The sequence below is a fragment of the Thermodesulfobacterium sp. TA1 genome (assembly GCF_008630935.1).
In the GTDB taxonomy this organism is placed as follows: Bacteria; Desulfobacterota; Thermodesulfobacteria; order Thermodesulfobacteriales; family Thermodesulfobacteriaceae; genus Thermodesulfobacterium.
In genome coordinates this window covers 282,091-339,761 of sequence record NZ_CP043908.1, presented here as the reverse complement: position 1 = coordinate 339,761, position 57,671 = coordinate 282,091, and the positions used below count along the sequence as shown (strand labels likewise).

Here is a 57,671-nt window from a genome sequence, read left to right as displayed (position 1 = left end):
GCATAGAAAAAAAGATAGCAGAGGAGCTTATTTCTGAGGCCTTATCAAGGCTTGAATATCTTATAGACTTAGGGGTAGGGTACCTTACCTTGGGAAGGTCTGCAGACACCTTGTCTTCGGGTGAAGCCAAAAGGGTAAGGATTTCGGCAGAAATAGGAAACAACCTAACAGGTGTAGCCTATATTCTTGATGAACCAACCATCGGACTTCATCCTAAGGATACTCAAAAATTGATAAGAGTCCTTAAAAAATTGAGGGATAAAGGAAACACCGTGATAGTAGTTGAGCACGACGAAGAGACCATCTTAGCCAGTGATTTTGTGGTGGACTTGGGCCCAGAAGGCGGAAAAAGAGGCGGAAAGGTTACCTTTGCCGGAAGGTCTTCAGAATTTTTAAACGCTTCTTCGCCTACCGCCGAGGCTATCAAAGACCAGAACAGAAAAACCTTAAAAAGTTTAAGGAGGAAACCTGTAGAATTTTTAACCGTTAAAGGTGCCTCCTTAAGAAACCTTAAAAACCTTACCGTATCTTTCCCTTTAAACGCCCTCACCGTAGTTGTAGGAGTTTCAGGGTCAGGCAAGTCAAGCTTGGTAGTAGATTGCCTTTACGAAAATCTTAAAAACCTCTTAGAAAAAGAAAAAAAGAAACTTTTCGGAGTAAAAGTCATAGAAAACTGGGAAAAAATAAAAAGGGTTTATTTGGTAGACCCTCAACCTATAGGAAACACCCCAAAATCAACCCCTGCTACCTACATAGGGGTTTTTACCGACATAAGGAAGGCCTTTGCTAACACCTTGTTGGCTAAACAAAGAGGGTATAAAGAAGGTAGGTTTTCTTTTAACACCAAGGAGGGACAATGCCCTTATTGTAACGGTCAAGGATATGAAAAAATTGAAATCAAGTTTTTGCCTGCGGTTTATCAAAAATGCGAATACTGTGGAGGGAAACGCTATAATCCAGAAACCTTAGAAATACTGCTAAAAGGGAAAAATATTGCAGAAGTGCTTGAGATGGACTTTGCCGAAGCGGTAGAATTTTTTAATCATTATCCCTCAATCCATCATAAACTAAAAACCCTTTGTGACATCGGTCTTGATTACCTAACCTTAGGGCAACCAAGCCCAACCCTCTCTGGAGGAGAGGCTCAAAGGATAAAGCTTGCCAAAGAATTTATCAAATCTTCCCACCCAGGGAATCTTTATCTGCTTGACGAGCCTACCACCGGGCTTCACATAAAAGATGTAGAGAAACTGGCCAAACTTTTACAGGGGCTGATAGAAAAAGGACATACGGTAATCGTCATAGAGCACAACCTTGAGCTTATCAAATGGGCTGACTGGATTATAGAATTGGGGCCAGAAGGCGGAGAAAAAGGAGGAGAAATACTTTTCCAAGGTCCTATAGAAGACTTCTTAAAAGCAGACACCATAACCGCTAAAGTGCTAAAAAATTACCTCAATTTGACTTAAATCAAGGTTTTTCTAACCATCCAGGTTATCTTTTAAGCTGATCTAAAAAAATAAAGGAGGTTTTTTGAAAATGGCGGTTCGAAAGATTATCGAGATAGAAGAAGAGCTTTGTAACGGTTGTGGTCAATGTGTATCTGTCTGTCATGAAGGTGCTATAGCTATCATAGACGGAAAGGCTAAACTTGTTTCTGAAGAGGTTTGCGACGGACTCGGAGCTTGTATAGGGGAATGCCCTACCGGTGCCATAAAAATCGTAGAAAAAAAGATAGCTTCTTCCCCTTCCCTTCCTTGCGGATGCCCTTCTCATCAGCTAAAAGAATTCCTACCTAAGGAAAACCTTTACAACCAACAGGAGATAGCCTCTTCCCTTTCTCACTGGCCGGTAAAACTTAGATTAATTCCTCCTTCAACCTCCTTTCTAAAAGGAGCAAACCTTTTGGTTTGCGCAGACTGTGTGGCTGTAGCCTATCCTATGCTTCATACACAACTCTTACCTGAAAAGAAAATCCTTACAGGATGTCCCAAGTTCGACCCTCCTGAATTATACTTGGAAAAATTTACAGAAATTTTTACCAAAGCCCAGCCTAAAAGTTTAGAAATAGCCATCATGGAAGTCCCCTGCTGCAGGGCTCTGGTAAAAATGCTTTTAAACATAAGAGAAACGATACCTACAAATTTTCCTTTTAAAGTTTACACCATAACCATAGACGGAAAAATTAAAAACGTCGAGGAGGTTTAAAAGGTGAAACCAGAAGAAAGATTATCTTCAGGTGCTATTCCTATAGCATATGAAATCAAAACTTGTTTTGGAGCCAAAGGTTGTCCCAACTCCCTTAATCGCTCTTTTGATTTGATACCAGCCTTAGAAGAGGTGGTTAAAAATTCCCAGCTTGATGAATTCATAAAAAATAAGTTAAAAAATCAACCTTTAAGGCCTCATCATAGGCTTAAAGTCTCTGTTTCCGATTGTCCTAATGGATGTTCTCAACTATACATCGCCGATTTTGGATTACATGGATTTGTAAAAGTAAAATGGGATAGCAAGTTATGTAATTTTTGTGAAGAGTGCGTGCATGTTTGTGAAGAAGAGGCTCTTAAAAGGGTTGATCAAAAGATCCGCATAGACAGGAAAAAATGTGTAGGCTGTGGAGCATGTATAAAGGCTTGTCCTAACGGAGTGTTAAAAGAAACCTTTAAAGGTTATAAAATCTATGTGGGAGGCAAACTGGGAAGGCATCCAAGACTGGCTTCTTTTTTAACCTACGCATTACCTGAAGAAATTCCTGTGTATTTAGAAAAATTGCTGTCTTTTTATAAAGAATATAACGAAAAAGGCGAGCGAACAGGGACTATTATAGAAAAACTGGGTTGGCAAAAAGCTAAAAAACTTATACTAACCCGTTAATAGTCCTAAAGCCTTTTTTAAACTTTGAATTTCTTCGAAAGAAAGAGGAACTATTTCCGAAGGTTTTAAATCTCCTAACTCAATAGGTCCTATGGCTGTCCTTTTTAAACCTACTACTTTATATCCTAACCTTCCAAACATCCTTTTTATCAGATGATACCTTCCTTCTATAACTTCAATCTGCAGAAACTTTCTAGTTTTATCTAAACAAAAGACTTTGCAAGGTAAAGTCTTACCGTCGGAAAGATTAACCCCTTCCTCTATCTTTTTTAAAGACTCTTCTGTTATTTCTTTATCAATCAAAACTTGGTAGGTTTTGCTAAGCTTCCATTTAGGATGTAAAATACGATGGGCAAGCAGCCCATCATCTGTAAAAATCAAAAGCCCCTCAGTATCTTTGTCAAGCCTTCCCACAGGAAAAATCCTATTTAAACCAGGCAAGTCCTTAGGTAAAAACTCCATTACTGTAAGGTCTTTATCTGCTTTAGAGGTTATACAACCTTTAGGTTTATAAAACTTATAGTAAAACCCTTGAGGCTTAACCTGCACATAAACACCTTCTACTTGGATTAAGTCCTTTTCAGGGTCGACCTTAAAATCAGTGGCTGTTACCTTTTGGCCGTTTATCGTTACCTTACCCTTTTTGATTAAACTTACTACTTCTCTCCTTGAACCTATCCCAAGGTTAGCTAAAAATCTGTCTAAACGCATTTTCATCTTCATTTACAATCTGCCCAAGACTTACCAAAGGCAAAATTAACCTTAATAGGTACTTTTAATCTTAGATTAAGGCCTAAAAACTCAAAAGGGGCTTCCATAACCGTGGGAGCTAAATCCTTAATCACCTCTATCTCTTCTTCAGGTACCTCAAGAAGGAGTTCATCGTGGATCTGAAGAAGGATCTGAGTTTTCAGCTTTTTTTGTTTAAGTAGTTGATAAAGGGCTACCATGGCTACTTTGATAAGGTCTGCGGCAGAACCTTGGATTGGGGTGTTTACTGCCATCCTGAAACCCAAATCCCTTATGTTCTTATCAGAGCTAAAAACTTCAGGTATATAACGTTTTCTACCGGCTAAGGTTTTTACATAACCATAGGTTTTAGCAAATTCTATGATTTCTTCTATGTATCGTTTCACTCCAGGATATCTCTGAAAATATCTTTCTATAATACCCTCTGCCTCTTTAACCGAAATTTTAAGCTCTTTACTTAGGCCATAGGGACTCATCCCATAGGCAATACCAAAATTGATGACCTTACTAACCCTTCTCATCTCTGGAGTTACTTTATCCTGAGAAACCCCAAAAACTTCGCTAGCAGTAAAGGTATGGATATCCTGTCCCTCTTCAAAAGCCCTTATCAAGTTTTCATCTTCAGAAAAATGGGCTAAAATTCTAAGTTCTATCTGAGAATAGTCTAAGCTACAAAGCCACCATCCCTCTTCTGCTATAAAAACCCTTCGGATGGCTAAACCTTCTTCGCCTTTAATAGGAATGTTTTGTAAATTGGGGTTTTGGGAACTAATCCTTCCTGTAGCTGTCCCTGTTTGATTAAACTCGGTATGGATACGGTATGTAGAAGGCTTTGCATACTTTAAAAGGGCCTCTAGATAGGTACTCAATATTTTTTGAAGGGTTCGATACTGAAGAAGAAGTTTAGCAAAAGGATGAAGTGGAGCAAGCTCTTCAAGCACCTCTGCATCTGTAGAAGGGACCGCACTTTTTGGGGTCTTTTTTAACGAGGGAAGGTTTAATTTGTTGAAAAGAATCTCCCCTACTTCTCTACTTGAACGAGGATTAAATCTTTTTCCTGCCAATCTAAAAAGCTCCTCTTCAAGGTCTTTTAATCTTTCCCTATATTGCCGAACTAAAGTTTTTACATAATCCAAGTCTATTTTGATACCTGCTTTTTCCATCTCGCTTAAAACTATGCTTAATGGCACCTCTACCTTAAAAAACCAATAAGATAGTCCTTCTTCCTCTAACCTTTTTAAAAGATCTTCTCCTAACCTTTTTAATCCAACCGCTTTTAATCCTGATAATTCTTCAGGTGTTCCTTTTAAACCGTTTAAGTTTAAATCTATATACTCTTGAAACAAACCAGATAATTCATAGGACTTTAGCCCTGGATTTAAAAGATAGCCAGCTAACTTGACGTCTAAAGGCTGAGGTAAAAATATTTGGTAGGTTTTTAACCAATTCTTATAATCATAAACTACATATCTATTATGTCTTTCGGCTAACTTTTTAATTACTTCTAAGGAACCTCTATAAACCTCCTCTTCAGAAAGGGCAAGAAAAATTTCTGAGGAGTTTAAGTTAGCAAAGAGCACACTTTCTAAGTTTACAGGTAAAACTGACACCCAACAGTCTTTTCTCACCTTTTCTATCAAATCTTGGGAGGCTTTTTTTAATGTGGGCAACTTATATGAATTTTCTTCTGGCAAACAAAGTTCGAAAAGAAGCTTTCTAAATTCTAATTCTTTAAACAGACTTTTAAGCGCAAAAAAATCCGGCTCTTTCTTACGATAAAACTCTAAATCTTTAGAAGGAAGAGGAGCTTCAGAGTGAAGCTTAAGAAGGTTTAGGTTAGTAAACACCTGATCTCGATATTTTAAGAGATTTTCCCTTAGTTTTTGAGAGGGAATCTTTGAGAGGTTCTCGTAAACTCCTGTTAGGTTTTTAAACCTAATAAAGAGATCCTTAGCGGTTTTTTCTCCTATTCCAGGGACCCCAGGGATGTTATCGCTTCTATCTCCTACCAATGCTCTAAATTCAGGAAAAACCTCAGGAGGAAAACCATATTTTTCTAAAAACTTACCTTGGTCTAAAAAAGTCTCTTTTATCGGGTCATAGATAACCACCTTATCAGAAATAAGGGTATACAGGTCTTTATCTCCTGCTACGATAATTACCCGGTTGAGCAAAAAAGGGCTTGTAGAAGTATCAAAGACAAAACTTTTTACAAAAGAAGCTATTAGATCATCTGCTTCATATCCAGGAGCCGAAACCAAAGGAATACCTAAAGCAGGAATGATTTTTTTTATATAAGGAATCTGCATCTTTAAATCATCAGGCATTTTAGGACGAGTAGCCTTATATCTTTCATAAACCTCATGCCTGAAAGTAGGTTCTTTTTCATCCATAAACCAAACGATATACTCAGGGTTCCATTCTTTTAAAAGCTTAAAGATCATCTGGGTTACACCAAAAACAGCCTTAGTGGGTAGACCTCTAGAAGTAGCTAAATAACCAGGAATTGCAAAATAAGCCCTATAGATAAAAGATGAACCATCTATAAGCACCGCTTCTTTTCTTTCTGACATTTTCTATTAACACCTCCTGGTTAGGTATCTTAAATTTAAATCATTTTGTTAAAAATTAAACATAGAGAAGAGAAGTTACATATCCCTTTCCGTTTGGCTATTTAAATTTTTATGGTATACTTTTTATAAATCCTCATGATAGGAAGGAAAAATGAAAGTTAAAAACTGGATGATTACCGATGTGGTAGTAGCCTTTCCTGAAGATACGGTAGAAAAAGCAATTCAGCTGATGAAAAAACATTCTATTAGGCATCTTCCTGTGGTAGATAAGGAAAAAGAAAGGTTAATAGGGTTGGTAACAGAGAGTGAGTTAAGGGCCTATCTTAGTCCAGAAAAACTTAACCTTCCTGTTAAAGAGGTAATGATACTTACCCCTATTACCGTAGACCCAGATACTTACATAGACGAGGCAGCTAAGTTAATTTATAAGTATAAAATCGGTGGTCTCCCTGTGGTGAGCCAAGGTAAATTAGTAGGTATTATTACCGTTACCGATATATTAGAATCTTTTATAGAGTTGATGGGGATTTTAAGGGCCTCTTCTCGTTTAGATGTAATCCCTAAAAACGGAAACTTGGATGAGGTGCTTGAAACTATACGAAAAAACGGTGGTAAAGTTATCTCTATTGGGATGGATATAAATTTTGAAGGAGAAAAGGTCTATTTTATAAGATTAGAAAAGATGTCTTTAGATAAAATAGCCTCTGAGCTTGAGGTAGCAGGACACAAAATCATTTCCCTTATAGATTAGGAGGTATTTATGGAAGGAGAATTTAAAGTAAAAAAAACGATAGAAGAAATAAATCGTAAAATAGAAAAGGGTGAAGTAGTAGTTCTTACGGCTGAAGAATTCGTCAACTTAGTTAAAGAAGTAGGCCCTGTTACCGCGGCAAAAGAAGTAGACGTAGTAACTACCGGCACTTTTTCTCCGATGTGCTCTTCTGGAGCTTTCTTAAATTTTGGTCATACCTCTCCTACGATAAAAGCTTATAGGGTATGGTTAAACGATGTACCTGCTTATGGCGGGCTTGCAGCGGTAGACGTTTATATTGGAGCTACTGAAACCAGGGAAGACGATCCTCTTAACAAGGTCTTTCCAGGACAGTTTCTCTATGGTGGAGGGCATGTCATCCATGATTTGGTCGCAGGTAAAAAAATACATCTTAAGGCTTTAGGTTATGGCACCCATTGTTATCCTCGAAAGTCTTTTGAAAAAGAAATAACCATTCACGACTTAGTAGATGCGGTGCTTTGCAATCCAAGAAATGCTTATCAAAATTATAATTGCGCCATCAACCTTTCTGATAAAATTCTTTATACCTATATGGGGGTTTTAAAACCTAACCTTGGTAATGCTAACTACGCTACCGCAGGCTGTCTTTCTCCGTTGCTTAAAGACCCATATCTAAAAACCATCGGTATAGGAACGAGAATTTTCTTAGGGGGTGCTAAGGGATATGTAGTCTGGGCTGGTACCCAGCATAAAACCGAAGTAAAACGAACCCCTAAGGGAGCACCGATGCAACCTGCTGCTACCCTTATGGTCATAGGGAACTTAAAAGAGATGTCTCCTGAATGGCTGATAGGTACAAGCCATATAGGGTATGGATGCTCTTTAGCAGTAGGTATAGGTATACCTATACCTATCCTTAATGAACAGGTAGCTGAATGGGCAGGGCTTTCAGACGAAGACCTTTTTACTCAGATAATAGATTACTCTTACGACTATCCTAATGGGGTCAAAAGAAACTATGGTATCGTAAGCTATGCAGAACTAAAAAGCGGAAAAATTACCGTCTTAGGTAAAGAAGTCCCCACCTTTCCTATTTCAAGTCTTCCTAAAGCTAGGGAAATAGCCGAAATCCTTAAAAACTGGATAAAACAAGGAGAGATGTTGTTGACAGAGCCGGTTAACCCTCTACCAGGGGCTAAACTTTTTCCGATGAGATAGTTTTAATTAAACATTAAAAGAGACGTTAAAAAGGAGGACTTTAGATGGAAACCATTTTAACGGTTTTACAGTTAATAATCGCTATACTTATCGTGTTGATCGTTTTGATTAACGTAACCAAAGGTTCAGAATATGGTGCGGTTTTTAGAGGAGCTGAAGCCATTTTTGGTGGGGCAGGCCCAACCAGTTTTTTAAACAAAGTAACGATGATTTTGGTGTTGGTGTTTTTTTTAAACTCTATACTACTTACTAAGCTCCATACTAACAAAAACAAAATCCCCATGGTTCCTGTTCCCCAGACCCAAACCCAACCATCCTCAAACCCTACTATTCCTACCCCAACAGCTCCGCAAGGCATTCCTGTGCCTCCGCAAAATTTTCCTTCTACTCCAGAAAAGTCTAAAAACTAAACAAAATGAAAAATTTAGTAATTCTTGGAGTTACTGGATCGATAGGAAGTTCTACCCTAAAAATAGTACAATCCCATCCTGAAAAGTTTAAACTATTAGGAATCTCCTGCCGTGCCAACCTAAAGGCCTTAGCTGAAATCGCAAGTTCTTTTAAAGTTCCTTACTTGGTGGTAGAAAAGGCTTCTGGTGCCGAGGAGTTAAAAAAGTCTCTTGATTATAAAGCTGAGGTTTGGATAGGAGAAGAAGGACTTAAAACGTTGGTAAGCTTAAAAGAGGTTGACATAGTAGTGGTAGGTATCTCGGGTATAAGCGCCCTTTTGCCTACCTATCATGCCTTAAAGGCTGGAAAAAGAGTAGCTATAGCTAACAAAGAAAGCCTTATCGTTGCCGGAGAAATTTTAAAGAAAGTTGCTAAGGAAAACCATGCAGAGCTTTTACCGGTTGACAGCGAACATTCTTCGATTTTTCAGCTTTTGCTAAAAGAAAAAAAAGACCAAGTAAAAAAGATCATCCTTACTGCTTCAGGTGGTCCCTTTTATCGTTTACCTAAGGAGGAGTTTTCTAAGGTAACCCCTGAAATAGCGGTAAAGCATCCTAACTGGAAGATGGGGGCTAAGATATCGGTTGATTCGGCTACCCTTATGAACAAGGGGTTTGAAGTGCTTGAAGCTAAGGTGCTTTTTGACATGCCTTTAGACCAAATCGATGTGCTTATCCATCCTCAAAGTTTAATCCATGGCTTAGTAGAATTGATAGACGGAAGCATACTTATGCACCTTAGTTATCCTGATATGCAGATAGCCATTTCTTATGCCTTAAACTACCCAGAAAGGGTAGAACTTTCTGTACCTAAGGTAACCCTTGCTGAGGTTGGTAGTTTGATTTTTGAAGCCCCTGACCTGGAGAAATTTCCATGTCTCAAGCTGGCTTATGAAGTAGGGGAAAAAGGGGGTATTTATCCTCTTATTCTTGAAGCAGCAGATGAGGTGGTAGTAGAGGCCTTTTTACAGAAACTGATTACCTTTGATCAGATACCTTATTTTCTTGCAAAAACCCTTGATGGGTTTAAAATAACAGAAAGTTCCTTTGTTGCTGAAGATTTACACCAACTTTTAAACCTACACCAAGAGGTTTGCCGTTATACTGAAAAACTAATAAAAAGGAAATAAAACATGCTAACTGTAATTATAGCCCTTTTGGTTATCGGTGTGCTTATTTTTGTCCATGAGCTTGGACACTTTATAGCAGCTAAGCTTATGGGGGTTAAAGTTGAGGTTTTTTCCTTAGGTTTTGGCCCTAAAATCTTGGGGTTTAAAAAAGGAGAGACAGAATACAGGGTTTCTGCTTTTCCCTTAGGTGGGTATGTTAAACTCTACGGAGAACATCCTGAAACCTTACCTTCGGTAGTAGAAAAAGACAAGGCTTTTGCCTTTAAAAAAACTTGGCAAAAAGCCTTTATCGTAGTATCAGGTCCTTTGGCTAATTTTATCTTGCCTGTCCTTCTCTTCTGGTTTTTATTTTGGGTTTCTGGTTCCTACCTTCTTTCTACTAAGATAGGAGAGGTTTTACCTGACTCTCCTGCTGAAAAAGCAGGTCTTGCTCCTGGGGATGAAATCATAGAAGTAAACGGAAAAAGGGTAAAATCTTTTGATGAACTTGTGCTTTATCTTAAAAGCAAAGAAACGGTAAACGAAGTTTTGTTAAAGATAAAAAGAGGTTCTCAAGTTTTAGAGGTGAAACTCGTTCCTGAGACCAAAGAAGGTTATAATGTCTTTGGTAAAAAAACTCATGTGCCATTTATTGGGGTTAAGTCAACCCAAGAGATAGTTCACCAAAAACACGGGTTTATAGAGGCCTTTAAGCTTGCGATAGAAAAAGTGATAGACATAACTACCCTCACCTTTATAGCCCTTTTTAAGCTTTTTACAGGAGACTTACCTTTTTCTACGTTAGGAGGTCCTATTACTATAGGAAAAATGGCTGGAGATACGGCAAAATTAGGGTTTTATCCTCTACTTTCTTTTACTGCTCTTCTTTCAGTAAATTTAGGTATTATCAACCTTCTTCCTTTGCCTATGCTTGACGGAGGACATTTGGTTATTTTTAGTATAGAGGCCATTAGAAGAAAACCTCTCTCTTTAAAAACCCAAGAGCTTATCTTTAAAATCGGTTTTTTTATCATCATCGCCCTAAGCATCGCTGTATTTTATAACGACATCCTCAAACTTCTTAGCGGATGGAAGCTCCCTTAGTTTTAGCCATAGAAACTGCAGGAAAATCTGGGGGAATAGCCCTTTTAAAAGAAAAACTTTTAGGTGCTGTAACCCTAAGTTCGAAACAATCTTATTCGCAGATTGTCTTTAGGTGTTTAGAGTTTTTTGAAAAAAATCTAAACTTAGACTTAAAAACCTTAGACTACTATGCTGTAGACATTGGTCCAGGAAGTTTTACAGGTCTAAGGATAGGACTATCTGTGTTAAAAGGTTTGAGTTTAGCGTTTCCTAAACCAATAATCCCCTTAATCAGCCTTGAAATCCTTGCAGTAGAAACCTTTAATACCCAGCTACCTGTGGTTTCTTTGATCGACGCTTATAGCCAAGAGGTTTTTTTGGCGGTTTATCGATGGGAAGAAGGTCGGTTAAAGGCTGAGATTAATCCTTCTTGTATCCCTTTTAAGAAAATACCTGAGCTGATAAAAGAGCCTGCTTGGTTTGTAAGTGAGACTATAGAAAAATGGGAGGATTATTTTAAACAAACCTTAGGTAAAAATTTTTTAAAATGGCCTTTTCCTGTAAGCCTTACCACCGAAAACCTTGCCAAATTGGTTTATCTAAAACTCAAAAGTAACTACTTTGAAACCAAAACAGCAGAAGAGCTTTTACCTCTTTATCTAAAACCTTCTGAAGCAGAAAGAAAAAAGAGGTCATAAACATGTTTTCTTTTCTGTTAAAAAGATTTTTGATATTTTTAATAACTCTATTTGGAATTACTATCATCAGCTTTTCGGTTATACACTTAGCCCCAGGAGGACCATTAAGCCCTCTTACGGATTTTAATCCTAAAATTACCCCCGAATACCGAGAAAGATTGGTAAAGATGTATGGACTTGATAAACCTCTCTATGTTCAATATTGGCAATGGTTAAAAGGGGTAGCTAAGCTTGATTTTGGCCGTTCCTTTTCTCCAGACCAAAGGCCTGTTTGGGACAAAATCAAAGAAAGACTTCCGATTACCTTGCTTTTAAACTTTATTTCGCTGATGTTAATCCTGATGGTTTCTATCCCCTTAGGGGTTTTTGGGGCGGTAAAGGCTGGAAGTTTAGCAGACCGGATATTAACGGTGATGGTTTTTATCGGTTATGCCATGCCAAGCTTTTGGCTTGCCATCATTCTTATGATGATTTTTGGAGTAAAACTCCAATGGCTTCCTGTTTCTGGGCTTCATTCAACCTTAGGCTATGAAGAAATGAGTTTTTTAGAAAAGGTTTGGGACTGGACCAAACATCTTATTTGTCCACTATTTGTAGCTACCTTTGGGGGGATAGCCGGTTTTTCAAGGTATGTAAGAAATTCTATGATAGAGGTGCTAAGGGCTGATTACATTACTTTTGCCAGGGCTAAAGGCCTTCCAGAAAAGGAGATCCTCTATAAACACGCTTTAAGAAATGCCCTTTTACCTATGATTACTCTTTTGGGGCTTTCTTTACCAGGTCTTATAGGAGGAAGTGTAATCTTTGAAACCGTCTTCGGAATACCTGGAGTAGGACAACTTATGTGGCAAGCGGTGATGGCAAGAGATTATCCTGTGATTATGGCTAATCTTTTTCTGGTAGCGGTGCTTACATTAGTAGGAAATTTCTTAGCTGACATAGGATATGCCTTAGCAGACCCAAGGATAAGGCTTGGAGAAAAACGTTAAGATGTACTTTATAAAGAAACTACTAAAACATCGGTTAGGAAGTTTCTCTTTAATGTTTATAATTTTGCTTGTATTTTTAGCGGTTTTTGCCCCTTACCTAACCCCTTATGACCCTTTTGAAATAAACGTAGACGCTATCCTTCAGCCTCCTTCTTTGGCCCATCCCTTAGGCACTGACCTTTTAGGAAGGGATGTGTTAAGTAGGATGATATACGCCTCTCGAATCTCTTTAGAAGTAAGCTTAGTAGCTGTAGGGATATCCTTAGGTATAGGGGTGTTTTTAGGGGCGATAGCAGGTTATTTAGGAGGTTGGGTTGATTTAATCGTATGTAGGTTCATAGACATCATGCTTTGTTTTCCTACCATTTTTTTGATTTTGGCTATGGTAGCCTATTTAGAACCCTCTATCGTTACCCTTATGGTGGTAATAGGGGCTACCAGTTGGATGGGAGTAGCCCGTTTGGTAAGGGCTGAAATTTTATCCTTAAAGGAGAGGGATTTTGTATTGATAGCTAAAACCTACGGAGCCTCTACCTTACGGATATTGTTTCGACATCTTATACCCAACGCCTTTCCTCCTATCTTGGTTTCAGCCTCTTTAGGGCTTGGACAAGCCATCTTGATAGAATCAGCCCTTTCTTTTTTAGGTATCGGGGTTCAACCCCCAATTCCTTCTTGGGGAAACATGCTAATAGAAGGCAAAGAAACCTTAGAAGTAGCTTGGTGGCTTTCCTTTTTTCCAGGAATGGCTATTTTGATCACTGTTCTTGCTTTTACTATTTTAGGCGAGACTTTACAAGAAGTACTAAACCCAAAGAGGAAAGAAAAATGAAAATTCGATGGTGCCGAGGGCGGGACTCGAACCCGCACGGACGGATGTCCACTAGCCCCTCAAGCCAGCGCGTCTACCAATTCCGCCACCTCGGCGCGCTAAATACTAATATATTATTCTTTTTGAGTTTGTCAAGACATGTTGTTAGGGTTCGTTCTAAAAATATTGCCTTTAAAAGCAAAAACCGTCCAAACTTTTAGGAGGAATTTTTATGGAACTTATAAAAGAGTTTATTCAGTATTTTCTACTTTTTTTTGAAAAAAGCAGTTATTTAGGTGTTTTTGTGTTGATGGCTCTTGAGTCTACATTAGTGCCTATTCCTAGCGAAGTAATCATACCCCCAGCCGCTTATCTTGCTTACCAAGGCAAGCTTTCCTTATGGGGGGTCATTATAGCAGGAACGCTTGGAAGTCTGGCTGGGGCTCTTTTTAACTACTTCTTAGCCCTTAAGTTTGGACGTCCGATGTTTTTAAGGTTTGTCAAACGCTATGGAAAGTATGTTCTTCTAACAGAATATTCCTTTTATAAGATGGAAAAATTTTGGCACCAACATGGTCATATCAGTACTTTCATCGGAAGACTCCTCCCAGGACTTAGGCATGTAATCTCTATACCAGCTGGGTTTGCCAAAATGGGACTTTTGTTGTTCTCTTTTTATACCCTTTTGGGGGCGTTTATCTGGTGTAGCTTTCTTGGTTTTTGCGGTTATTTTTTTGGAAAAAACGAAGACCTTTTAAAAACCTACTTAGAACGTGGATCTGTAGGGATAATCCTTTTTTGTATCCTTCTTTTGGTAGTCTATGGATGGTATAAGTTAAAAAGAAAATAAAATTATTGGGCTTGAGCGTTGATAATTTTTACCTCCTTAGAAGGTGAAAAATGAAAAAGGCTATCTTTTAAAGCCTGGTTATACTTTAAATTCTCAAGGATTACTCTTATAACCTCTCCCGAGGCATTGACAAAGCTAAACTCTTTAACCTCTCCAGATTCAGGGTTTACCACCAAGGAAATCCTTTTTACTTTAGGGTCGTTAACCACTGTTAAAAAGTTTATCTTCCAAAAATTATCAGCCAGAGTTTGAAAACTTTCAACCTTAAGGTCTGTCTTGATGTTACCTCTTCCTGTCATAAAACCAAGGGCTAATTTAGAACCAAGGGTTGTGCCTGAAGGATAGGCTAAAGCTTGCTTAGCCTCAGGATAATAAAAATAGATGGTGTTACCAGCTGAAATGATAAAGAGCTTTTGTGGGTTATGGTATTCCCAGCGAAATTTCCCAGACTTTTTAATCCAAAGTTTTCCTGAAGAAATCTCTTTTGGTCCTTGGGGAAAATAAGTTTCCTGAATGAAATCAGCCTGGATGGTCTGTATTTTTTGGTAAAAATCTTGGATGTGGTCTATAACCTCGTCTATAGTCTGTGCTTTAAGACTAAAGGGGTTTACGAGGACCGATAACAGGACGAGGACGAACCCCATCACTTGGACCAACAATCCCTTCCTCCTCCATACGTTCTACCAACCTTGCAGCTCGGTTGTATCCTATCTTAAGCTTCCTTTGAAGCATAGATACAGAAATTTTACCATATTGGTAGGCAATTTTCAAGGCAGATTCATAGAGTTTATCTTCTTCTTCAGACTCCACGTCTTCAAAAAAATCTAACCCTTCATCTTCTACGTCTTCTAAGTTGGCTAAATATTGAGGTTCTCCCATAGATTTGAGATAGTCTACCAGAAGTTTAACTTCCTCTTCCGAAACATAAGGACCATGAATTCTTTGAAGATAAGAGGACCCTGGAGGCATGAAAAGCATATCTCCTGCCCCTAAAAGTCTTTCTGCTCCTTGGGTGTCTAAGATAGTTCTTGAGTCTACCTTAGAAGTAACCTGAAAGGAAATCCTAGCTGGGAAGTTGACCTTGATTAATCCTGTGATTACGTCTACTGAAGGTCTTTGGGTGGCTACTAAAAGATGAATGCCTGCTGCTCTTGCCATCTGAGCCAGTCTGGTAAGTAAGGTCTCTACTTCTTTAGAAGATACCACCATAAGGTCTGCTAATTCATCGATTATCATCACCAAATAGGGGAGTTTTTCGTCAAACTGTTCGTTATAAGATTCAAGGTTTCTTGCCCCTACTTCTTCAAAAAGGGAATATCTTCTTTCCATCTCTCCAACCAACCATCTTAAGGCTTTAGTAGCCATCTTAGGCTCTAAAACTACAGGATGTAACAAATAAGGAATACCGTCATAAACCGAAAGTTCTATTCTTTTAGGGTCTATCATCAAAAATCTTACGTTCTCAGGGGTAGACTTGTAAATAAGACTTAAAATCACGCTATGTAAAAAAATGCTTTTACCAGACCCGGTGCTTCCTGCTATCAAAAGGTGAGGCATTTTTTTGAGGTCTGCTACCACAGGGTTTCCTGAAATGTCTTTTCCTAAGGCGATAGTCAGAGGAGACTTAGAATTGATAAAAGCCTCACTTTGCAAAATATCTTTAAGATAAACCCATTCTCTCTTAGGATTGGAAATTTCTATACCTATAACGCTTTTTCCTGGGATGGGCGCAACAATCCTTACACTTTTAGCAGAAAGTCCTAAAGCTAGGTCATCTACTAAGCTTTGTATCTTACTGATTTTAATCCCTGGGGCTGGCCTAAACTCAAACACCGTAATCACCGGACCTGGAGAAATTCCTACCACCTCTCCCTCTATCCCAAACTCCTTAAGCTTGGAAACCAAGATTAAGGCACGTTCTTTTAATTCTTCAGGCCTTACCCTGTAAGAAGAAAGAGGAGGTTCTTTAAGTAGGTCTATAGGTGGAGGAAGCTGTTTTTCTAACCCTTTTTCTTGTAGCTTTTCTTCTTTTTTACAAGACTTTTCTTTCATTTTGTTTTTTTTGATAAGAGACTTTTTTTCCAACCCTACAAATTTGTCTAACTCTTGAGAGTTTATCTCATACAACAAGAGATTTTCGTTCTTTTCTTCAAGTTTGGGTTGAAATTTTTGGCTTTCCTTTCTCTGAAAAACTTTCTGCAACCTTGATTTAATCCATGTCAAGTTAAAACCTATCACTATTAAAAAGGAGAGAACCAAAAAGCCAAGAGTTAGGATTAAAAAAAGAGGTTCTCCTATCAAGTATTTAAGATAAAAGTAAAACTCCCCTAAAAACCCGCCGTTTAAAGGGAACCGACCCAAAACTAAGAAATTTTGAGCCCCTAATAGGCTTAAGGTATAGCCAGTCAACATACAAAGAGATATTACCAGCAAAGAAAAACTTAAAATTAGCCTTTTACCAGAAACCCCCGTCAATTTCAAGAAAAAACCAAAGATTAAAAAAAGAGGTATCAAAAGGCTAACTATCCCAAAGAGAAAATAAAAAACAGAGGCTACGTAAGCCCCTAAAAGACCGGCAAAGTTGTTTACTTCTGTTGCCCCTGAAACCCCTATTCCTGGATCATAAGGATTGTAAGAATAGACCGCTACCAACAAAAAAAGACAAAAACTTAAAAATAAAAGATATCCCAAAAAAAACTTTTTTGAAATCAATTTTTAAACTTTTAACCAAGTTTTATACATAAAATCAGCACTTGACAAAAATTTGTTTAAATTATAACATAACTTTTATTAAAAACCTACAGGCTTTTTTTAATGAAATACCGTATCGCTGGTTATATTTCAGAAAAGTTTTTAAGTTCTAAATCTCAGATATTTTTTATTTTGATCAGTGTTTCTATCCTTTTAGCCCTTTTAGTAGGATGGATATCAGCTCGTTGTTCTTATCATAATGTCTTAGAAGTAGCCATTTCTCACGTTGAAAAAGACCTAAAAATGTTTGAAAACTTATTAAACCTAAAGTATCCTGGAGAATGGAAGGCAGTGGACGGCAAGTTATATAAAGGTATATTTTTAGTCAATGAAAACTTTGAGATGGTAGACTTTTTTGAACGGATAACCGGAAATACCGCTACGATCTTTTTAGGTGATACCAGGGTTACCACCACCATAAGAGATGAAATTGGGGCCCGCATCATAGGAACCAAGGTAAGTCTTCCTGTGGCCCAAAGGGTCTTAGTTCAAGGGAAAGAATACTATGGTGTTGCAGACATCTTAGGGGAAAAATACGTTACAGCCTATAAACCTATCAAAGACCCTTCAGGTAAAATTATAGGTATTCTTTATACAGGAATACCGCTTGCAAAGTTTGAACCACTTAAACATAAATTTTACTTAACCATACTTACCCCTTATCTCATTTTATTAATCCTTTTTATTTTCAACGTATTGATAATTTTCTTTTGGGCACGTGCGGTCAACCTTTCTATCATAGACCCTCTTACCAGAGTTTATAACCGAAGATATGAAATTCACAGGTTAAAGCAGGAGATTTTAAAAAGACAAGCCAAAAAAGACTATCAGTTTTCTTTAATTCTTATAGACCTTGATGACTTTAAACAAATTAACGACATCTACGGACATACAGAAGGAGATAGAGTCTTAAAAGAATTTGCAGAATTGATAAAACAAAGGATAAGAAATCAGGATGTTTTTGGCAGATGGGGAGGTGAGGAATTTCTCCTCCTTTGTCCAGAAACCCCCTTAGAAGGTGCTAAGACCCTGGCTGAAATCCTAAGACAGCTTATCGCAAACCACACCTTTGGCGAAAACAAGCTTAAAATAACCGCTTCTTTTGGGGTTACCTCTTATAATGAAGGTGATGACTTAGAAACCATTTTAAACAGACTTGATAAAGCTTTATATCAAGGTAAAATCAAAGGTAAAAACTGCGTCGTAACGTTTTAGTTTTCTTTTACCAACCCAAACTTATTAGAGGTTTTTAAAATGAATGATTATAAAGTCCTCTGGATAGATGCAAACACCAAGACCTGGAAGGTCAAAGAATATCCTATACCTCCTTATTTAGGGCCCGTAGACATAGGGGTTAAAATCCATCTAGAGGAGTTAGAAAGCTTTAAAGAAGAGGTTTTTTCAGGGACTAACGTACTGTTTTTAGGGGCTGGTCCTTTTGCTGGAGGCAAACTCTTTGGATCCCATAGGTTGGTAGCTGTTTTTAGGAGTCCGGAAAGCCTCGGACTTCATGTCTCAGAGATGGGAGGTGTAGCTTATAAGTTTATCAGGTCTGGAGTAAATGGGTTTGCTATTTTTGGAAAAAGTTCTAAGCCTCTTTTAATCTTTGTAGAAGGAGGTCCTGAAGGCATAAAGGTAAGGTTTGAATACATAGAAAAAGAAAAACTTTACGAAGTTTATGCTAATTATCAAGGGTACAAGGGGGCTTATGCTCTTACCAAATACTTATTAGACACCTATACAGATTTTTTTGTCAAAAACCGAGCAAGAGCGGTCTTAGTAGGAGAAGGGGCATTTTCTACTAAACTTGGGGCCTTGGTATCAATAGACGTAAACCCTGAAAAAAGGGAATTGATCCAAGGAAGTGAAGACTTTGCAGGAAGGGCAGGTCCAGGTTCAGTATTAGCCCAAGCCCATGGGGTAGTAGGGCTGATAGTAGGAGGGACGGTTAATGTAAAGGTCCCTGAGATTTTTGGAGATTTAAATAAATTTAAGGAATTTTTTCAAAGGATTACCTCAAGAGACTATCTTTCAGCCGTTAATTCTGCTACTTTAAAGTATAGGTTTGACCCCAAGATCGGAGCAGGAGGCACTTTTGGGGCTAACTATCCCTATTATAAAGAATGGTTGCCCACCTTTTGTTTTAACAGTATCTATCTTAAAAGAGAGTTTCGTAAAAAAATAGCTGAGCTTATAATCTCTCATTATTGGGAACCCTTTAAAGAACTAACCTTTGAACAAGCTAAAACCTGGAAAACCTGCGGGGAACCTTGTCCAGTAGCCTGTAAAAAAGTCTGGAAAGGGAAAAAGGTTGACTACGAACCTTTTCAGGGTATAGGCCCTTTAATAGGGGTTTTTAACTTAGATTTAGCCTCAACCCTGGTTGACCTAATAGATCAAAAAGGGCTTGACGCTATAGAAGCAGGACATATCGTTATGTTTCTGTTAGAGGCTGTCCAAAAAGGTCTTTTAACCTGCGAAGAGGTAGGGATTTCTGAACCGCCTTGTTTAGACCCTTTCAAACTAAACCCTAAGGCCTGGGAGGTTAACGGAAAATTAGCCCTTGAGATTATCGAAGGTTTAGTTAGCCACAAAAATAAAATTCTTTCTCTTATCGCAGAAAAAGGACTAAGACAGGCAGTAGCACATTTAGAAACTCTTTACGAAGAGAGGATAGTTTCTATAGGGATTTCTTTTAAAAATTTAACCCTTTATCAGCCTTACGGAGAACAAGGCTATATGACCCCAAACTTCTATTGGACTAAAGGCTTTCTTATTCCCATCTTTATCACCGGAAAATACTGGACAGACTATTGTCTCGCCTTTACCTCTCCAGAGGAGTTTGCTAAACAAGTTTATCAGAGAGCCATTAAAGAACTTGAGATCTCTAACGCTGGTTTTTGTAGATTTCATAGAGGTTGGTCAGAAACCCTTATTCCAGCCCTTTATCAACAAATAGATATACCTGATTATGAAGAAAAAATAAAAAAAATCTACCAAAACATAGCCCTTTACAGTCTTAAAGCTAAAAACTTACCCCAACCTTTAGAAAGCGAAAAAGCCATTGACATCTTTTGTACCTTAGCAGAGGAGTTAAGCCTTTCTAAATGGTATACCAAGTTTACTAAAAATAAAAAAAGAGCCTATTTGGAATGGTTTGAACGATTTTATCTTACCTACCTCTCTTTAATAGGGATTACTTAAAAACTTAAAAACTTAAGAAATCTTAAAAATTTTATTAAAAAACTTTTGTTAAATTTAAATTATCTTGCTTATTAATCAAAAAACTTAGCAAGTTAAAGTTGACTTTTTTCGCAAATTAATATACTCTTATATCTTATAAGATATTAAAAAATGGAGGTATGCGTATGTTTAACTTTAAAGAACTTAGTAGAAGGGATTTTTTAAAGATATGTACTGTAGTTACCGCTACTATGGGTCTTCCTGTTTCTATGGTAGAAAAAGTAGAGGCTGCCCTTAAAAAAGGTCCTAAGCCCACGGTGGTATGGCTTCATTTTATGGAATGCACCGGATGTACTGAATCACTTCTCAGGTCTTCTCATCCACCTTTAGCAAGATTTTTGCTTGATATAGTTAACCTTGAGTATCACGAAACTTTAATGCCAGCAGCAGGTCATCAAGCAGAAGAGGTGCTTCATGAAACCATTAAAACTTATAAAGGAGAATACATCTGTGTAGTAGAAGGTGCGGTATCTACCAAAGATGGTGGTATCTACTGTAAAATAGCCGGAAAACCTGCTATCGAAATCTTAAAAGAAGTAGCCAAAGATGCTAAATTAGTAATCAACATGGGGACTTGTGCTGCCTTTGGTGGGGTTCAAGCCGCTAAACCTAACCCAACCGGAGCGGTAGGTGTTCCAGAGGTAATCGGTAACGAAAAGGTAATCAACATTCCTGGTTGTCCTCCTAATCCTTACAATTTCTTTGCTACCATTAGTTATATTCTTACATTTGGTAAACTTCCTGAACTTGATAAAATGAGAAGACCTAAGTTTGCTTATGGAAGACTTATCCACGATCATTGTGAGAGAAGGCCACATTTCGATGAAGGCCGTTTTGCTGAGGCCTTTGGAGATGAAGGGCACAAACAAGGTTATTGTCTTTATAAAGTTGGATGCAGAGGTCCTATCACCTATGCTAACTGTAGTGTTATCAAGTTCTGTGATGTAGGTGCTTGGCCGGTTGGAGCAGGTCATGGATGTATAGGTTGTGTAGAGCCCAACTTCTGGGATGAGATGAGTCCATTTTACAAGCCTATCATGGAATAATCAAACTGAACATAAAATAGACTAAATAAGGAGGTTAAAGTATGGCTAAGAAGATTACCATAGACCCAATAACTAGAATAGAAGGGCATTTAAGAATAGACGTAGAGGTAGACGGAGGAAAGGTGGTAAATGCCTGGTCTTCTGGTCAGATGTGGAGAGGTATAGAAGTTATACTTAAAGGTAGAGACCCAAGAGATGCCTGGGCTTTTACCCAGAGATTTTGCGGAGTATGTACCACTGTTCATGCTATGGCTTCTGTTAGAGCTGTGGAAAACGCTTTAGGGATGGAAATTCCCTTAAACGCCCAGTATGTAAGGAATATCATACTTTGTGCCCATGCTTTACACGATCATATGGTGCATTTTTACCACTTATCAGCCCTTGATTGGGTAGACATCGTTTCTGCTTTGCAGGCTGACCCTAAAAAAACCGCTGAACTTGCTCAGAGCATCTCTCCATGGGAAGGAAACTCTGTTACCTATTTTAAAAAGGTAAAAGATACCCTTAAAAAATTTGTAGAAAGAGGGCAGATCGGACCTTTTACCAACGGATATTGGGGACATCCTCAGATGAAGCTTCCTCCTGAGGTAAACCTACTTGCTGTAGCCCATTACCTTACAGCCTTAGACTACCAATTTGAGGCTAATAAGGTGGTAGCCATCTTTGGTGCTAAAACTCCTCATATTCAGACTTTAGTGGTAGGTGGAGTAGCCTTAGCCATAAATCCTGACAACTTAGCCACTCTTAACGCAGAAAGATTAGACTTTGCCCGCGAATTGCTTATGAAGGTAAAAACCTTTATTCAAGAAGTTTACCTTAATGATGTAATCGCCATCGGTTGTCTCTATAAAGATTGGTTTAAGATTGGAAGAGGAGTTGATAATTACTTAGCAGTTCCTGACCTTCCTCTTGACACCAAAGGTACGGTGTTTGACCTTCCTGGTGGAACCATCTTTAACGGTAACTTAGCTACTTACACCCCGATTAAAAGCTTTAATGATCCCTATTTCAGAGATAACGTCACTGAAAGTGTTGCTTATTCTTGGTACAAAGATACTGGACCAAGACATCCTTGGCAGGGTGAAACCGTTCCTAATTACACTGACTTTAACCCTAACGGTAAATACAGCTGGTCTAAGGCTCCTCGTTTTAAAGGAGAACCTATGCAGGTCGGGCCTTTGGCTCAAGTATTGGTGGGTATTGCTTGTAAACATGAACTAACGATGAAATGGGTAAACTATGCAGTAGAAAAGGCTAAAGCCTTAGGGGTTAACTTAACGGTTGATGACCTCCACTCTACGATGGGAAGACACTTAGCCAGAGCTATCAGGGCTGCCATGTTGGCTGATCTTGCCTTGAAACATCTTAACCTCCTTGAGAAAAACATCGCTAAAGGAGACTATGCCATTTGGAATAAAGTTGAATTTCCTGCTAAAGAAATCAAAGGCGTAGGTTTTCACGAAGCCCCAAGAGGTACCCTTTCTCACTGGGTAGTCATAGAAAAAGGGAAAATTAAAAACTATCAAGCAGTAGTACCTTCTACCTGGAACATGAGCCCAAGATGTGAAAAAGGTAAAAGAGGACCTTATGAAGAAAGCTTGATCAACAATCCGATAGTCGACCCTGAAAAACCTCTTGAGGTATTAAGAACCATCCATTCCTTTGACCCCTGTATTGCCTGTGCTGTTCATCTGTTAGACGCAAAAGGTAAAGAGATTAAAAGAGTAAAGGTCCTCTAATATAAAAACTTTTAGCCTAAAAAAGGGGCCTCGTTTGAGGCCCCTTTTTTATTATTCATTTCTTCTTAATCCTTTAAAGTAAGAGCTTTCTAAGAAATCTTTCTGTACTTAAAATAAGCTAAGCAAGCACCTTCTGAAGAGACCATACAAGGACCTACAGGATTTTGAGGGGTGCAGGCTTTACCAAAAAGTTTACAATCAGTAGGTTTATTAAGCCCTTTTATAACCTTTCCGCATAAACACTGAGGATGTTCTTTAGAAATAGAAAGGTCTATTTTAAAAACCCTTTCTCCGTCTAAAGTTTCATATTTAGGGGCTATGGCATAGGCGCTGTTAGGTATCTCCCCCAATCCTCTCCAAGGGAAAAAGTCCCTTATTACAAAAACCTCTTTTAAAAGCTCTTGGGCCTTAAGGTTGCCTTGTTGGTCAACCGAACGGGTATACTGAATTTCTACCTCACAACGCCCTTCTCTCTTTTGTTTAGCTATTAAATAAACCGCCTGAAGCAGGTCTAAAGGTTCAAACCCTGAAACCACAATAGGGGTTCCGTATTTCTGGACTATCGGTTGATAAACTTTAGTACCGGTGATGGTGCTTACATGTCCTGGACCGATAAAGGCCTCTATAAAAGGTTTTTCTTCGCTTTTTAGAAGATAATCAAGCACTTCTATCGCTAAGATATGGTTTGAGACCACCCAAAGGTTTGAAATTCCTAATTGATAGGCTTGTTTAATAAGGACTGCGGTATGGGGAGCAGTGGTCTCAAAACCTATCGCAAAAAACACCACCTTTTTCCCAGGAAATTCCTGAGCTATTTTGATAGCCTCTAAACATGAAGAAACCGGACGTACATCATAGCCTTCAGCCCTTAAGTTTAAAAGGCTGGTTCTTTTTGACCCAGGTACCCGCATCAAATCCCCATAAGTGCAAAGGATGACCCCTGGAAGCTTAGCCAACTCTATGGCTAAATCTACCCTTTCTAAAGCGGTTACACAAACAGGGCATCCAGGCCCGTGTAAAAAGTTTACATAGCCTTTTAATAGTTCGTCTAACCCATTTTTTAAGATAACGTGAGTATGGCCTCCGCAAAATTCCATGATGTTTATAGGCCTTCCTATTGCCTCTACTTCTTTTTTGATAAGCTCAGCTAAAAGCTTTACCCTCTGAGGGTCTTTAAAACTATTCCACGTTTGGTTGAGTGAGCCTAAGTATTTCATCCCAGTACCTCAAACTTTCTTGGGCTTCTTCTTCACTAAGTCGTTTGATGGCAAAACCTACATGCACAAGCACCCAATCTCCTTCTTTCACTTTTTCTGGAAGAAGATGTAGGGCAACCTCGGTTTTTACCCCCTGCACCTCGGCTATGGCTGTCCACTCGTCTTTTACTTCCACAATCCTATAAGGATAGGCCAAACACATCTTTAACCCCTCTTTTGGTTTTTATACACATATAAAATCCTTTGCAAAGCTGTTAAATGCGTAAAAACTGAAATAACCACTAAAAATAAGGTTATTAGGTCAAAAAGCAGGGCTATGATTAAAAAAGCAATCCTTTCAAACCGTGTAAACATCCCGATTTTACATTCGAAACCTGCGCCTTCGGCTCTAGCTCGTGTATAACTTACCATCAAAGACCCTGTAATTCCTAAAAAACTTAAAAGTGCTTGATAAGGCTGATTATAAGCGATAAAATAATAACAAAGGCTAAAAAAAACAAAAATCTCACCATATCTATCTAAGGTAGAATCTAAAAAAGCCCCAAAAGAGGAAACCTTATTGCTAAACCTGGCTAAAGCCCCATCTAAAGCATCAAGAGGGGCAAAGAGAATTAACAACACCCCTGCGATAAAAAACTCTCCATAGGCTATAAAAAGAGAACTTAAAACAAAACCAAAGAAACAAAGAAGGGTAATAACGTTGGGATGAACGTTAAGTCCAGAAAGAAATTTAACTGTTGGAAGTAAAATGGGTTGAGCTAAATTTCTGGCAGTTTCACTTAGGTTTATTTTTGACATAACTTACCTTTATTTCGTTTGTTTTATATTATTTCACAAACTTAGAAATCTTCAATAGCAAAAACTTATCCTAAACCTTCTCTTTCTTTTATCCGACTAAGAAATTCTAAGGCTAAATCTTGGAAGGCAAGAGATACCCTATTTTGTCTGTCATAATCTAACACAGGTTTTCCAAAACTTTGAGCCTCGCTAACTTTTACACTTCTAGGGATCTTGGTCTTAAAAATAATCCACTTAAAATGCTTTTCTGCCTCTTCTGCTATCTCGTGAGAAAGACGGTTCCTACTGTCATACATCGTCAAAACCAAACCAAAAAGCACCAAGTTCGGATTTAAACTTTTTTTAATTCCTTTTATCGTTCTAACCAATAAAGAAAGCCCTTCCAAGGCATAGTATTCACACTGAAGAGGTATAACTACACCTTCTGAAGCAGTAAGGATGTTAACGGTAATCAAACCAAGAGAAGGAGGAGAATCGATAAAAATAAAATCAAAAAAACTTTTTATAGGTTGATGGTTATAATTTCCTTTTTCTAACAACTCTTTAAGCACATATTCTCTTTTAGAATAGCCTACTAACTCTATTTCTAAGCCTACAAGGTCTATAGAAGAAGGCAAAAGATAAAGTTCAGGGAAAGGCTGTTTAATAAAAGGGGTTGGGTCTCCTTCCACGATAGCTTGATAGATACTTTGCTCTTTTTTAACCCTAATCCCAAGACCACTTGAAGCATTAGCCTGAGGGTCAAAATCTACTACTAAAACCTTAAAGCCTTTTAGGCTTAAAGCCCTGGCAAGGTTAACACATACCGTAGTTTTACCCACTCCGCCTTTTTGGTTGATAAAAGCCAATGTTTTCATCTAATACCTAAAAAAACTAAAGTACAATTCGTTTAGTAAAACAACCAGTAAAAACACGAAACTGATAAACCCATTTACCGTAAAAAAGGCTTTATTTAACTTAGAAAGGTCCTTTTCGGTTATCAACCTGTGTTCGTATACCAAAAACAGGGTTATCAAAAAAAGCCCTAAATAGTAAACCCAAGTAATTTTAGGATAGACCAACCCTACAAAAACCAAAGCCAAAAAAGTAATCACGTGAAAAAGTCTTGCTATACGTAAGGCTTTAGGTATTCCAAACCTTACTGGAATAGATTTAAGCCCTATTTTTTTATCAAACTCATAGTCTTGAAGGCTGTAAAGCACGTCAAAACCTGATACCCAAGAACCCATCGCTATCCCTAACAGAATCGCAAGTTGAGAAATCTTCTCATTTAAAGCAACGTCTATGGCTATTGGAATAAGAAAATAAACCACCCCTAAGACCAAATGAGGAAAATAGGTTATCCTTTTAGCATAGGGATAAAACCATAGAAAAAAAATTACCACCGGGCTTAAGACTAAAGCCAAAAAGTTGATAGCATAACAACTTATCACAAAAACCGTACCACTAAAAAATATAAGAAGTTTTATCTCCCAGTCCTTTACCAGCCCACTTGCATGGGGCCAGACTTTGGTTCTGGGGTTTTTTTCATCAAAGGGTTTGTCTATCAAACGGTTTAAAGCCATACCAAGGGTTCTGGCTGCTATCATCGCTACCAAAATAAAAACTATTTTCCTAAACGGTGGAAACTCTTGATAAAGCAAAAACAAACTTGCCAAACCAAAAGGAAGGGCAAAAACGGTATGTTCAAACTTTAAAAGGTCTGAATAAACCTTAAGTCTTTCTAACAACCTTAACCTCCTGTTTTTAGGCTATGTTTTGCACCTGTTCTCTTAATTTTTCTATCAAATCTTTTATTCTTACTGCTATTAAAGATACCTCAGAAGACTGAGCCTTGTTAGACAAAGTATTAACCTCTCTAAACATCTCTTGGCATAAAAAATCCAGTTTTTTCCCCGGAAAATCTTCTTCTAAAGTTTCTTCAAAATGCTTAAGATGGACCTTTAAACGATTTAGTTCTTCAGTAAAATCCATTTTATCAAGAAGATAAACCATTTCCTGATAAAACCGGTTTTCGTCTAACTCTTTAATCTTAACCTCTTCTGCCAGTTTTTGTAGTCGATTTTTTAACTTTTCGAGGTTTTCTTTGGTCACTTGAGGCATCAAGACTTCTATCTTATCTACCTCTTTTTTTAAGCATTCTAAATGAGATTTTAACACCTCTTTTAAATAGGCACCTTCTTTTAACCTCGCGGTTTTAAGTTGTTCTAAAGCTTCTTTAAGGGGTGGATAGACCTCTTCCCAAAGTTTATCAAGTTCCTCTTCTTTGTCTTCTAACATAAGATATTCTCTAAACCTTAAAAAATCGGAAAAAGTTAATCCTTCTGAAAATCCCAAAGTTTTCCTTAGATTTTCTAAAGCCTCTTTAAGGTTTAACGCTGTCTGCAGGTCTAAAAAAACCTCTCTTCCTTCTAACGGAAGTCCTGTATGTTTTATCTGTATTTCCACCTTTCCTCGAGAAAGACGTTCTACCACCGTTTTTCGTATCCTTTCTTCTAAAAAAGTATATCTTTTAGGGAGTTTTAGAGAAAGGTCTAAATACTTAGAGTTTACACTTTTTATATAAACGGTAACCTTAAGTCCTTCTATTTGAAAACTTGCTTTACCAAAACCTGTCATGCTTTCCATGATAGCCTCTCCCTTACCCAAATTAGAATCCTTTCTTTTTCTTCTGGAGAAAACCAAAATACATCCGGTTCTTTTTTAAACCAAGTAATCTGTCTCTTAGCATACCGCCTGGTATCTCTTTGAATAAGAGCTATAGCTTCATCTAAGCTAAGTTCCCCTTCTAAATATCTTACTAAATATCCATAACCTATAGCCTTAAAAACCTTTAAATAAGGTCCAAAACCTTTTGATAAAAGCCTCTTTACCTCCTCTATCCAACCTACCTCTATCATCTTAAGAACCCGTTGATTTATCCTTTGATAAAGTTCTTTTCTTGATAAAATCAAACCGATTTTAAAAAAATTATATCGTTTTTTTTTGAAAAAAGGGTGTTCTTTATGAAAAAAAGAAAAAGGTTTTCCGGTAGTATAGATAACCTCCATTGCTCTTGTAATCCTTACTTTATCTCTACAAGAAATCTTGTCTGCATATTCTGGGTCAAGGTTCTTTAGCTCTTGATATAATCCCTCTAAATCTTTTTCTGCTCTTTTCATTACCTTTGCTCTTATCTCTTCTGGTATCTCTAAAGGAAACAAACCATATTCTAAAGCCCTAAGATAAAGCCCCGTGCCTCCAACTAAAATAGGAAGTTTATTTCTTCCTAAAACCTCGGCGATGGTTTGGTCGGCTAACTCTACAAACTTAGCAGCGTTAAATTCCTCTTCTAAGTTTAAAATATCGTAAAGATGATGAGGGACCTCTTTCTTTTCCTGTTCAGTAGGTTTTGCTGTACCTATGTTTAAATCTTTATAAAATTGAAGGGAGTCAAAGTTTATAATTTCCCCTTCTAAATGCTTAGCTAAAAACAAAGCCACCTCAGACTTACCTACCCCAGTGGGACCTAAAATTACCAAACCTTGAGGCTTCATACCTTACGTCTTAACCTTTTTTCTATTTCATAAGCTTCGATTACCCAGTAAAGCGGTCGCCCATGAGGGCATGTCTGAACCTTTTTTTCAAAAAAAACTTCTAATAACTCATAGACTTCGTTTTCAGAAAGAAAATCCCCTTTTTTTCTGGCAAGCCTACAGGCATAACCTGCTAAAACCTCCTTAAGTAAAACCTTAGGGTCTAAAAAACCTCCCTCTAAGAGTTCTTCTAAAAGCTCCCTTACATCCTCCTTAAAAACTGTAGGCACTTTTGTTAAAAAAACCTTCTCTTCTGAAACCTCAAAACCAAACCCTATTTCTTCTAATACCTTACGCTGGTTTTGAAAGTTAACAAACCCATCGGGACTTAACCTTAAAGGTAAGGAGAAAAGGCAGCTCTGTGAACCCCCTTTTTTATATTTTTCCCTTAGTTCTTCAAAAATCAATCTTTCTGAGAGGGCATGCTGGTCTATCAAGTAAAGTTTATCTTCCTTTTCTACCAAAAAATAGGTCTGCTGAAAGGTACCTAAGTATTTAAAATCCCTGGATCTAAAGGTAGATAAGTTGAGCTCCCGAAAAGTAGAACCTTCTTTTCTTGGATAGAAGATTGTTTTTGAGCATTCTGTATAATCTAAAGGGAGGTCCTCTTTTACTTTTAAACCCTCTTCCGAAAAAGTAGGGCGGTAAAAGGTCTTTTTTTCCGCAAAAATTTTTTCTAAAGCTAAAGCTAAAAGATGGTGCAAGGCTCTTTCATCCTTAAACCTTACTTCCCATTTAGCAGGGTGGACGTTTACATCCACCAAATGATAAGGAACCTTTATCGAAACCACCCCTGCCGGGAAACCAAGATTACCATAAAAAGGTTTGAAGGCATTGATAAGCATCTTAACCAACTTTTCATCCTTTATCCATCTTTGGTTAACAAAAACCCAAAGGTATCTCGTATGAGGAAGGGTATAGGAGGTATCGGTAAGAGTTAGTTCTACCACATAAGGTGGGTTTTCTAACCTAATCTCTTGAAAATGTTTTTGCTCAATTCCTGTAATTTTTTGCAAAAGACCTATTAATGAACCTCCTTCCCAAGAAAAAAGCACCTTTTCTTTTTCATCTTGGATTTTAAGTTCAAACTTAAGTTCTGGATGAGAAAGACAAAGGCCTTTAAATACCTCTAATACCTTAAGGGTTTCTGTGCGAGGAGACTTTAAAAAAGCTTTTCTGGCAGGTAGATTAAAGAAGAGGTCTTTTACCACCACCAAGGTCCCCTTTTTTAAAGGAACCGGTTTAATTCCTACCTCTTTTCCAGCCTCTATTTCTATTTGGTAAGCTATCTCCTGCCCTTCTCTTAGGCTTGCAATATTCATTCTTGAAACTTGAGCAATGCTAGCAAGGGCCTCACCTCTAAATCCATAGGTTACTACCCTAAAAATATCAGCCAGGTTTTTTATTTTACTGGTAGCAAAGTGATGGTAACAAACCTTTAGGTCTTCTAAATCCATCCCTTCTCCGTCGTCATAAACCGCAATCTCTCTTAAACCACCTTCTTTAAGCACTACTCGGATGTAAGAAGCTTGGGCATCAAAGGAGTTTTCTACCAACTCTTTTACTACAGAAGCCGGTCTTTCTACCACTTCTCCGGCTGCAATCTTTCCCCTTATTTCTTCTGGCAAAATTGAGATCTTAGGCATATCTTTTGATTTGAGCAAAGATTATTCTTCCACTTGAAGAATGTAAAAGATGGGTTACTACTACTTCTACTTCCTTTCCTATAAAAGGCCTTCCGTTTTCTATCACCACCATACTTCCGTCTTCAAGATAACCTACACCTTGCCCTTTCTCTTTACCTTCTTTTACTACTTGAACCTTAAGTATCTCTCCTGGATGAACCGGCAGTTTAAGAGCCAAAAACAAGTCGTTTATGTTAAGGACTTCTACTTTTTCTAACTGACAAACCTTATTCAAATTATAGTCAGTAGTAATCAACTTTGCCCCTGTTTCTTTACAAAACTTGATAAGCTTTTCGTCGGTAGGTCCTTTAGGATAATTAGTTTCCACAATCTTAAGGTCTACCTTAGATAGTTTTTTTAATTCATTTAATAGGTCTAAAGCCCTTTGTCCTCTTTCTCTTTTTATAGGTTCTGTGCTATCTGCTAAAAACTGGATCTCCTCTAAAATAAACTTAGGAATTACCACCGTTCCTTCAATCCAACCTACCTTAGCAATATCTACTATCCTTCCGTCTATAATGGCACTAGTATCAAGCACCTTAAGGTTTTCTTTAGAAAAATCTTTGAATGCGTCTTTTTTAGAAAGTTTTTTAGAAACCGTAGAAATCGGAGTAAGAGCCTTGGCAAGTAGTTTATCTAAAGTTTTCTCTATCATATCTGAGACTTTTAATTCTTGAAACTTTTTTCCCCCAAGAACGAGACCTAAATATCCTAACCCTAACATACTCATGATGTAAAGAAAGATTTCCCAAACAGTATTGCCTAACACTTGATTAAAAACAGAAGAAATAAGCCTTGCAACCCCCAACCCTACCAACAAACCGATAGAACTACCCAAAAGCTGCAAAAAAGGAAGGTCCTTTATTTTTTTTTCGATAAAGACTACCAACAACCCCAAAAACAAACCGGCTGCACCTCCTAAAGCTGGGAAAAAATAACCTTTATCAGGATAAAAATAAAACAAAATGCCTCCCCCAAAAACCGTACAAACTAATATAAACAAAAACTGGAAAAAATGCTTACTGCCAAGCATTTCACCTCCTATTATTTAATGGTCAAAAAAGAAAGAAGTTCCTGACAATATTCTGCACATTTTTTTAAACCTTCTTCCTCTTCGGGTAATAACTTAATTTCAATCACCCTTTCTACCCCTTTTCTCCCTAAAACTACAGGAACCCCAAGGAAAACTCCTTTTATTCCATATTCACCTTCTAAATATACCGAACAGGTAAGCACCCGTTTTTCGTCTTTTAAGATACTTTCTACCATTTCTATTACGGAAAGCCCTGGGGTAGTAAAGGCGCTACCTGTTTTAAGATAAGATACGATTTCTCCACCGCCAAACTTTGTCCTGTGCACTACCTCCTCTATTTTCTCTTGGGGAAGAAGTTCGGTAACAGGTATACCTGAGATGTTAGCCAAGCGCACCAGAGGAAGCATGAGGTCTCCATGGATTCCCATTACCAAGGCCTGCACATCTTTAGGACTTACACCTAAAGCTTCTGCCAAAAAATAACGATAACGGGCTGAATCAAGCACCCCAGCCATCCCTATCACCCTTTCCTTAGGAAACCCTGTTACCTTAAAAGCTACATAAACCATAGCATCAAGCGGATTAGAAACTACGATCAATATAGACTGAGGAGCATATTTTTTAACGTTTTCTGCGCAAGAGCTTACGATTTTTTCGTTGATGTTTATCAAGTCCTCTCTTGACATTCCTGGTTGCCTGGGTTTACCGGCTGTAATTACCACTACATCTGCACCCTCTATGGCTGAAAAATCTTCGGTTCCTACAATTTTTCCTGAAAAACCATAAAGCGGTGAGCTTTGAGCTAAATCTAAGGCTTTACCTTTGGCTAAATCTGGAATGATGTCAACCAACACGATTTCTTGGGCGGTATTTTTTACCATAGCCCAATGGGCACAACTTGTTCCTACTGCACCTGCCCCGATGATAGCTAATTTACTCATCCTTTCCCCCTTGTTAAGAAAATTCTTTTAACCAGGTTTCAAAAATTCTTACCTTTTCCTCTCCATGATTTCCAAGCTCTCTTTTTATTTCCTCTATAGATTTTTCTTTATTAAGCCTTTCAGGAAGTTTAGAAAAAAACTTATCTGCAAAGGCTATGATTTTTTCTTCTAAAGTCTGGGGAACCATATTCCTTGGAGGAAGAGGTAGATTGTGTTTTATGATTTCTTCTTTAGTTATCCCTACTCCTATATGCCTTTCGCAAATTAATCCAAGCCCTGGATACCCTTCCTTTTCTAAAATGATCCTACCTATCACTCCATGTTTTATATAAGGTTCTTTGGTGCTTTCGTTAAGCTTAGGAAAATAAGTAAAAAAACAACCTATATCATGGAGCATAGCCCCTTGATAAACCAACTCTAAGTCTATCTGCTTAAACTTTTTGGCTATTTCTAACGCCTTTTCCGCAACAGCCTGAGAATGAGCGATTATAATTTTTAAAAACTCAGGGTTCTCTTTGCCATACTTTTCGAGTAGTTTTAAAGGATCCATACCAAACAAACCTAAAAATAATTATAACCCTAACCTAACCCGTTGTAAACCAACTTCATTAAAGAGTTAAAAGCCTACCCATAATTTAGCTATAAAAAATAAAGCTATCAAAAGGGTAGGAAATGGTACCTCTTTTATCCTTCCAGATAAAAGTTTTAAACCTACATAGCTTAATACCCCTATGATAATACCATTTACTATGCTAAAGGTTAAAGGCATAAACATGATGGTTAAAAAGGCGGGAAGCCCTTCGGTTAAATCTTCAAAATCTATCTCCTTGATGGTGGTTAACATAAAAAGTCCCACCAAAACCAAAGCAGGGGTTATAGCACAAAGGGGGATAGATAAAAAAAGGGAAGAAAAAAACAAGGCTAAAAGAAAAAAGAAAGCAGTAAAAACCGAGGTAAGACCTGTCCTGCCCCCTTCTGCAACCCCAGAGGCACTTTCTATGTAAGCCGTAACCGTAGAAACACCAAACATAGCCCCTAAGGTTGTACCTATGGCATCTACCAAAAGCCCTCGCTTAAAGCTTATACCTTCTCCAAACCTTTCTTCAAGCTTTGCCTTAGTAGAAACTCCAATAAGGGTTCCTATGGTATCAAAAAGGTCTATAGAAAGAAAGGTAAGCACGATGATTAAGAAATTTCCTGAAAAAAACTGACTAAAATCAAATTTAAAAAAGACCGAAGACAAAGAAGAGGGAAAAGATATCAATTGAAAACCATCTAAACGGGTTATTCCTAAAGGTATTCCCAAGGCTGCAGTAATAAGTATTCCTAAAAGTAAGGCCCCTTTTATCCTAAAAAAAAGCAATACCCCCGTAAGGATTATCCCTATCAGACCTAAAATAGCCTCTGCCTGAGTTAAATCCCCTAATTGTACAAGTACATTAGGGTTTTTGACTACAATGTGGGCGTTCTGGAGTCCGATAAAAGCTATAAAAAGCCCTATACCTACAGAAACCGCCTTTTTTAAATTTTCGGGAATAGCTTTGGCAATAGCGGTCCTAAGGTTAGTAACGGTAAGAAAGATAAAAATTATCCCTTCTAAAAAAACAGCAGTAAGGGCGGTTTGCCAGGAATATCCCATACCTAAAACTACGGTATAGGTAAAAAAAGCACATAGTCCTATTCCAGGGGCTAAGGCAAAGGGTAGATTAGCATAGACCCCCATTAAAAAAGTTGAAAACATACACATCAACGCAACAGAGGTAAAAAGTGGTTCTTTAGGCATACCTGTCTTAGAAAGAAGGGAAGGAACCACCGCAAGCACATAAGCCATCGTCATAAAGGTTGTAAAACCTGCTATAAACTCTGTCTTAACGTTGGTATTTTTTTTATCCAGATTAAAAATCCGTCTGACCAAGTTTTGCCACATTCTCTCTAAATCCTATGGTAATATACTGCAAATATAGTGTTAAAAAACCTTTTCGTCAACTTAAGCCACCAACTAAAAAACTGGTCTAAGTTAGACCTTTATTTTTGGATTTAGTGCATAAACCCGGTTAATGTGTTATAATACTACAAAAAGCCTTAGAGAGGTTTTTTATGAAAAAACTGTTTTTTCTTATAAGTTTATGTTTAGTTTTTGGTGGATGCGCCTCTTCTCCTTCCCAACCTACTTATACTCCTACTTCTTTGAAAACCATCTTAGTCCTTCCTTTTGAGGTTTACAGTCCAGAGCAAAAGGAAGTTTTCTATGTGCCTTTTAAAGGTATAATTTCTGGTCCTATCATGTTTTCAGCTACAGAAACCCTTACCCAGATACTGAAAGAAAGATTGCAAGCTGCCAACCTGCCTTATCAGTTTAAATTTCTTTCTAAACATGAAGCAGAAGTCCTTATCTCAGAAAGTCTTTCAGAAACTCGTAGTTTCCCTGAGTTTATTAAAAATTTATCCTTAAAAACCAGCGCAGATGCTATCCTTTATGGAAAAGTTTATCGTTATAAAGAGAGAGAAGGAAGCGGTTTTTCTGTTAATGAACCGGCAAGCGTAGCCTTTACCTTAGTGCTTTATGACGGGGCTTCAGGTAGGATTATTTGGTCTGAACTGTTTGACGAAACCCAGAAACCTTTGAGCGAAAACTTGTTAAACTTCAAAATCTACAAAAAAATTAAATGGCTTACCGCTAAAGAATTGGCTGCAAACGGGATAGAAATCCTTGTTCAAAAATTTCCAGCAGAAAAGAGGTAAAACATGTTGGTAATTCCTGCTATAGACTTAAGAAATCACAAAGTAGTAAGACTTTTTCAAGGAGACTATGAAAAAACCAAGGTTTATGGGGAAGATCCCGAAGAATATGCCCGTTTTTTTAAACAAGAAGGAGCAAAAAGACTCCATATAGTTGACCTTGACGGAGCTAAAGAAGGCTACCCGGTCCATCAAGACTTGATCATCAAAATAACTCAAAACCTTGATATCCCTGTGCAAGTAGGAGGTGGAATAAGAACAGAAGAACACGTAGAAACCTATCTTAAAAAGGGAGTCTCTCAAGTTATCTTAGGAACCAAGGCGGTATCCTCACTTGATTGGTTAAAAAGTTTATGTAGTAAACATCCTAAAAAAATAATCGTAAGCGTAGACGTAAGAGGGGATAAAGTTGCTATTGCAGGATGGATAAAAACTTCGGATATTGATTATTTAGAATTTATCCAAAGTTTAAACGGGCTTGACCTTTTTGCTATTATCTTAACCCTTATAGAAAGAGACGGAACCCAAAAAGGAGTAGAGACAGAAAGGTTAGAAAAGGCTCTTCAAGTCTCTGCCCATCCTATCATCTTAGCAGGAGGGGTCTCAACCTTAGAGGACATCAAAAAACTTAAAGCTTACGAAAAAGAAGGTTTGATAGGAGTCATAACCGGAAGAGCCCTTTATGAAGGTACCTTAAACCTTAAAGAAGCCCTACAAATTGCCCAGTGATGGACCTTAACCTTCTTAAAAACCGAATAGTTGATCTCTTTTATCGAGAAAAAATAACCACCGTCTATGTAAAAGACATAAAAGGAAAACGCCTGCACGTAGTTTTATCCTCAGGAAAAGAGGAACTTATAAACCACCAAGCCTTGATATCCTTTGAAGAAAAACCTGTTTCTTTTAAAGACTTAAACCAAATATTACAATTTCTCAAAGAAAAAAACGCAAACAGAGAAAAACTAAAAGACAAATTTAACCTTAAAGACCTATGGGAAGTAGTGGTTGAAGAAGGAGAGGTCTTTTCAGCCAAAGAGTTGGTAGAACTATTCTTAGGAACTTTGCCAAATGAGGACGAGATAGCAGGTTTTTTAAGGAAGGTTTGTGAGGAAAAACTTTACTTTAAACTAAAGGAACCAAACTTAGTTGAGATAACCTCTCGGGAAGAGGTAGAAAAGGAACTTCACAGAAGAGAAAAGGAGCTTGAAAAAATAAAAAAAATAAACCAAGGAGTAGAAGTTTTAAAGGCCTTAAAATCAGGGCACACAGAAAGGTTTGAAAAGGACATCGTAGACTTCTGGATATCTAGTCTAAAAGACTACTTTTTATGGGAAGATCAAAGTTCTTCTAATAAGCTGATAAAAGAAGTATTAGAAAAGGCAGAAATTACAGACCAAACCCAAATTTTTGACCTTTTGGTTAAACTAAACCAGTTTGATGAGGACGAAAACGTAGACCTCTTAAAAACTAAATTTCCTTTAGAGTTTACACCAGAAGAATTAAATCAAGCAGAAAACATCTGTTTGTCACCTTTAGATGATTTACCAAGAGAAGATTTAACCCATTTAGAGACCTTTACGATAGACGCAGAAGATACAGAAGATTTTGACGATGCTTTAAGTTTTGAAGAAAAAGAAGACGGATGTTTAATCTATGTGCATATCGCAGAGGTTGCTGAGTTTATTAACCCTGGTACTCCTCTCTGGAACGCTGCTTTAGAAAGGGCTTTAACTCTTTATCTTCCAGAAAAAATCATTCCTATGCTTCCTTTTTCTCTCTCCCATGAGCGGTTTAGCTTAAAACAAGGAGAGATTCGACCTGCTATGACCTTTAAAATTTACTTGGGGAAAGAGGGTGAGCTGAAAGACTTTCAAGTAGTACTTTCTCTTATAAAAGTAAAAAAAAGACTCACCTATAACGAGGTAGACTCTTATTTAATCTCAGGAGACCCTTTCTGGCAAAGACTTTATCAAATTTTTATGAATTTCAAAAGACAAAGAGAAGAAAGAGGTGCCTTGGCTATCTTTTTGCCTGAGGTTGAAGTTAAAGTAGCAAAAGACGGGACGATTTCTGTGTTTAAAATAGAGATGACCCCTGCCAGACTGTTGGTGGCTGAAGCGATGGTTCTTACCAACTATTTAGGGGCCAAATTTTTACACCAAAACCAACTTCCTGCCATCTTTCGTTCTCAGCCTAAACCTTCAGAGATAATAGAAAACCCTGAAGAAAGTCTCTATCTTAAACTCCTTCAGCTAAGATATTTGGCTAAATCAGAGCTTTCTCTTTATCCAGAGTACCACTCTGGATTAGGGCTTGAGGCCTACGCCACTTTGAGTTCTCCTATAAGACGTTTTGTTGACTTAATAAACCAGCATCAGTTAAAGGCCTTTCTTACCGGAGGAAACCCTCTTTCCGAAAAAGATCTTAAGGAACTCTTACCAGAGCTACAAACCAATCTCCAAAGAGCTATGTTTCTTCAAAACAAAAGAGAAAAATACTTTCTTCTTAAATACCTGCAAACTCAAGCCAAGGAACAACCTTTACCAGGCTTGGTTTTGCAGGTTCAAAATAAACGAGCTAAGGTCTATTTAATCGATTTTAACCTTACAGGAGAATTAGTAGGTTGCAAAGAAAACCTTACCCCTGGACAAGAAATCACCGTTAAGATAGAGAAGGTAAACCCCAGATTAGAAAGTTTAAGATTAAAACTTGTTTAGACCGATACTTTATTAGCTTTTTTCTCGGCATACATCAAAGCGTCTGCCTTAGTAATTACTTCTTCTATAGACTTTTCTAAGTTCTTTTTATCTTGCAGTTGAGCTATTCCTATAGAAAGTTTAACGTTAGGAATGTTATAGACTTCCCAATTTTTTTTAATCCTTTCTGCTACCTGCTCAGCTTGTTCTTTTGTAGTATAAGGTAAAAGAACAACAAACTCGTCTCCCCCATACCTAAACACTAGGTCTACCCCTAATCTTACACTATGCAACAAGGTTTCTCCCACCAGCTTTAACAGAGCATCACCTTCTTTATGACCAAGATAGTCGTTATACCACTTAAAGTTGTCAAGGTCTATCATCATCAAACTAAGAGGATATTTTTGTCTAAGGGCTTTATAGGCTTCTTCCCTTATTTTTTCCTCAAAAAATCTTCGATTATAAACTCCGGTAAGAGGGTCTTCTATCAAGAAGCGTTTTATCTTTTTATCTAAGTAATATTCTTTAAAAAGCTTAGACAGTCTGGCTTTAAGCTCGTTTAGGCTAAAAGGCTTAAACACAACCTCATCTACCCCTAAATCAAAATAACGCCCTATATCCTCTTCTTTTAAAAAGTTTAAAATCACACAAACTTTAGCCTCTTCATAGGTTTCTTTTATCTTTTTTAAAAGAAAAGAAAAATCTTCTCCTCCTTGAACCACCAACACCGCTATCTGAAAAAGGCTATCCTCTGCAAAAGAAAACTTTTCAACAGATATCAACTCTATTTGATAAGTCTCTAAAACCTCCTCTAAGAAAAAGGTTACTACCTTACTCTGGTCATAGACTATAACCCTAAGGGGTTCTTTAAGCTCTTCTCTTATAAGGGTTATCCAATTATTTAACTTCATCGCTGATTTTCTTTTCCTTTTCTAAAAAATCTTTAAGAATCTGCGCATGATCAAAGGCTAAAAAATCCCAAGGAATTTCTTCTAATTTAAAAACTTTAGCCTCTTTGGCATCATCCATCCCTTTTAGTTCTCCTTTACCCTTAGCTACAAAAACAGTTGAGACGGTATGAAACCTTGGGTCTCTTTTAGGATCTGAGTAACATCCAAGAAGGTATTGAATTTCCACGTCTAAGTTTGTCTCCTCTTTGGCCTCTCTTATGGCTGCTTGTTCAAGGGTTTCTCCATAGTCTACAAAACCCCCTGGTAAAGCCCAGCCTTGAGGCGGATTTTTCCTGGAAATCAGCACAATCCCTTCTGCAAACTTGATGATTATATCTACCGTAGGAAATGGGTTCCTATAAGGTTTAAAGGTGTCTGGATGATATTTTGCGGTAATCTCTATCATAGCCTGATGGATGAAACCGTTTGAGGCAACGATGGTGTTTAAAAAAGGATTATAAGAGTTGCCCCGATAGTCGGTTACTTTACCTCCAGCCTCTTCTACAAGAAGCACACCTGCTGCGGTATCCCAAGGTTTAAGATAGGGCTCCCAAAAGCCTTCATATCTTCCGCAGGCAACATATGCTAAATCTAAAGCCGCAGACCCAAACCTTCTAACCCCTTGACATTTGGTCATAAATTCTTTAAACAACGGGATAAATATGTCAGGATTGTCCATAATCTTAGACACAGGGAAACCGGTGCATAACAACGAACCTAATAGACTATCTACAGAAGAAACCTTAATAGGTTGATCGTTTAAGTAGGCCCCTTGTCCTCTAACCGCGTAAAATAGCTCTGCTGTCATCGGATTATAAACCATCCCTAAAACCGGAGTTTTCCCTTGCATTAACGCCACAGAAATGGCAAACCAAGGAAGACGATGGGCAAAGTTGGTAGTGCCATCTAAAGGGTCCACCAACCAAAAAACCTCAGGTAAATCCTTTTGAGGATGATAGCTCTCCTCTGCCAAAACAGGAACAAAAGGAAGGATTTTTGTTAGCCCTTGCTTAAGTTTTTCTTCAGACTTTAAGTCCACAGAAGTTACAAGGTCTATCTTACCTTTATAAAAAACCTCGTTAGAAGAAAAATATGCTTCCCTTTGAAAACTACCAACTTCTAAAACCAGTTCTTTAAGAGGATCTATCAATTTTATCCAGTCCATTATAATTAGAATATAATAATATCTCAAAAAAACAAGCGTTTTTTTCTCTATAAGGGTGAAAATATAATCTTGAAAAGAATAGGAAAAGGAACTTTGCCATAAAAACAAAAATAAAAAATCGAGTTGACAAAAAGAGATTTTAGTCTCAAAATACCTCAAAAGCCCTGTTAGGAGGTTACCCTTTATGTATAGACATCTTTATAGAGTCTTAATTTTTTTAGGTATAACCGGGTTATTTTTTGGTTTAATTAAAGATTTAGCTAACGCTGAAACCAAAAAGCCTCAGCCTAAAATAACCACGGTTTCAACCTCTCTTAAAGAAAAAAAAGAGGTAGTCCCCAACCTATTAAAGCTCGCGATCGAAATCTCTACTCAACCCCTTCCTAAAGAAGTAGACGTGATAAACCTGTTAGGAGCAATCGATAAAAAGATAAAGGGTTTAGGACTAAACTATCAAGGAGGACGGTATAACCTCTACAAACATTGTCAGTGGATAGAAAACCAACAGATATGTGATGGATATAAGGGTAATCTTTCTTATTTATTTGAATTGAAAGACCTTAATGATCAAACCAAGGTTTACTCTTTACTTAATGAAGTAAAAAAAGATTATGGAAACACCTTTGAGTTTTCTGTAACCAACAGTTATTGGAGTATAGCAGAAAAAGATCTGGAAGCTGTTATAGAAGGGTTAAAACTTAACCTAATTACTAAGGCCATGAAATTTGCGGAGAAGGTTTCTAATACCTTAAACAAAACTTGTTATATTACTACTTTAAACCTCGACCAACGTAACGAAGGGATTATCATACAAAAAGCCTTTTCTCTCAAAAGTTTTCCTGAAGAAAAAGAAAAGATAGAAGCTCCCAGTCCAAAACGAGAACAAACCATAGAAGTTTCTGCCTATGTAGTCTTATCTTGTTTTTAAACAAAAAACGATCTTAAATTTAAGACTTTAGTTTTTATTTCTTTGAAAATTAAGAGTTACCCTTGCTATTTCTATCCATCAAGGCAAGGGTGTATAACTTTTTGCTTACAGCAAAACTTATCCTTATAAAAAAAAACTTTTTACCAAATTTTTTTATAAACACCCCCTGATAGGGCTTGACAAAATCTGATTTTAATATATTTTTTATCTATCTCTGATAGAATATTCCCCGGTAGCTCAATCGGCAGAGCGGTGGGCTGTTAACCCATAGGCTGCAGGTTCGAGTCCTGCCCGGGGAGCTTATTTAAAGCTTGTGAGAACCTATCTTTGGATTAATCTAAAAACTTTCACCAGTAGGTTTCTTTAGATGTCTAAAAGATTAATTCTCTAAAAAAATTAACCTAAAGGAGTTTACTTATGGAAGAAATTCAAAAAGAAAAAAATGGTTTCTCTTCAGAAGAGAACTTACAAAAAATTCTTGAAGAATTAGGAACCCCGATTTATCTTTCTGAACTTAGAAGGAAAAACCTAACAGAGCTTTATTATATAGGAGAGCAGTTAAACATAGAAAACATCTATAACTACTACAAAAAATCTGACGTAATCTATAACATCATAAGCACCCTTCTTAATAAAGGGGCAGAAATCATCGTAGAGGGAGTCTTAGAGGTTTTACCAGAAGGTTTTGGTTTTTTGAGGTTTAATGATTACAACTATCTTCCAAGCTCAGAAGACATTTATGTGTCCCCTCCGCAAATCAGAAAGTTCGGACTTAAAACCGGAGATACCATATTCGGTTATATCAGGCAACCTAAGGAAGGAGAAAAATATTTTGCCTTAGCCAAGGTCGAGAAGGTCAACTATCTCTCACCAGAGGTAGTCAGAACTAGAACTCCTTTTGACCACCTAACCCCTATTCATCCTAACCAATGGCTTAAGTTAGAAACCTCTCCTGAAAATCTTTCAACCAGAATTATAGACTTGTTTGTACCTATAGGAAAAGGACAAAGGGGTTTGATTGTTGCCCCTCCAAGGACAGGAAAAACAGTTTTATTACAAAACATCGCAAACGGCATTGTAACCAACTATCCAGACGTACATCTAATCATTCTTCTGATAGATGAAAGACCAGAAGAAGTTACAGAAATGCAAAGGATCGTCCCTAAGGCTGAGATTGTGAGCTCTACCTTTGATGAACCTCCTCAAAAACACACCCAAGTAGCAGAAATCGTAATAGAAAAGGCTAAAAGACTGGTTGAATGCAAGTATGATGTGGTTATCCTCCTTGACAGTCTTACCCGTTTAACCAGAGCTTACAACGTGGTAGTGCCTTCAAGTGGGAAACTTCTTTCAGGAGGTATAGACGCAAACGCCCTTCACAAACCTAAAAGATTTTTTGGCGCTGCAAGAAACATAGAAGAAGGAGGTAGCCTTACCATCATCGCTACCTGCCTGATAGACACCGGAAGCCGTATGGATGAGGTAATCTTTGAAGAGTTTAAAGGAACCGGCAACATGGAGATAGTTTTAGACAGACGTTTGGCTGATAGAAGGATTTGGCCTGCTATAGACATTCATCTTAGTGGTACCAGAAAGGAAGAACTACTTCTACCTCCTGATATTTTACATAAAGTCTGGCTATTAAGAAAGGTGTTATCGCCTCTTTCTTCGGTAGAATGTATGGAGTTTCTTATTGAAAAAATGAAAGACACCTCAAGCAACCAAGACTTTTTAAGCAAGATGAACCAATAAAAAAAGCCTTGACAGGTTACCCTGTCAAGGCCCTAAATGTCTATCAAAGTATTATATTTTAGTGTTCTAAGGCTATAGCCTTTTCTGCAAGTTTTTGCTGCAAGTCAACCAATTCCCACACATCTAAGGTAGGAGCCTCTTTAAACAGTTTAGAACTGTCTTCCAAGTCTAAGGCAAGCTTTAAAACTTCGTCTACACTTTCTAACATGATAACTTCTAAATCTTTTAATATCTTAGGATTTATTTCCTTTAAGTCCTTTTCATTTTCCTTGGGAATAATCACGGTCTTGATGCCACCTCTTATAGCTGCCAGCAATTTTTCTTTAAGCCCACCTATCGGAAGGACCCTACCTCTTAAGGTAATTTCCCCTGTCATAGCTACAGTATTTTTAACAGGCACTTTTAAAAGTGCAGAAACTATAGCAGTCGCGATAGTAATGCCTGCACTTGGCCCATCCTTAGGAATAGCTCCTTCAGGCACATGTACATGTATGTCTACTTTTTTATAAAAATCTAAAGGTAGCCCAAGTTGAAGTGCCCTTGACCTTACATAACTCATCGCTGCTTGAACAGACTCTTGCATCACCTCTCCAAGTTTACCTGTTATCTGGAGATTACCTTTCCCAGGCATGATAACCGCTTCTATCTGAAGCAATGCACCACCGGTTTCAGTCCATGCAAGGCCTGTAGCAATACCTACCTGAGGTTTTTCCTCAGCCATACCATACCGATATTTAGGTACACCTAAAAACTTTTCTATTTTAGAAACCCCTATTTTTATCGGCTTAAATTCATCAGGATTTTTAGCTACATCTTTGGCTATTTTTCTACAAATAGTAGCAATTTCTCTCTCTAAGTTTCTTACTCCGGCCTCTCTGGTATACTTTCTTATAATTTCAAGCAAAGCCTTTTCAGTAATAGGTACCATCTCAGGTTTTAATCCATGGGCATTAATCTGTCTTGGAAGAAGATAATTTTTAGCTATCTCAAGTTTTTCTTCTTCAGTATAACCTGGAAGTTCTATGATCTCCATTCTATCAATAAGTGGGGCAGGAATAGTATAAAGAGAATTAGCCGTAGTGATAAAAAGCACTTTAGAAAGGTCGTAAGGTACCTCTAAGTAATGGTCCTGAAAGGCGAAATTTTGTTCTGGATCTAAAACCTCCAACAAGGCAGCCGCAGGGTCACCTCTGAAGTCCATACCTATTTTATCCACTTCGTCCAAACAGAAGAGAGGATTAATGGTTCCTGCCTTCCTCATCCCTTGGATAATCTTACCAGGTAATGCCCCTACGTAAGTCCTTCTGTGTCCTCTAATCTCAGCTTCATCTCTTACCCCACCAAGAGACAATCTCACAAACCTTCTTCCTATAGCCTCTGCTATAGACTTAGCTAAAGAAGTTTTTCCCACACCTGGAGGTCCTACAAAACAAAGGATAGGACCTTTGATAGATTTAGTAAGTTTTTGTACGGCAAGATGCTCTATAATCCTCTGTTTGGGTTTTTCTAAACCATAGTGGTTTTTGTTAAGTAAGTATTCAACCCTTTCTAAGTCTATATTATCTTTAGTCTTTTCATACCAGGGAAGATTTAACAACCAATCTATATAGTTTCTTACTACGGTAGCCTCAGCAGACATCGGAGACATCATAGAAAGTTTACTGAATTCCTTTTTTACCACTGCAGCTACTTCTTTAGGCAGTTTTTTCTTTTTAATACGCTTTTCCAACTCCGCAAGGTCGCTTCTTCCATCCTCGCGCTCTCCAAGCTCTTTCTGAATAGCTTTCATCTGTTCCTGCAAATAATAATCCCTCTGGGTCTTCTCCATCTGTTTTTTGACCCTTTCCCTAATCCGAGTTTCAGTTTTTATAATCTCTATCTCGCCTCTCAGATAATTAAGTAAAATCTCTAAACGTTTTTTAACGCTTATTGTCTCAAGTAATTTTTGTCTCTGGTCTAACTTAAGGTTTAATATAGCAGCCAAACGGTCTGTAAACTCTGCTATATCTTCTATTTCTAAAAGATTAGATACTGTGTCTAAGTTGAGCTTTTTGTTATAATGTGAATATTCTTCTAAAGATTCTTTACAAAGTTTAAAAAGGGCAACGGTTTCAACGTCATTTTCTAAAATTTCGGTCTTAGGCTCCACCTCAACCACAAAAAAATCTGTATTACTGAGAAACCTGACTATCCTTCCTCGGCTAAGACCTTCTACCAAAATTTTTAAGGTACCATCAGGTAATTTAAGAAGTTGTAAAATACGACAGATAGTCCCAACTTTATAGATGTCTTCTTCGGTAGGATTATCTATTTTTGCCTCTTTTTGGGCAGAAAGGAAAAGTATTTTGTTCTCTGCATAGGCTTTTTCTATAGCTAGGATACTTTTAGCCCTTCCTATAAATAAAGGCACCGCTGTATTCGGAAAAACTACTATCTCCCTTAACGGGAGTAAAGGTAAAGTTTTAAGTTGTGTTTCCATAAGTTTATCTACCCCTCCTTTATCTTTTTTCTATTAAAAATTAAGATGGGTCTTTCCTTTTTCAAGACCACTTCTTCTGTCACCACACATTCTTTTACATCAACTAAGGAGGGGAGTTCATACATTACGTCTACCATTACTTCTTCTATTATAGCCCTGAGACCTCTAGCTCCGGTTTTTCTCTTATAAGCTTCTTCTGCTACCAACCTTAAAGCACCCTCAGTAAACTTAAGTTCAACCCCTTCCATCTCAAAAAGCTTTTGGTATTGTTTAATGATAGAATTTTTAGGCTCTACCAAAATCTTAACCAAATCATCCACAGAAAGCTCGTCCAGTGTTGCCACTACCGGGACCCTACCCACAAACTCAGGTATAAAACCAAACTTAATCAAGTCTTCTGGTTGAACCTGAGAAAGAATTTCTCCCAAAGTTAAATCTTTAACACTCTTTACTTCAGCCCCAAAACCAATAGACCCTTTGCCTATCCTCTTTTTAATGATGTCTTCTAAGCCTACAAAAGCCCCACCACAGATAAAAAGGATATTAGTAGTGTCTATCCTAATATATTCTTGTTGGGGATGTTTCCTACCACCTTTAGGTGGAATGTTAGCTAAGGTACCTTCTAAAATCTTGAGTAAGGCTTGTTGCACCCCTTCTCCAGAAACATCTCGGGTAATAGAAGGTCCTTCGCTTTTTTTAGCAATTTTATCTATTTCGTCTATATAAACAATTCCCTTCTGAGCCAACTCAAGGTCATAGTTGGCTGCTTGCAAAAGATAAAGCAAAATGTTTTCTACATCTTCTCCTACATAACCTGCCTCAGTCAAAGGAGTAGCATCTGCTATTGTAAAAGGGACTCTCAAAAATTTAGCCAAAGTCTGAGCCATAAGGGTTTTCCCTGAACCAGTAGGACCTATCAAAAAGATGTTAGTTTTTTGTATCTCTACATCTTTTAGCTTGCGCTTCAAGTTTTTTTCGTATTCTATCCTTTTATAATGATTATAAACCGCAACTGAAAGAATTTTTTTGGCCCTTTCTTGCCCAACCACATACTGGTCTAAATAAGCCTTGATTTCAGAAGGTTTAGGTAATTCACTTTCCTCTCTAAGGTTTAATCGTTCGTATTCCTCTTCTAAAATTTCGTTACAAAGCTCAACACATTCGTTACAGATATAAGCCGCAGAACCAGCAATAAGCTTAAGCACCTCAGACTGTGGTTTCCCACAAAAGGAACATCTAAGATCTTGGTCTTTTGACCTCATAACCTCACCTACCCTTTTCTTTTAATTAAAATATTGTCTATAACTCCATATTCAAGGGCTTCTTGAGGGGACATGTAAAAATCCCGTTCTGTATCCTGACTTATCTTTTCCTTAGATTGTCCGGTATGATAGGCTAAAATTTCGTTAAGTACTTCTCTTAATCTAAGAATTTCTTTAGCCTGTATCTCTACATCCGTTGCCTGTCCTTGAAAAGCACCTATAGGCTGATGAAGCATAATCCTTGAATGAGCAAGGGCATAACGCTTACCTTTAGCCCCTGCAGCTAAAAGCACAGCAGCCATACTAGCAGCCTGCCCTACACAGATAGTGCAAACATCTGGTTTTATGTATTGCATAGTATCATAAATAGCAAGGCCCGCAGTAACTAATCCGCCAGGAGAGTTTATATAAACCATAATGTCTTTATCAGGATCCTCAGCCTCTAAAAAAAGCAATTGGGCTATTACTAAATTAGCTACTTGTTCATCTATCGCTGTGCCTAAAAATATGATTCTTTCTTTGAGAAGTCGAGAATAAATATCATACGCCCTCTCTCCTCTTCCTGTCTGTTCAACTACTATAGGAACATAATAACTCATTCTTAACTCTCCTTCTCCACCACTTTTGCGTTTTCTATCAAAAAGTTTAACGTCTTTTCTGCAAGCTTTTTAGGTAAAATATTGAAAAAAACGATGTTTCTTGCTTGTTCTACAGGAACCTTTAATCCCTGAGCAATAGACTCTATGGTTTTATCTATTTCTTCCTGTGGGATCTCTATGTTTTCTACCTCTGAAATCTTTTCAAGAAGAAGTTCTTCCTTAGCTTGCCTTTCTGCTATAGGTTGCAACCTCTCCTTTAACTTATCCATAGAAATGTTTAAAGCCTCAAAACTAAACCCATCTCGTTCCAAACCTTCTTTAACCTGTTCTATCAACTGATAAAGCTTTAACTCTACATACCTTGCAGGGACTTTTATATCCACCTTCTCAAGAATTTTTTCTAAAACCTTCTCTTTAACCGCGTTTTCATTTTTTCTCTTTTTCTCCTCTAAAAGTCTCTTTTTTACCGATTCCTTTAAAGCCTCAACCGTTTCAAACCCTATGTTAAGATTTTTTATAAACTCATCGGTAAGGTCTTGTAGTTCTCTTTTATAAATCTCCTTTACTTCTATCTCATATTTTACCTTTTTGCCGGCAAGTAGTGGATTTAAACCTTCTTGAGGATACTCTACCTCTACAGAAAATTTGTCTCCGACCTTTTTCCCAATCAAAGCTTCTTCTACTTCTCTGTTAAACTCTCCGGTACCTACGTCTACAAAAAGAGCCTCTGCCTGATGTCCTGGAATAAGCCCGTTTTCATCATACGCCTCAAAACTGATAACCGCTACATATCTTTCAGCAATAGGCTCCTCATCTTCTATCTTTTTAAGTTGGGAAAAGGAGTATCTTAATTCATCTACCAATCTTTCTACTTCTTCTTCTTTTACTTCGTCTTTCTCTTTTTCTACCTCAATTCCGAGATAATCTTCTTTTTTAAGCTCAAAAACAGGTCTTATCTCAACCAATACAGAATATTTAAATTTCTCTCCTTCTTTAAGTTCTCCAAAGTCTTCTAACTTAGGTCTTAAAAGAGGCTCTAATTTAGCTTCTTTTATGGCTTCATAAAGTGTTTTTTCTATCAACTTATCAATCGTTTTTCCTTCTATCTCTTCCTTAAATAGTTTTTTTACTAAATAATCAGGAACTTTACCTTCTCTAAATCCTTTAACCTTAGCCTTCCTTTTGAGCTCGTTGGTAACTTCCTTTAAGGTTGATTGAACCACATCCTCAGGAACCTCTACTTTTAAAATCTTTTCAACCTCGCTTAAATTCTCTACTTCTACCCTCATCTTTCTACCCCTTTATAAAGAGTTTTATTTTTACCTTAACTTAATTTTTCATTTTTACAAGCTTAAATACTTTGCCTTAACCAAGGCTAAGGCTTCCTCTTTGGTCTGTACTTTTTTTTCTAAAAACAGTAGCTCTGCCTCTTGTAGAATTTCTTTAAACATCGGTCCTGGTTTTAAACCTAAAGCTATCAAGTCCTTACCTGTAATAAACCTTTTCTTTTGAGATATATTTTCCATATCATTTTTAAGTTCCCTTAACTCAAAAAAGAAGGCTTTTAACCTTTCTTCATAATCTGGCTCTTTATCAGGACCTTGACTTGCCAGAGAATCAGCCATAGCCACCACAAAAAGCTCAAGCCAATAAGGCACATCAGCTAAAAGATGTCTTTTAGCCCTAAGCGTAAGCCTACCTACTTCTTTTTCGTTTAGCAAATGAAAGGGCCTCATGTGATTTTTTATCAAAACATAGGTCTTGTTAATAAGGTCTCTTTTTAATCGATATTTTTCAAAACTTTCTTTGAAGATTTCGGCTGAAACCTTTTCATGTCCATAAAAAGTTATTCTTTCTTCGTTCATTCCCAAAGTAAAAGCCTTACCTAAGTCATGGAAAAGACTGGCCAGCTTGACAGAAATAATAAAATCTTCCTTAGTAAAATCTTGAGTTTTTTCTAATCCTATATATCTTTTAGGATCTTTAATGATTTCTTCAGCCCACCTAAGACTTTCCAAAAGATGTCCCCAAACATCTAAATGATGAAATCCCGGTTGTTTTATTCCTTTAGTCTTCTCAAAAAATGGGAAAAGCTCTACTAAAATACCATCTTCATCCATCAGTCTAAAGGTATCATAGGTTTTATCTGAAAGAAGAATATATATAAGTTCTTGCAACACCCTTTCTTTAGCACAAGAAAGGACTAAGTTCTTATGAACTTGAAAGATCCTTTTAGTCTCTTTCTCTATCTCTCCTAATCCTTGAGCAAAAAATCTATAACCTCTAAGTACCCTGAGTGGGTCTTCTATTACGTTTATTTCATCTATAAGCTGAATTTTTCCTTCTAACAGGTGTTGATAACCATAAAAAGGGTCTACTACCTTTAAATTATCAGAAAAAAGAGATCCTACTGGAATAGCCATAGCGTTAAAAGTAAAATCCCTAGCCTTAAGGTCCTCTTCTATGGTCTTACCTCTAAATTCGGTAAAATCTAAACTATTTTCTCCCTTAGCCAATCTGTAGATGCCCAAATCAGGGGCAAGAGGAACTAAATGATAACCGAGAAAATCCTTAGCAAAAAAGACTAAGTCCTCTACCTCCTCCCCAACAGCTAAATCCAGGTCAAAGATCTTTTTACCCAAAAAAAAATCTCTTACTGCTCCTCCGACTATAAAAAAATCTTCTCTATACTGAAATTTTCTCAAAAATGAAATAAGATGCTCCTTATCTTCTGCTGGAAAAGCAAGAAAGTTTAAAAAATCTGCAATTCTTTGTTGACCTAAAATTAAAACATTCATAAAAAAGACCCCCCGAAGGGGGAAAAGAGAAATTTATGGTTAAGCCTGAACTTCTTGTGCTTCCTCAATAGATTTTTCTTCTTGAGTGTTTTCCTCAACCGCTGGCTTTCCTTCTTCAGAGAGTATTCCGTATTGTTTCTTTTTTCTCTCTATAAACTCTGATATCTTTTTAAGTCTTTCGTTTTTCTTTTTCCCAGGCTTAGAAGAAATCTTTTCTTCTACCAGCTCCACCACCACCATCATAGAGGCATCACCTCTTCTTGGACCAACCTTAATAATCCTTGTATAACCCCCTGATCTATCCAAAAATTTTTCTCTTAAGTCTTTAAAAAGTTTTCTTACCACCTCTTTATCGTTAATCAAACCTAAAGCCCTTCTTCTAGAGGCAAGATCTCCTCTTTTAGCTAAAGTTATCATCCGCTCAGCAACCCTTCTTAGCTCTTTAGCCTTAGCTATGGTGGTAACAATCCTACCGTGTTTAAAAAGATCTCTCACCTGATTCCTCACAATAGCCCAATGATGTTCTGTGTCTCTTCCTAATCTTCTGCTAACCTTCCTATGTCTCATCTTCTCCTCTCCTTACTTTCTAATCTTTTGGAGATTTCCATTTAACATCTGTCATCCCAAGTTTTAGGTTAAACCTATTAAGCTTTTCTACTATTTCGTCTAAAGATTTTTTACCAAAACTTCTAAGTTTTAAAAGCTCAGACTCTGTTTTTTGTACCAACTGTCCTACATAGTTTATGTTAGCTGCTTTAAGACAATTATATGCCCTACCAGAAAGGTCAAGTTCCTCTATAGGCAGATTAAGCACATTTTGGGTAGTAATAGCCTCTACAGGAGCAGGCTCTAAACCTATCTTTTCCTCACCCAAAAAGACCATAAACTGCTCTACTAAAATCTTAGCAGACCTTATCAAAGCTTCTTTAGGGTCTATCGTGCCATCAGTATATATCTCTAACACTAAACTATCGTAATCACTACTTTTACCAACACGTGCCTGAGTTACATTAAAATTAACTTTAGTAATAGGAGAAAAAAGACCATCAACCAAAATAACACCTATTTCATTATTTTTATTATACTCAGCAGGCGCATAACCTCTACCTTTTTCCACCTTGATTTCCATAAACAACTTTCCATCTTTGGTTAAAGTAGCTATATGAGCCTCAGGATTTACTATTTCCCCTTTATCTCCAACCTGAATATCTCCAGCCTTAACCTCTCCCTCTCCAACCTTTTCTATCCTAAAATAGAAAGGACCATCTTCTTTTAGCTTAAACCTTACTGTTTTTAGATTAAGAATGATTTCTGTCACATCCTCAACTACTCCAGGTAAACTAGTAAACTCATGGGGAGCACCCTCTAGCTTAACCTCAGTGATAGAATAACCAGGTATAGAAGAAAGAAGAACTCTTCTTAACGCATTACCCAAGGTAATGCCATATCCCCTTTCTAAGGGCTCGATGATAAACTTTCCATAATAAGGAAACTGACTATCCTTATGTACTCTAATTTCTTCAGGCTTAATAAGCTCTATTTCCTTCTTCATCGGTGTTTTACCCTCTTTTATTTTTATATTCTTAACACCTTATAAACTTGAGGTTTACCTGGCGTAAAACTCGATGATATAGCTTTCTTGTATCGGCATAGTAATTTCGTCTCTTGTAGGCAATCCTTTAACCACTCCTTTAAAACCCTCTGTATCTAGCTCAAGCCAAGAAGGAACACCCCTTCTGATAACAGTTTCTAAACTTTCTATAATCTGAGGATTATTTCTGTATTTTTCTTTAAGCTCTATCACATCCCCAGGTTTCACCAAATAAGAGGGAATATCTACATTTTTTCCGTTAACCTTAAAAAATCCATGATTAATATATTGCCTTGCCTGGTTTCTTGAAACCGCAAAACCTAAACGATAAACTACATTGTCCAACCTTCTTTCTAAAAATTGAAGAAGGTTATGACCTGCCTGTCCAGGCATATTGGTTGCCTTTTCATAATACATCCTCATCTGTTTTTCTGAAATTCCATAAATCCTCTTTACCTTCTGCTTTTCTCTCAAACGAACACCATAGTCTGAAAGTTTTACTCTTACTTGCTGAGGACCATGCTGTCCAGGAGGATAACTTCTTCTTTCAAAGGCACATTTATCTGTATAACACCTATCACCTTTCAAAAAAAGCTTCATTCCTTCTCTTCTACAAAGCCTACATCTTGCTCCAGTATATCTAGCCACCTTACCCAACCTCCTTACTTTTCTTTTTTATCTATATTTATACCCTTCTCCTCTTAGGTGGGCGACATCCATCATGAGGTATTGGAGTTACATCCTTTATAAGGGTTACCCTAAGACCAGAACCTTGCAAAGCCCTTAAAGCTGCTTCTCTACCTGGCCCAGGACCTTTCACATAAACCCAAACCTCTTTTAAACCATAAGGTTGAGCCTTTTTTAAAGCTGCTTGCATGGCTAATTGAGCGGCAAAAGGCGTCCCTTTTCTAGTACCTTTAAACCCCTCAGTTCCACCACTAGCCCAAGAAAGAACATTGCCTTGTTTGTCTGTAATGGTAATGATGGTATTGTTAAAGGTAGAGTGTATATGAATTATCCCCTCGGCTACAGACTTTTTAATTTTCTTCTTTTTAGGTTTAGCCACCGTCTATCCCTCCTTATTTCTTCTTTCTTAATGAACCGGGTCTGGGACCCTTTCTTGTCCTAGCATTTGACCTTGTCTTTTGGCCTCTTACAGGAAGACCCATCTTATGTCTCAATCCCCGATAACAACCTATAGACATAAGCCTCTGAATGTTTTGCCTAACTTCTTTCCTCAAATCACCTTCTACCACATATTCCTTTTCAATGATCTGTCTTAAACGATTAATCTCTTCCTCCGTAAGGTCCCTTACTTTTCTAAACCAGTCTATCCCCGCCTTGGTACAAGCCTTTTGAGCTAAAGTCCTTCCCACGCCATAAATATAAGTAAGTGCAACCTCTACAGGTTTGTTTTCTGGAATGTCAACTCCAGCGATTTTGGGCATAATCCTTCCTCCTAACCTTGCCTTTGTTTGTGCTTAGGTATCTCACAAATTATCCTTACCACACCTTTTCTCTTTATAATCTTACATTTTCTACATCTTTTTTTTACCGAAGGACTAACCTTCATAAACTTTAACCTCCTTTATAATCTTTTAAACTACCTCTATAAACGATCCTACCTCTTGTCAAATCATAAGGAGACAACTCTACCACCACAGTATCCCCTGGTAAAATCCTTATATAATGCATCCTCATTTTTCCCGAAATATGTGCCAAAATTTTGTTACCTGTCTCAAGCTCAACCCTAAACATAGCATTAGGAAGAGGCTCTATAACCTTTCCTTCTAAAAGGATTACGTCATCTTTTGCCATAACTACACCTTTGATAAAATTTCTGGCCCATTAGGGGTTATTGCTACAGAATGTTCAAAATGAGCTGCTAAACTTCTGTCCTTAGTTACAGCAGTCCATCCATCTAATAAAATCTCTACCCTATAATCTCCAGCAGATACCATAGGCTCTATCGCTAAAACCATCCCTACCTCTATCTTAGGTCCTCTTCCTGGCCTCCCCCAGTTAGGAACCTCTGGTGGCTCATGCAAACTCCTGCCTACCCCATGTCCAACAAATTCCCTTATCACATTAAAGCCATACTTTTCCACATGGGATTGAATTGCAAAAGATATGTCTCCTATTTTATTACCAAAATGAGCTTTTTCAATACCCTTATAAAGGGCTTCTTCAGTAACCCTCATCAACCTTTCTGCCTTTTCAGAAACCTTTCCCACACCCACCGTCAACGCCGCATCACCTACATAACCTTCATAAATTACCCCAAAATCAAAACTAACAATATCACCCTCTTTTAAAATCTTATCTTTCTTTGGCATTCCATGCACTATTTCTTCGTTTATAGACACACAAAGGGCATAAGGATAACCTCTATACCCTTTAAAAGCTGGCTTAACACCTCTTTTTTCGCAAAGAATTAAAGCTAACTCCTCAAACTCCCAAGTACTAACCCCAGGCCTTACTTCTTCTTTAAGTCTAAAAAGAACCTCCATAACTATAGCATTAGCCTTACGTAAAAGCTCTATCTCAGCCTGGGTCTTAAGTATTGCTCGTTTTTTAAAATAAGAATTATACAATTTTACTTCTTTTCTAAAATATTAATAATTTGCTGAGTTATTTCTTCTATACTCTTACTTCCATCAATCTCAGCCAAAATGCCCTTTTTCTTATAATATTCGATAAGAGGAGCAGTAGATTCATGGTAAACTTTCAACCTATTCCTTACTGTGTCCTCATTATCATCGGCCCTTTGATAAAGCTCTCCCCCGCAAGCATCGCATTTACCCTCTACCTTAGGAGGTTTAAATTTTATATGATACATCATACCACAATTTTTACAAGTTCTCCTTCCAGTAAGTCTTAATACTAATTCTTCATCAGGTACTATCAAAGCTAATGCTACCTCAAGCTTTCTACCCATTTCTTCTAACATCTTATCTAAAGCCTCTGCCTGAGCTACCGTTCTTGGAAAACCATCTAAAATAAAACCCTTTTGAGCATCAGGTTGGCTAAGACGTTCTTTAACCATCCCAAGAATAACTTCGTCAGGCACAAGCTGTCCTTTTTCCATATATTCCTTAGCTTTCAAGCCTAACTCTGTTCCCTTTGCTACATGTTCTCTCAACATATCTCCCGTAGAAATCTGAGGGATACCGTACTTTTCTACCAAAATTTTAGCTTGAGTTCCCTTACCTGCTCCCGGTGGTCCTAAAAACACTATATTCATAACCCCACCCCCTATTTAATTTTTAGTTTGCTTTGTTTGATAAAACTTTCATACTGTCTTGAGATAAGATGAGCCTCTATCTGTCCCATGATATCTAAAGCTACACCAACTACGATAAGTAAAGAAGTGCCTCCAAAATAAAAAGGTAAATTAAGTTTAGTGATAAAAAAACTTGGAATAACACAAATAAAGGCTACATAAAGAGCTCCTATAAAGGTAATTCTTGAAAGCACCCGGTCTAAAAATTCCTCTGTAGCCTTTCCTGGTCTTATCCCCGGAATAAAACCTCCCCATTTTTTAAGGTTATCAGCTACCTCCTTGGGGTTAAAAACCACAGCAGTATAAAAATAGCAGAAAAAAATGATTAAACCAGCAAAAATAGCTTCATAAATTAAAGCTCCAGGTCTCAAAAAATCGCTCACTGTTTTGAAAGCTGCCACAGGAATAAAGCTTGCCAACGTAGCAGGAAACATCAAAATAGCTGAGGCAAAAATAGGAGGTATAACTCCTGCAGTGTTTATTTTTAAAGGTAAATAACTCGTCTGCCCACCTACTACCTGTCTACCTACCTGCCTTCTTGCATAATGGATCGGAATCCTTCTTTGAGAAATCTCCATAAAACAAGTAAAAGCTAAAATACCTATCAATAACAATAAAATTAAAAATAAATAAAAAATAGAAAACTCACCTGTCTGAACAAATTTTATCGTCCTCGAAATGGCAGGAAAAATACCGGCTACAATACCAGAAAAAATGATCATAGAAATCCCGTTTCCGATTCCATGCTCAGTCATCTGTTCGCCTAACCAAACTAAAAACATCGTTCCTGCAGTCAAACTAATAGTAGTCACTATCCTAAAAGTCCAACCTGGATCAGAAACTATAGGCTCTCCATTAGGAGCTGTCATCCTTTCAAGACCGATGGCTATCCCAAACCCCTGTATTAAACAGATAAGCACTGTCAAATAACGAGTATAGTAGGCTATTTTTCTCTTACCTTCAGGCCCTTCTTTATAAAGCTCCTTTATAGTAGGATAAACAACTGTCATAAGCTGCAAGATGATAGAAGCACTAATATAAGGCATAACCCCAAGGGCACAGATAGAAAACCTTCGTAAAGCTCCACCAGAAAAAATATCCATAAACCCAAAAATCGTCCCACTTGCTTGTTGAAAGAGACTTAGAAAAGCCTCTCCATTAATCCCAGGAGTAGGTATATGGATAGAAAATCTGTAAAAGGCAAGCCCTAAAAAAAGATAAAAAAGGCGCCTTTTTAATTCTGGAATATTAGCCAAACTTAAAAGATTTTCTCTTCCGTTCACTATTGATTAACTCCAGACCTTAAACCTTAACTATCTCTACCTTACCGCCTGCTTTTTCAATCTTTTCTTTAGCAGCTTTAGAGACCGCATGCACTTTAACCACTAAAGGCTTATCTATTTCCCCATCCCCCAAAAGTTTAACCAACTTGTTTTTTCCCTTAACCAAGCCTTTTAACTGTAAGCTTTCTAAGTCTACTAAATCGTTAGACTCAAATCTTTCTGCCAAATCCTTAATGTTCACCAATTCGTATTCTTTTTTAAAGATATTGGTAAAACCTCTCTTAGGTACCCTCCTGATGATGGTGGTCTGACCACCCTCAAACCAAGGAGCGATATCTAAGCCTCTACGGGCTTTTTGTCCCTTATGCCCTTTACAAGAGGTTTTTCCATGACCAGAACCATGACCTCTACCAACTCTTTTATCTTTATGCTTTGAACCAGCAAAAGGTTTTAACTCGTCTAAAGTTATAAACTTACTCATTGACTTCCTCCACCTTTACTAAATGACTTACCTTATTTATCATACCCCTTATCATAGGGTTGTCTTCTCTTATTACTATCTGACCGATCTTTTTTAAACCCAACCCTTTTAAATTTTCTCTTTGATTAGGCGTTCTTCCGTACTTACTTCTAACTAATGTAATCTTAAGCTTTTTCATACCCTCATCTCCCTCTTTAGGTCTTCAAAGGTTTTTCCTCTTTTTTTTGCCACATAATCAAGGCTTTGAAGCTGTGAAAGGGCTCTAAAGGTAGCCTTGACTAAGTTATGAGGATTACTACTTCCAATACATTTGGTAACCACATCGGTAATACCTACTGCATCCATAATAGCACGCACTGTACCACCTGCAATAACTCCTGTACCAGGCTTAGCAGGTTTTAAAAGAATGGTACTTGCCCCAAATTTGGTTACGATAGAATGGGGTATCGTTCCTCCTATTATAGGAACATTTATTAAACTTTTTTTAGCCTTTTCTATAGCCTTCCTGATAGCATCAGGTACTTCAGGAGCCTTTCCTAAACCATAACCAACCCTACCCTTTCCGTCTCCAACTATAACCAAGGCAGAAAATCTAAGTTTTTTTCCACCTTTAGTTACCTTAGTAACACGGCTTATCTGTATAATCTTTTCTACAAATTCTTCAGTGCCTCTAACCAAAGCCTCCCCTCCTTTTAAAATTGTAAGCCTGCAGCTCTGGCTGCATCAGCAAGGGCTTTAATTCTACCATGATATTTAAATCCACCTCTATCAAAAACCACCTTAGTGATTCCCTTCTCTAAGGCCTTCTTAGCTATAAGCTCTCCTACTGCCTTAGCTACTTCTGTTTTTCCCCCTTGAGATTTTAGCTCAGCAAGCTTCTCTCTTATTTCAGGAGAAAGAGAAGAAGCAGCCACCAAGGTATGCCCTGTTACATCATCTATAATCTGGGCATAAATATGTTTCAAACTTTTATATACACTAAGCCTTGGTCTTTCAGGAGTACCAAAAACTTTTTTTCTTACCCTCTTCTTTCTTTTTAACCTTGCTTCAACTTTTTTTTCTCTCTTTCTCAACTCTGCCATGGATTACCTCTCTCTAAGGGTTTTACTTTTTACTACCTTTACCAGATTTACCAGCCTTTCTGTAAATAACTTCATCAGCATACCTAATACCTTTTCCTTTATATGGCTCTGGCGGTCTCAACCTTCTAATATTAGCAGCCACCTGTCCCAACAACTCTTTGTCTATACCTTCTAAAGTTAAACGAACCTGTACCTCTCCAGTTCCTCTTTCTGCTTTAGCAGTAATCCCTTTTGGAAGCTTAAAATTTATCGGATGAGAATACCCCAAACTAAAAATTATCTCTTCTCCCTTCACTTCAGCCTTATAACCTAACCCCACGATATCTAAGACCTTTTGAAAGCCTTGAGTAACCCCTATAACCATATTGTTTATCAAAGCTCTAGCTAAACCTTGAAAAGCCTTAGCTTTATTTTTAAG

General features: G+C 37.5%; 59 protein-coding genes and 2 tRNA genes (2 of these 61 only partly in view). 22 read left to right on the top strand and 39 right to left on the bottom strand.

The window, feature by feature from the left end; all coding sequences use genetic code 11:
• From uvrA to F1847_RS01785, 3 genes are all read left to right on the top strand, one after another.
• Positions 1-1,469, top strand: partial view of an excinuclease ABC subunit UvrA gene (uvrA, locus tag F1847_RS01795; protein WP_150071400.1) — the 3' end only. It extends 3,781 nt beyond the left edge of the window; the window shows 1,469 of its 5,250 coding nt (coding positions 3,782-5,250); its start codon lies beyond the left edge, outside the window; it ends in the stop codon at positions 1,467-1,469.
• Between the two features lie 70 nt (positions 1,470-1,539).
• Positions 1,540-2,208 (top strand): ATP-binding protein, encoded by a 669-nt coding sequence (locus F1847_RS01790; protein WP_240702826.1) that lies wholly within the window; start codon positions 1,540-1,542, stop codon positions 2,206-2,208.
• 3 nt (positions 2,209-2,211) lie between these two features.
• Positions 2,212-2,874: a 4Fe-4S binding protein gene (locus tag F1847_RS01785; RefSeq protein ID WP_150071398.1), complete on the top strand. Its 663-nt coding sequence runs from the start codon at positions 2,212-2,214 to the stop codon at positions 2,872-2,874.
• On the opposite strand, the gene F1847_RS01780 is transcribed toward F1847_RS01785, so the two are convergent.
• Positions 2,863-3,597 (bottom strand): pseudouridine synthase, encoded by a 735-nt coding sequence (locus F1847_RS01780; protein ID WP_150071397.1) that lies wholly within the window; start codon positions 3,595-3,597, stop codon positions 2,863-2,865. The genes F1847_RS01785 and F1847_RS01780 overlap by 12 nt on opposite strands.
• Complete coding sequence (gene polA, locus F1847_RS01775; protein ID WP_150071396.1) at positions 3,594-6,197, bottom strand: DNA polymerase I; 2,604 nt, start codon at positions 6,195-6,197, stop codon at positions 3,594-3,596. The genes F1847_RS01780 and polA overlap by 4 nt, the downstream gene beginning before the upstream one ends.
• 151 nt (positions 6,198-6,348) lie before the next feature.
• Between polA and F1847_RS01770 the strand changes: the two genes are divergently transcribed.
• From F1847_RS01770 to F1847_RS01735, 8 genes are read left to right on the top strand one after another with little or no spacing between them, the layout of a single operon-like run.
• Positions 6,349-6,948 carry a CBS domain-containing protein gene (locus F1847_RS01770; RefSeq protein ID WP_150071395.1) on the top strand — a complete coding sequence of 200 codons (600 nt, stop codon included), beginning with the start codon at positions 6,349-6,351 and terminating at the stop codon, positions 6,946-6,948.
• Between the two features lie 9 nt (positions 6,949-6,957).
• A complete protein-coding gene (locus F1847_RS01765) occupies positions 6,958-8,148 on the top strand; it encodes a homocysteine biosynthesis protein (RefSeq protein ID WP_150071394.1) in 1,191 nt (396 codons plus the stop codon).
• A 44-nt stretch (positions 8,149-8,192) separates the two neighbouring features.
• Positions 8,193-8,558, top strand: coding sequence for a preprotein translocase subunit SecG (secG, locus tag F1847_RS01760; protein ID WP_150071393.1), 366 nt, complete (start codon positions 8,193-8,195; stop codon positions 8,556-8,558).
• Between the two features lie 5 nt (positions 8,559-8,563).
• Complete coding sequence (gene dxr / locus F1847_RS01755) at positions 8,564-9,727, top strand: 1-deoxy-D-xylulose-5-phosphate reductoisomerase (protein ID WP_150071392.1); 1,164 nt, start codon at positions 8,564-8,566, stop codon at positions 9,725-9,727.
• 3 nt (positions 9,728-9,730) lie between these two features.
• Entirely contained in the window at positions 9,731-10,810 is a 1,080-nt protein-coding gene (rseP, locus tag F1847_RS01750; RefSeq protein ID WP_150071391.1) for an RIP metalloprotease RseP, read from the top strand.
• Positions 10,795-11,487 (top strand): tRNA (adenosine(37)-N6)-threonylcarbamoyltransferase complex dimerization subunit type 1 TsaB, encoded by a 693-nt coding sequence (gene tsaB, locus F1847_RS01745; protein WP_150071390.1) that lies wholly within the window; start codon positions 10,795-10,797, stop codon positions 11,485-11,487. The genes rseP and tsaB overlap by 16 nt, the downstream gene beginning before the upstream one ends.
• Positions 11,488-11,489: 2 nt before the next feature.
• The gene (locus tag F1847_RS01740) at positions 11,490-12,476 is read left to right on the top strand and encodes an ABC transporter permease (RefSeq protein ID WP_150071389.1); all 987 of its coding nucleotides are present in this window, start codon (positions 11,490-11,492) and stop codon (positions 12,474-12,476) included.
• Positions 12,477-12,528: 52 nt separating this feature from the next.
• Positions 12,529-13,308, top strand: coding sequence for an ABC transporter permease (locus F1847_RS01735; RefSeq protein WP_240702824.1), 780 nt, complete (start codon positions 12,529-12,531; stop codon positions 13,306-13,308).
• A gap of 8 nt (positions 13,309-13,316) precedes the next feature.
• Here the strand turns inward: F1847_RS01735 and F1847_RS01730 are convergent.
• A tRNA-Leu gene (locus F1847_RS01730) sits at positions 13,317-13,403 on the bottom strand.
• 116 nt (positions 13,404-13,519) lie between these two features.
• Between F1847_RS01730 and F1847_RS01725 the strand changes: the two genes are divergently transcribed.
• On the top strand, positions 13,520-14,137 hold the full coding sequence (locus F1847_RS01725; protein WP_150071387.1) for a DedA family protein: 618 nt from the start codon (positions 13,520-13,522) through the stop codon (positions 14,135-14,137).
• Positions 14,138-14,139: 2 nt separating this feature from the next.
• Here the strand turns inward: F1847_RS01725 and lolA are convergent, their stop codons facing one another.
• Positions 14,140-14,796, bottom strand: a complete 657-nt coding sequence (gene lolA, locus F1847_RS01720; RefSeq protein ID WP_150071386.1) for an outer membrane lipoprotein chaperone LolA — start codon at positions 14,794-14,796, stop codon at positions 14,140-14,142.
• Complete coding sequence (locus F1847_RS01715) at positions 14,735-16,828, bottom strand: DNA translocase FtsK 4TM domain-containing protein (protein WP_240702822.1); 2,094 nt, start codon at positions 16,826-16,828, stop codon at positions 14,735-14,737. The genes lolA and F1847_RS01715 overlap by 62 nt, the downstream gene beginning before the upstream one ends.
• 123 nt (positions 16,829-16,951) lie before the next feature.
• Here F1847_RS01715 and F1847_RS01710 point away from each other — a divergent pair, with 123 nt between their 5' ends.
• From F1847_RS01710 to F1847_RS01695, 4 genes are all read left to right on the top strand, one after another.
• Positions 16,952-18,103 (top strand): diguanylate cyclase, encoded by a 1,152-nt coding sequence (locus tag F1847_RS01710; RefSeq protein WP_150071384.1) that lies wholly within the window; start codon positions 16,952-16,954, stop codon positions 18,101-18,103.
• Between the two features lie 39 nt (positions 18,104-18,142).
• Positions 18,143-20,092 carry an aldehyde ferredoxin oxidoreductase N-terminal domain-containing protein gene (locus F1847_RS01705; protein WP_150071383.1) on the top strand — a complete coding sequence of 650 codons (1,950 nt, stop codon included), beginning with the start codon at positions 18,143-18,145 and terminating at the stop codon, positions 20,090-20,092.
• Positions 20,093-20,256: 164 nt separating this feature from the next.
• Positions 20,257-21,177: a hydrogenase small subunit gene (locus tag F1847_RS01700; RefSeq protein ID WP_150071382.1), complete on the top strand. Its 921-nt coding sequence runs from the start codon at positions 20,257-20,259 to the stop codon at positions 21,175-21,177.
• Between the two features lie 41 nt (positions 21,178-21,218).
• Positions 21,219-22,916, top strand: coding sequence for a nickel-dependent hydrogenase large subunit (locus F1847_RS01695; protein WP_150071381.1), 1,698 nt, complete (start codon positions 21,219-21,221; stop codon positions 22,914-22,916).
• An 89-nt stretch (positions 22,917-23,005) separates the two neighbouring features.
• Here the strand turns inward: F1847_RS01695 and hypD are convergent, their stop codons facing one another.
• The 12 genes from hypD to F1847_RS01635 form a co-directional block, all read right to left on the bottom strand.
• Entirely contained in the window at positions 23,006-24,133 is a 1,128-nt protein-coding gene (gene hypD, locus F1847_RS01690) for a hydrogenase formation protein HypD (protein WP_150071380.1), read from the bottom strand.
• Positions 24,096-24,335: a HypC/HybG/HupF family hydrogenase formation chaperone gene (locus F1847_RS01685; protein WP_150071379.1), complete on the bottom strand. Its 240-nt coding sequence runs from the start codon at positions 24,333-24,335 to the stop codon at positions 24,096-24,098. Before F1847_RS01685 ends, hypD begins: the two co-directional genes overlap by 38 nt.
• A 2-nt stretch (positions 24,336-24,337) precedes the next feature.
• Positions 24,338-24,931 (bottom strand): CDP-alcohol phosphatidyltransferase family protein, encoded by a 594-nt coding sequence (locus tag F1847_RS01680; RefSeq protein ID WP_150071378.1) that lies wholly within the window; start codon positions 24,929-24,931, stop codon positions 24,338-24,340.
• Between the two features lie 65 nt (positions 24,932-24,996).
• Entirely contained in the window at positions 24,997-25,788 is a 792-nt protein-coding gene (locus tag F1847_RS01675) for a ParA family protein (RefSeq protein ID WP_150071377.1), read from the bottom strand.
• Positions 25,789-26,661 (bottom strand): UbiA-like polyprenyltransferase, encoded by an 873-nt coding sequence (locus tag F1847_RS01670; protein ID WP_150071376.1) that lies wholly within the window; start codon positions 26,659-26,661, stop codon positions 25,789-25,791. It abuts the gene before it with no gap.
• Positions 26,662-26,677: 16 nt separating this feature from the next.
• The gene (locus F1847_RS01665) at positions 26,678-27,559 is read right to left on the bottom strand and encodes a YicC/YloC family endoribonuclease (RefSeq protein WP_150071375.1); all 882 of its coding nucleotides are present in this window, start codon (positions 27,557-27,559) and stop codon (positions 26,678-26,680) included.
• On the bottom strand, positions 27,547-28,467 hold the full coding sequence (gene miaA, locus F1847_RS01660) for a tRNA (adenosine(37)-N6)-dimethylallyltransferase MiaA (RefSeq protein ID WP_150071374.1): 921 nt from the start codon (positions 28,465-28,467) through the stop codon (positions 27,547-27,549). The genes F1847_RS01665 and miaA overlap by 13 nt, the downstream gene beginning before the upstream one ends.
• Positions 28,464-30,152, bottom strand: coding sequence for a DNA mismatch repair endonuclease MutL (mutL, locus tag F1847_RS01655; RefSeq protein ID WP_150071373.1), 1,689 nt, complete (start codon positions 30,150-30,152; stop codon positions 28,464-28,466). Before mutL ends, miaA begins: the two co-directional genes overlap by 4 nt.
• Positions 30,145-31,224: a PIN/TRAM domain-containing protein gene (locus tag F1847_RS01650; RefSeq protein ID WP_150071372.1), complete on the bottom strand. Its 1,080-nt coding sequence runs from the start codon at positions 31,222-31,224 to the stop codon at positions 30,145-30,147. Before F1847_RS01650 ends, mutL begins: the two co-directional genes overlap by 8 nt.
• A gap of 11 nt (positions 31,225-31,235) precedes the next feature.
• On the bottom strand, positions 31,236-32,165 hold the full coding sequence (gene mdh / locus F1847_RS01645) for a malate dehydrogenase (RefSeq protein WP_150071371.1): 930 nt from the start codon (positions 32,163-32,165) through the stop codon (positions 31,236-31,238).
• 13 nt (positions 32,166-32,178) lie between these two features.
• Positions 32,179-32,715 carry an HD domain-containing protein gene (locus tag F1847_RS01640; RefSeq protein ID WP_150071370.1) on the bottom strand — a complete coding sequence of 179 codons (537 nt, stop codon included), beginning with the start codon at positions 32,713-32,715 and terminating at the stop codon, positions 32,179-32,181.
• 66 nt (positions 32,716-32,781) lie between these two features.
• A complete protein-coding gene (locus F1847_RS01635; RefSeq protein WP_150071369.1) occupies positions 32,782-34,092 on the bottom strand; it encodes an NCS2 family permease in 1,311 nt (436 codons plus the stop codon).
• A 170-nt stretch (positions 34,093-34,262) separates the two neighbouring features.
• On the opposite strand from F1847_RS01635, the gene F1847_RS01630 reads away from it, so the two are divergent.
• Genes F1847_RS01630 through F1847_RS01620 form a run of 3 tightly spaced genes read left to right on the top strand, consistent with a single transcriptional unit; the run spans position 34,263 to position 37,621 of the window.
• Positions 34,263-34,907, top strand: a complete 645-nt coding sequence (locus F1847_RS01630) for a hypothetical protein (RefSeq protein WP_150071368.1) — start codon at positions 34,263-34,265, stop codon at positions 34,905-34,907.
• 3 nt (positions 34,908-34,910) lie between these two features.
• Positions 34,911-35,633, top strand: a complete 723-nt coding sequence (gene hisA, locus F1847_RS01625; protein ID WP_150071367.1) for a 1-(5-phosphoribosyl)-5-[(5-phosphoribosylamino)methylideneamino]imidazole-4-carboxamide isomerase — start codon at positions 34,911-34,913, stop codon at positions 35,631-35,633.
• Positions 35,633-37,621, top strand: coding sequence for a ribonuclease catalytic domain-containing protein (locus F1847_RS01620; RefSeq protein WP_150071366.1), 1,989 nt, complete (start codon positions 35,633-35,635; stop codon positions 37,619-37,621). The genes hisA and F1847_RS01620 overlap by 1 nt, the downstream gene beginning before the upstream one ends.
• Here F1847_RS01620 and F1847_RS01615 read toward each other — a convergent pair.
• Together F1847_RS01615 and F1847_RS01610 are read right to left on the bottom strand one after the other, a co-directional pair.
• Entirely contained in the window at positions 37,618-38,511 is an 894-nt protein-coding gene (locus F1847_RS01615) for a diguanylate cyclase (RefSeq protein ID WP_150071365.1), read from the bottom strand. The two genes, F1847_RS01620 and F1847_RS01615, sit on opposite strands and share 4 nt — an antisense overlap.
• On the bottom strand, positions 38,498-39,715 hold the full coding sequence (locus F1847_RS01610) for an inositol monophosphatase family protein (protein ID WP_150071364.1): 1,218 nt from the start codon (positions 39,713-39,715) through the stop codon (positions 38,498-38,500). The genes F1847_RS01615 and F1847_RS01610 overlap by 14 nt, the downstream gene beginning before the upstream one ends.
• A 184-nt stretch (positions 39,716-39,899) precedes the next feature.
• Here F1847_RS01610 and F1847_RS01605 point away from each other — a divergent pair, with 184 nt between their 5' ends.
• The 3 genes from F1847_RS01605 (at position 39,900) to rho (ending at position 42,395) form a co-directional block, all read left to right on the top strand.
• Entirely contained in the window at positions 39,900-40,643 is a 744-nt protein-coding gene (locus F1847_RS01605; RefSeq protein ID WP_150071363.1) for a hypothetical protein, read from the top strand.
• Between the two features lie 226 nt (positions 40,644-40,869).
• Positions 40,870-40,942 (top strand) — tRNA-Asn (locus F1847_RS01600).
• A gap of 118 nt (positions 40,943-41,060) precedes the next feature.
• Positions 41,061-42,395 (top strand): transcription termination factor Rho, encoded by a 1,335-nt coding sequence (gene rho / locus F1847_RS01595; protein ID WP_150071362.1) that lies wholly within the window; start codon positions 41,061-41,063, stop codon positions 42,393-42,395.
• Positions 42,396-42,453: 58 nt separating this feature from the next.
• On the opposite strand, the gene lon is transcribed toward rho, so the two are convergent.
• From lon to rplF, 20 genes are all read right to left on the bottom strand, one after another.
• Complete coding sequence (gene lon / locus F1847_RS01590) at positions 42,454-44,874, bottom strand: endopeptidase La (RefSeq protein ID WP_150071361.1); 2,421 nt, start codon at positions 44,872-44,874, stop codon at positions 42,454-42,456.
• A gap of 8 nt (positions 44,875-44,882) precedes the next feature.
• Positions 44,883-46,136, bottom strand: a complete 1,254-nt coding sequence (gene clpX, locus F1847_RS01585) for an ATP-dependent Clp protease ATP-binding subunit ClpX (RefSeq protein ID WP_150071360.1) — start codon at positions 46,134-46,136, stop codon at positions 44,883-44,885.
• Positions 46,137-46,144: 8 nt separating this feature from the next.
• Positions 46,145-46,735 (bottom strand): ATP-dependent Clp endopeptidase proteolytic subunit ClpP, encoded by a 591-nt coding sequence (gene clpP / locus F1847_RS01580; protein WP_150071359.1) that lies wholly within the window; start codon positions 46,733-46,735, stop codon positions 46,145-46,147.
• Positions 46,736-46,737: 2 nt separating this feature from the next.
• Positions 46,738-48,024: a trigger factor gene (tig, locus tag F1847_RS01575; protein ID WP_150071358.1), complete on the bottom strand. Its 1,287-nt coding sequence runs from the start codon at positions 48,022-48,024 to the stop codon at positions 46,738-46,740.
• Positions 48,025-48,078: 54 nt separating this feature from the next.
• Complete coding sequence (locus F1847_RS01570) at positions 48,079-49,533, bottom strand: HD domain-containing protein (RefSeq protein WP_150071357.1); 1,455 nt, start codon at positions 49,531-49,533, stop codon at positions 48,079-48,081.
• A 39-nt stretch (positions 49,534-49,572) separates the two neighbouring features.
• Positions 49,573-50,100: a 50S ribosomal protein L17 gene (gene rplQ, locus F1847_RS01565; protein WP_150071356.1), complete on the bottom strand. Its 528-nt coding sequence runs from the start codon at positions 50,098-50,100 to the stop codon at positions 49,573-49,575.
• A 19-nt stretch (positions 50,101-50,119) separates the two neighbouring features.
• Complete coding sequence (locus F1847_RS01560) at positions 50,120-51,085, bottom strand: DNA-directed RNA polymerase subunit alpha (protein ID WP_150071355.1); 966 nt, start codon at positions 51,083-51,085, stop codon at positions 50,120-50,122.
• 54 nt (positions 51,086-51,139) lie between these two features.
• Positions 51,140-51,772 carry a 30S ribosomal protein S4 gene (gene rpsD, locus F1847_RS01555; RefSeq protein WP_150071354.1) on the bottom strand — a complete coding sequence of 211 codons (633 nt, stop codon included), beginning with the start codon at positions 51,770-51,772 and terminating at the stop codon, positions 51,140-51,142.
• A 37-nt stretch (positions 51,773-51,809) separates the two neighbouring features.
• Positions 51,810-52,190 carry a 30S ribosomal protein S11 gene (gene rpsK, locus F1847_RS01550; protein WP_150071353.1) on the bottom strand — a complete coding sequence of 127 codons (381 nt, stop codon included), beginning with the start codon at positions 52,188-52,190 and terminating at the stop codon, positions 51,810-51,812.
• Between the two features lie 13 nt (positions 52,191-52,203).
• The gene (gene rpsM / locus F1847_RS01545) at positions 52,204-52,572 is read right to left on the bottom strand and encodes a 30S ribosomal protein S13 (RefSeq protein ID WP_150071352.1); all 369 of its coding nucleotides are present in this window, start codon (positions 52,570-52,572) and stop codon (positions 52,204-52,206) included.
• A gap of 11 nt (positions 52,573-52,583) precedes the next feature.
• Complete coding sequence (rpmJ, locus tag F1847_RS01540) at positions 52,584-52,697, bottom strand: 50S ribosomal protein L36 (protein WP_150071351.1); 114 nt, start codon at positions 52,695-52,697, stop codon at positions 52,584-52,586.
• Between the two features lie 5 nt (positions 52,698-52,702).
• Complete coding sequence (gene infA / locus F1847_RS01535) at positions 52,703-52,942, bottom strand: translation initiation factor IF-1 (protein ID WP_022855903.1); 240 nt, start codon at positions 52,940-52,942, stop codon at positions 52,703-52,705.
• Positions 52,943-52,944: 2 nt separating this feature from the next.
• Positions 52,945-53,634 (bottom strand): type I methionyl aminopeptidase, encoded by a 690-nt coding sequence (gene map, locus F1847_RS01530; RefSeq protein WP_370516785.1) that lies wholly within the window; start codon positions 53,632-53,634, stop codon positions 52,945-52,947.
• A gap of 86 nt (positions 53,635-53,720) precedes the next feature.
• Positions 53,721-54,368, bottom strand: a complete 648-nt coding sequence (locus F1847_RS01525; protein WP_150071349.1) for an adenylate kinase — start codon at positions 54,366-54,368, stop codon at positions 53,721-53,723.
• An 11-nt stretch (positions 54,369-54,379) separates the two neighbouring features.
• Positions 54,380-55,690 (bottom strand): preprotein translocase subunit SecY, encoded by a 1,311-nt coding sequence (gene secY, locus F1847_RS01520; RefSeq protein ID WP_150071348.1) that lies wholly within the window; start codon positions 55,688-55,690, stop codon positions 54,380-54,382.
• Positions 55,691-55,709: 19 nt separating this feature from the next.
• Positions 55,710-56,159, bottom strand: a complete 450-nt coding sequence (gene rplO, locus F1847_RS01515) for a 50S ribosomal protein L15 (protein ID WP_150072746.1) — start codon at positions 56,157-56,159, stop codon at positions 55,710-55,712.
• Positions 56,160-56,163: 4 nt separating this feature from the next.
• Positions 56,164-56,349 carry a 50S ribosomal protein L30 gene (rpmD, locus tag F1847_RS01510; protein WP_150071347.1) on the bottom strand — a complete coding sequence of 62 codons (186 nt, stop codon included), beginning with the start codon at positions 56,347-56,349 and terminating at the stop codon, positions 56,164-56,166.
• Positions 56,346-56,849 (bottom strand): 30S ribosomal protein S5, encoded by a 504-nt coding sequence (gene rpsE, locus F1847_RS01505; protein WP_150071346.1) that lies wholly within the window; start codon positions 56,847-56,849, stop codon positions 56,346-56,348. The genes rpmD and rpsE overlap by 4 nt, the downstream gene beginning before the upstream one ends.
• Positions 56,850-56,863: 14 nt before the next feature.
• Positions 56,864-57,244, bottom strand: a complete 381-nt coding sequence (rplR, locus tag F1847_RS01500; RefSeq protein WP_370516784.1) for a 50S ribosomal protein L18 — start codon at positions 57,242-57,244, stop codon at positions 56,864-56,866.
• Positions 57,245-57,275: 31 nt separating this feature from the next.
• Positions 57,276-57,671, bottom strand: partial view of a 50S ribosomal protein L6 gene (gene rplF / locus F1847_RS01495; protein ID WP_150071344.1) — the 3' portion only. 192 nt of this gene lie beyond the right edge of the window; the window shows 396 of its 588 coding nt (coding positions 193-588); its start codon lies off the right edge, out of view; the stop codon is at positions 57,276-57,278.

Bases quoted from the DNA above. Each gene is read 5' to 3' on its own strand.
- F1847_RS01790 (WP_240702826.1), top strand. From the start codon at position 1,540: ATGGCGGTTCGAAAGATTATCGAGATAGAAGAAGAGCTTTGTAACGGT.
- F1847_RS01780 (WP_150071397.1), bottom strand. From the start codon at position 3,597: ATGAAGATGAAAATGCGTTTAGACAGATTTTTAGCTAACCTTGGGATA.
- polA (WP_150071396.1), bottom strand. From the start codon at position 6,197: ATGTCAGAAAGAAAAGAAGCGGTGCTTATAGATGGTTCATCTTTTATC.
- F1847_RS01770 (WP_150071395.1), top strand. From the start codon at position 6,349: ATGAAAGTTAAAAACTGGATGATTACCGATGTGGTAGTAGCCTTTCCT.
- F1847_RS01765 (WP_150071394.1), top strand. From the start codon at position 6,958: ATGGAAGGAGAATTTAAAGTAAAAAAAACGATAGAAGAAATAAATCGT.
- secG (WP_150071393.1), top strand. From the start codon at position 8,193: ATGGAAACCATTTTAACGGTTTTACAGTTAATAATCGCTATACTTATC.
- dxr (WP_150071392.1), top strand. From the start codon at position 8,564: ATGAAAAATTTAGTAATTCTTGGAGTTACTGGATCGATAGGAAGTTCT.
- rseP (WP_150071391.1), top strand. From the start codon at position 9,731: ATGCTAACTGTAATTATAGCCCTTTTGGTTATCGGTGTGCTTATTTTT.
- tsaB (WP_150071390.1), top strand. From the start codon at position 10,795: ATGGAAGCTCCCTTAGTTTTAGCCATAGAAACTGCAGGAAAATCTGGG.
- F1847_RS01740 (WP_150071389.1), top strand. From the start codon at position 11,490: ATGTTTTCTTTTCTGTTAAAAAGATTTTTGATATTTTTAATAACTCTA.
- F1847_RS01735 (WP_240702824.1), top strand. From the start codon at position 12,529: ATGTTTATAATTTTGCTTGTATTTTTAGCGGTTTTTGCCCCTTACCTA.
- F1847_RS01725 (WP_150071387.1), top strand. From the start codon at position 13,520: ATGGAACTTATAAAAGAGTTTATTCAGTATTTTCTACTTTTTTTTGAA.
- F1847_RS01710 (WP_150071384.1), top strand. From the start codon at position 16,952: ATGAAATACCGTATCGCTGGTTATATTTCAGAAAAGTTTTTAAGTTCT.
- F1847_RS01705 (WP_150071383.1), top strand. From the start codon at position 18,143: ATGAATGATTATAAAGTCCTCTGGATAGATGCAAACACCAAGACCTGG.
- F1847_RS01700 (WP_150071382.1), top strand. From the start codon at position 20,257: ATGTTTAACTTTAAAGAACTTAGTAGAAGGGATTTTTTAAAGATATGT.
- F1847_RS01695 (WP_150071381.1), top strand. From the start codon at position 21,219: ATGGCTAAGAAGATTACCATAGACCCAATAACTAGAATAGAAGGGCAT.
- hypD (WP_150071380.1), bottom strand. From the start codon at position 24,133: ATGAAATACTTAGGCTCACTCAACCAAACGTGGAATAGTTTTAAAGAC.
- F1847_RS01685 (WP_150071379.1), bottom strand. From the start codon at position 24,335: ATGTGTTTGGCCTATCCTTATAGGATTGTGGAAGTAAAAGACGAGTGG.
- F1847_RS01680 (WP_150071378.1), bottom strand. From the start codon at position 24,931: ATGTCAAAAATAAACCTAAGTGAAACTGCCAGAAATTTAGCTCAACCC.
- F1847_RS01675 (WP_150071377.1), bottom strand. From the start codon at position 25,788: ATGAAAACATTGGCTTTTATCAACCAAAAAGGCGGAGTGGGTAAAACT.
- F1847_RS01665 (WP_150071375.1), bottom strand. From the start codon at position 27,559: ATGGAAAGCATGACAGGTTTTGGTAAAGCAAGTTTTCAAATAGAAGGA.
- miaA (WP_150071374.1), bottom strand. From the start codon at position 28,467: ATGAAGCCTCAAGGTTTGGTAATTTTAGGTCCCACTGGGGTAGGTAAG.
- mutL (WP_150071373.1), bottom strand. From the start codon at position 30,152: ATGCCTAAGATCTCAATTTTGCCAGAAGAAATAAGGGGAAAGATTGCA.
- F1847_RS01650 (WP_150071372.1), bottom strand. From the start codon at position 31,224: ATGCTTGGCAGTAAGCATTTTTTCCAGTTTTTGTTTATATTAGTTTGT.
- mdh (WP_150071371.1), bottom strand. From the start codon at position 32,165: ATGAGTAAATTAGCTATCATCGGGGCAGGTGCAGTAGGAACAAGTTGT.
- F1847_RS01640 (WP_150071370.1), bottom strand. From the start codon at position 32,715: ATGGATCCTTTAAAACTACTCGAAAAGTATGGCAAAGAGAACCCTGAG.
- F1847_RS01635 (WP_150071369.1), bottom strand. From the start codon at position 34,092: ATGTGGCAAAACTTGGTCAGACGGATTTTTAATCTGGATAAAAAAAAT.
- F1847_RS01630 (WP_150071368.1), top strand. From the start codon at position 34,263: ATGAAAAAACTGTTTTTTCTTATAAGTTTATGTTTAGTTTTTGGTGGA.
- hisA (WP_150071367.1), top strand. From the start codon at position 34,911: ATGTTGGTAATTCCTGCTATAGACTTAAGAAATCACAAAGTAGTAAGA.
- F1847_RS01620 (WP_150071366.1), top strand. From the start codon at position 35,633: ATGGACCTTAACCTTCTTAAAAACCGAATAGTTGATCTCTTTTATCGA.
- F1847_RS01615 (WP_150071365.1), bottom strand. From the start codon at position 38,511: ATGAAGTTAAATAATTGGATAACCCTTATAAGAGAAGAGCTTAAAGAA.
- F1847_RS01610 (WP_150071364.1), bottom strand. From the start codon at position 39,715: ATGGACTGGATAAAATTGATAGATCCTCTTAAAGAACTGGTTTTAGAA.
- F1847_RS01605 (WP_150071363.1), top strand. From the start codon at position 39,900: ATGTATAGACATCTTTATAGAGTCTTAATTTTTTTAGGTATAACCGGG.
- rho (WP_150071362.1), top strand. From the start codon at position 41,061: ATGGAAGAAATTCAAAAAGAAAAAAATGGTTTCTCTTCAGAAGAGAAC.
- lon (WP_150071361.1), bottom strand. From the start codon at position 44,874: ATGGAAACACAACTTAAAACTTTACCTTTACTCCCGTTAAGGGAGATA.
- clpX (WP_150071360.1), bottom strand. From the start codon at position 46,136: ATGAGGTCAAAAGACCAAGATCTTAGATGTTCCTTTTGTGGGAAACCA.
- clpP (WP_150071359.1), bottom strand. From the start codon at position 46,735: ATGAGTTATTATGTTCCTATAGTAGTTGAACAGACAGGAAGAGGAGAG.
- tig (WP_150071358.1), bottom strand. From the start codon at position 48,024: ATGAGGGTAGAAGTAGAGAATTTAAGCGAGGTTGAAAAGATTTTAAAA.
- F1847_RS01570 (WP_150071357.1), bottom strand. From the start codon at position 49,533: ATGAATGTTTTAATTTTAGGTCAACAAAGAATTGCAGATTTTTTAAAC.
- rplQ (WP_150071356.1), bottom strand. From the start codon at position 50,100: ATGAGACATAGGAAGGTTAGCAGAAGATTAGGAAGAGACACAGAACAT.
- F1847_RS01560 (WP_150071355.1), bottom strand. From the start codon at position 51,085: ATGAAGAAGGAAATAGAGCTTATTAAGCCTGAAGAAATTAGAGTACAT.
- rpsM (WP_150071352.1), bottom strand. From the start codon at position 52,572: ATGCCCAAAATCGCTGGAGTTGACATTCCAGAAAACAAACCTGTAGAG.
- rpmJ (WP_150071351.1), bottom strand. From the start codon at position 52,697: ATGAAGGTTAGTCCTTCGGTAAAAAAAAGATGTAGAAAATGTAAGATT.
- infA (WP_022855903.1), bottom strand. From the start codon at position 52,942: ATGGCAAAAGATGACGTAATCCTTTTAGAAGGAAAGGTTATAGAGCCT.
- map (WP_370516785.1), bottom strand. From the start codon at position 53,634: ATGGAGGTTCTTTTTAGACTTAAAGAAGAAGTAAGGCCTGGGGTTAGT.
- F1847_RS01525 (WP_150071349.1), bottom strand. From the start codon at position 54,368: ATGAATATAGTGTTTTTAGGACCACCGGGAGCAGGTAAGGGAACTCAA.
- rpmD (WP_150071347.1), bottom strand. From the start codon at position 56,349: ATGAAAAAGCTTAAGATTACATTAGTTAGAAGTAAGTACGGAAGAACG.